58 protein-coding genes and 1 tRNA gene (1 of these 59 cut by a window edge) are annotated in these 57079 nt (G+C 39.4%); 27 read left to right on the top strand and 32 right to left on the bottom strand.

Features of this window, described 5'->3' with window-relative positions; all coding sequences use genetic code 11:
- On the bottom strand, positions 1-232 hold the beginning of the coding sequence (locus CYO92_RS01340) for a nicotinate phosphoribosyltransferase (RefSeq protein WP_103588309.1). 857 nt of this gene lie to the left of the window's left edge; only the first 232 of its 1089 coding nucleotides appear in the window; it begins with the start codon at positions 230-232; the stop codon falls past the left edge of the window.
- 124 nt (positions 233-356) lie between these two features.
- On the opposite strand from CYO92_RS01340, the gene modA (CYO92_RS01335) reads away from it, so the two are divergent.
- Positions 357-1055, top strand: a complete 699-nt coding sequence (gene modA / locus CYO92_RS01335) for a molybdate ABC transporter substrate-binding protein (RefSeq protein ID WP_103588308.1) — start codon at positions 357-359, stop codon at positions 1053-1055.
- 8 nt (positions 1056-1063) lie between these two features.
- The gene (locus tag CYO92_RS01330; RefSeq protein ID WP_103588307.1) at positions 1064-1723 is read left to right on the top strand and encodes a molybdate ABC transporter permease subunit; all 660 of its coding nucleotides are present in this window, start codon (positions 1064-1066) and stop codon (positions 1721-1723) included.
- A gap of 8 nt (positions 1724-1731) precedes the next feature.
- On the opposite strand, the gene CYO92_RS09275 is transcribed toward CYO92_RS01330, so the two are convergent.
- A tRNA-Sec gene (locus tag CYO92_RS09275) sits at positions 1732-1829 on the bottom strand.
- Between the two features lie 75 nt (positions 1830-1904).
- On the opposite strand from CYO92_RS09275, the gene CYO92_RS01325 reads away from it, so the two are divergent.
- Positions 1905-2480: a BON domain-containing protein gene (locus tag CYO92_RS01325; RefSeq protein ID WP_103588306.1), complete on the top strand. Its 576-nt coding sequence runs from the start codon at positions 1905-1907 to the stop codon at positions 2478-2480.
- Between the two features lie 7 nt (positions 2481-2487).
- Here CYO92_RS01325 and CYO92_RS01320 read toward each other — a convergent pair whose 3' ends face one another.
- From CYO92_RS01320 to CYO92_RS01310, 3 genes are read right to left on the bottom strand one after another with little or no spacing between them, the layout of a single operon-like run.
- Positions 2488-4932, bottom strand: a complete 2445-nt coding sequence (locus CYO92_RS01320) for an efflux RND transporter permease subunit (protein WP_103588305.1) — start codon at positions 4930-4932, stop codon at positions 2488-2490.
- Positions 4932-5534, bottom strand: a complete 603-nt coding sequence (locus tag CYO92_RS01315) for an ABC transporter substrate-binding protein (protein WP_087580771.1) — start codon at positions 5532-5534, stop codon at positions 4932-4934. The genes CYO92_RS01320 and CYO92_RS01315 overlap by 1 nt, the downstream gene beginning before the upstream one ends.
- A gap of 2 nt (positions 5535-5536) precedes the next feature.
- Positions 5537-6247, bottom strand: a complete 711-nt coding sequence (locus tag CYO92_RS01310; RefSeq protein WP_103588304.1) for an MlaA family lipoprotein — start codon at positions 6245-6247, stop codon at positions 5537-5539.
- 165 nt (positions 6248-6412) lie between these two features.
- Between CYO92_RS01310 and CYO92_RS01305 the strand changes: the two genes are divergently transcribed.
- Genes CYO92_RS01305 through CYO92_RS01275 form a run of 7 tightly spaced genes read left to right on the top strand, consistent with a single transcriptional unit; the run spans position 6413 to position 11981 of the window.
- A complete protein-coding gene (locus CYO92_RS01305) occupies positions 6413-7195 on the top strand; it encodes a TOBE domain-containing protein (protein ID WP_103588303.1) in 783 nt (260 codons plus the stop codon).
- Complete coding sequence (gene modA / locus CYO92_RS01300; protein ID WP_021091730.1) at positions 7196-7951, top strand: molybdate ABC transporter substrate-binding protein; 756 nt, start codon at positions 7196-7198, stop codon at positions 7949-7951.
- On the top strand, positions 7948-8343 hold the full coding sequence (locus CYO92_RS01295) for a TOBE domain-containing protein (RefSeq protein ID WP_103588302.1): 396 nt from the start codon (positions 7948-7950) through the stop codon (positions 8341-8343). The genes modA (CYO92_RS01300) and CYO92_RS01295 overlap by 4 nt, the downstream gene beginning before the upstream one ends.
- Positions 8340-9197, top strand: a complete 858-nt coding sequence (locus CYO92_RS01290; protein WP_103588301.1) for a sulfate/molybdate ABC transporter ATP-binding protein — start codon at positions 8340-8342, stop codon at positions 9195-9197. Before CYO92_RS01295 ends, CYO92_RS01290 begins: the two co-directional genes overlap by 4 nt.
- Positions 9194-9871 carry a molybdate ABC transporter permease subunit gene (modB, locus tag CYO92_RS01285; protein WP_103588300.1) on the top strand — a complete coding sequence of 226 codons (678 nt, stop codon included), beginning with the start codon at positions 9194-9196 and terminating at the stop codon, positions 9869-9871. The genes CYO92_RS01290 and modB overlap by 4 nt, the downstream gene beginning before the upstream one ends.
- A 47-nt stretch (positions 9872-9918) precedes the next feature.
- Complete coding sequence (locus CYO92_RS01280) at positions 9919-10416, top strand: redoxin family protein (RefSeq protein ID WP_103588299.1); 498 nt, start codon at positions 9919-9921, stop codon at positions 10414-10416.
- A gap of 8 nt (positions 10417-10424) precedes the next feature.
- A complete protein-coding gene (locus CYO92_RS01275; protein WP_103588298.1) occupies positions 10425-11981 on the top strand; it encodes a class I SAM-dependent methyltransferase in 1557 nt (518 codons plus the stop codon).
- A 3-nt stretch (positions 11982-11984) separates the two neighbouring features.
- On the opposite strand, the gene CYO92_RS01270 is transcribed toward CYO92_RS01275, so the two are convergent.
- The 3 genes from CYO92_RS01270 to CYO92_RS01260 are packed head-to-tail and all read right to left on the bottom strand — an operon-like array spanning position 11985 to position 15231.
- The gene (locus CYO92_RS01270) at positions 11985-12791 is read right to left on the bottom strand and encodes a 3'(2'),5'-bisphosphate nucleotidase CysQ family protein (RefSeq protein ID WP_103588297.1); all 807 of its coding nucleotides are present in this window, start codon (positions 12789-12791) and stop codon (positions 11985-11987) included.
- Positions 12788-14065 (bottom strand): citrate synthase, encoded by a 1278-nt coding sequence (locus tag CYO92_RS01265; protein WP_103588296.1) that lies wholly within the window; start codon positions 14063-14065, stop codon positions 12788-12790. Before CYO92_RS01265 ends, CYO92_RS01270 begins: the two co-directional genes overlap by 4 nt.
- A 2-nt stretch (positions 14066-14067) precedes the next feature.
- A complete protein-coding gene (locus CYO92_RS01260; protein WP_103588295.1) occupies positions 14068-15231 on the bottom strand; it encodes a cation:proton antiporter in 1164 nt (387 codons plus the stop codon).
- A 117-nt stretch (positions 15232-15348) separates the two neighbouring features.
- Here CYO92_RS01260 and CYO92_RS01255 point away from each other — a divergent pair, with 117 nt between their 5' ends.
- Complete coding sequence (locus CYO92_RS01255) at positions 15349-15831, top strand: hypothetical protein (protein WP_103588327.1); 483 nt, start codon at positions 15349-15351, stop codon at positions 15829-15831.
- A gap of 418 nt (positions 15832-16249) precedes the next feature.
- On the opposite strand, the gene crcB is transcribed toward CYO92_RS01255, so the two are convergent.
- The 3 genes from crcB to topA all read right to left on the bottom strand — a co-directional run bounded on the left by crcB (position 16250) and on the right by topA (position 20147).
- Positions 16250-16603 (bottom strand): fluoride efflux transporter CrcB, encoded by a 354-nt coding sequence (gene crcB, locus CYO92_RS01250; protein WP_103588294.1) that lies wholly within the window; start codon positions 16601-16603, stop codon positions 16250-16252.
- Complete coding sequence (locus CYO92_RS01245) at positions 16603-17442, bottom strand: biotin synthase (protein ID WP_103588293.1); 840 nt, start codon at positions 17440-17442, stop codon at positions 16603-16605. Before CYO92_RS01245 ends, crcB begins: the two co-directional genes overlap by 1 nt.
- A gap of 590 nt (positions 17443-18032) precedes the next feature.
- Positions 18033-20147, bottom strand: coding sequence for a type I DNA topoisomerase (topA, locus tag CYO92_RS01235; protein ID WP_103588292.1), 2115 nt, complete (start codon positions 20145-20147; stop codon positions 18033-18035).
- 194 nt (positions 20148-20341) lie between these two features.
- Between topA and CYO92_RS01230 the strand changes: the two genes are divergently transcribed.
- Complete coding sequence (locus CYO92_RS01230) at positions 20342-21847, top strand: flagellin B (RefSeq protein WP_072595387.1); 1506 nt, start codon at positions 20342-20344, stop codon at positions 21845-21847.
- 314 nt (positions 21848-22161) lie between these two features.
- Here CYO92_RS01230 and CYO92_RS01225 read toward each other — a convergent pair whose 3' ends face one another.
- The 8 genes from CYO92_RS01225 to dcd form a co-directional block, all read right to left on the bottom strand.
- Positions 22162-24183 (bottom strand): motility associated factor glycosyltransferase family protein, encoded by a 2022-nt coding sequence (locus tag CYO92_RS01225; RefSeq protein WP_103588291.1) that lies wholly within the window; start codon positions 24181-24183, stop codon positions 22162-22164.
- Positions 24180-25211 carry a pseudaminic acid synthase gene (pseI, locus tag CYO92_RS01220; protein WP_103588290.1) on the bottom strand — a complete coding sequence of 344 codons (1032 nt, stop codon included), beginning with the start codon at positions 25209-25211 and terminating at the stop codon, positions 24180-24182. The genes CYO92_RS01225 and pseI overlap by 4 nt, the downstream gene beginning before the upstream one ends.
- A gap of 3 nt (positions 25212-25214) precedes the next feature.
- Positions 25215-25673 (bottom strand): UDP-4-amino-4,6-dideoxy-N-acetyl-beta-L-altrosamine N-acetyltransferase, encoded by a 459-nt coding sequence (pseH, locus tag CYO92_RS01215; RefSeq protein WP_103588289.1) that lies wholly within the window; start codon positions 25671-25673, stop codon positions 25215-25217.
- Positions 25658-26530 (bottom strand): UDP-2,4-diacetamido-2,4,6-trideoxy-beta-L-altropyranose hydrolase, encoded by an 873-nt coding sequence (gene pseG / locus CYO92_RS01210; RefSeq protein ID WP_103588288.1) that lies wholly within the window; start codon positions 26528-26530, stop codon positions 25658-25660. The genes pseH and pseG overlap by 16 nt, the downstream gene beginning before the upstream one ends.
- Positions 26531-27211 (bottom strand): pseudaminic acid cytidylyltransferase, encoded by a 681-nt coding sequence (gene pseF, locus CYO92_RS01205; protein ID WP_103588287.1) that lies wholly within the window; start codon positions 27209-27211, stop codon positions 26531-26533.
- 2 nt (positions 27212-27213) lie between these two features.
- Positions 27214-28326: a UDP-4-amino-4,6-dideoxy-N-acetyl-beta-L-altrosamine transaminase gene (pseC, locus tag CYO92_RS01200; RefSeq protein WP_103588286.1), complete on the bottom strand. Its 1113-nt coding sequence runs from the start codon at positions 28324-28326 to the stop codon at positions 27214-27216.
- Positions 28323-29318 carry a UDP-N-acetylglucosamine 4,6-dehydratase (inverting) gene (gene pseB, locus CYO92_RS01195; protein ID WP_103588285.1) on the bottom strand — a complete coding sequence of 332 codons (996 nt, stop codon included), beginning with the start codon at positions 29316-29318 and terminating at the stop codon, positions 28323-28325. Before pseB ends, pseC begins: the two co-directional genes overlap by 4 nt.
- Before the next feature lie 216 nt (positions 29319-29534).
- Complete coding sequence (gene dcd / locus CYO92_RS01190) at positions 29535-30095, bottom strand: dCTP deaminase (protein ID WP_021091674.1); 561 nt, start codon at positions 30093-30095, stop codon at positions 29535-29537.
- Between the two features lie 118 nt (positions 30096-30213).
- Here dcd and CYO92_RS01185 point away from each other — a divergent pair, with 118 nt between their 5' ends.
- The 9 genes from CYO92_RS01185 (at position 30214) to CYO92_RS01145 (ending at position 37465) form a co-directional block, all read left to right on the top strand.
- The gene (locus CYO92_RS01185) at positions 30214-31056 is read left to right on the top strand and encodes a DUF3737 family protein (protein WP_103588284.1); all 843 of its coding nucleotides are present in this window, start codon (positions 30214-30216) and stop codon (positions 31054-31056) included.
- A 109-nt stretch (positions 31057-31165) separates the two neighbouring features.
- Positions 31166-31612, top strand: coding sequence for an acetyl-CoA carboxylase biotin carboxyl carrier protein (gene accB, locus CYO92_RS01180; RefSeq protein ID WP_084041901.1), 447 nt, complete (start codon positions 31166-31168; stop codon positions 31610-31612).
- Complete coding sequence (locus CYO92_RS01175; RefSeq protein WP_072595397.1) at positions 31612-32943, top strand: acetyl-CoA carboxylase biotin carboxylase subunit; 1332 nt, start codon at positions 31612-31614, stop codon at positions 32941-32943. Before accB ends, CYO92_RS01175 begins: the two co-directional genes overlap by 1 nt.
- Positions 32944-33022: 79 nt before the next feature.
- The gene (locus CYO92_RS01170; protein ID WP_103588283.1) at positions 33023-34381 is read left to right on the top strand and encodes an MATE family efflux transporter; all 1359 of its coding nucleotides are present in this window, start codon (positions 33023-33025) and stop codon (positions 34379-34381) included.
- Positions 34382-34428: 47 nt separating this feature from the next.
- Complete coding sequence (locus CYO92_RS01165) at positions 34429-35097, top strand: CsgG/HfaB family protein (protein WP_103588282.1); 669 nt, start codon at positions 34429-34431, stop codon at positions 35095-35097.
- Positions 35082-35486, top strand: a complete 405-nt coding sequence (locus CYO92_RS01160; RefSeq protein WP_103588281.1) for a DUF4810 domain-containing protein — start codon at positions 35082-35084, stop codon at positions 35484-35486. The genes CYO92_RS01165 and CYO92_RS01160 overlap by 16 nt, the downstream gene beginning before the upstream one ends.
- The gene (locus tag CYO92_RS01155) at positions 35476-36153 is read left to right on the top strand and encodes a DUF799 domain-containing protein (protein ID WP_103588280.1); all 678 of its coding nucleotides are present in this window, start codon (positions 35476-35478) and stop codon (positions 36151-36153) included. Before CYO92_RS01160 ends, CYO92_RS01155 begins: the two co-directional genes overlap by 11 nt.
- 5 nt (positions 36154-36158) lie before the next feature.
- Entirely contained in the window at positions 36159-37046 is an 888-nt protein-coding gene (locus tag CYO92_RS01150) for a DMT family transporter (protein ID WP_103588279.1), read from the top strand.
- On the top strand, positions 37043-37465 hold the full coding sequence (locus CYO92_RS01145) for a Sua5 YciO YrdC YwlC family protein (RefSeq protein ID WP_103583218.1): 423 nt from the start codon (positions 37043-37045) through the stop codon (positions 37463-37465). The genes CYO92_RS01150 and CYO92_RS01145 overlap by 4 nt, the downstream gene beginning before the upstream one ends.
- Before the next feature lie 9 nt (positions 37466-37474).
- Here the strand turns inward: CYO92_RS01145 and CYO92_RS01140 are convergent, their stop codons facing one another.
- Positions 37475-37786, bottom strand: coding sequence for a hypothetical protein (locus tag CYO92_RS01140; RefSeq protein WP_103583463.1), 312 nt, complete (start codon positions 37784-37786; stop codon positions 37475-37477).
- Positions 37787-37851: 65 nt separating this feature from the next.
- On the opposite strand from CYO92_RS01140, the gene CYO92_RS01135 reads away from it, so the two are divergent.
- A complete protein-coding gene (locus tag CYO92_RS01135) occupies positions 37852-38400 on the top strand; it encodes an NAD(P)H-dependent oxidoreductase (RefSeq protein ID WP_054197179.1) in 549 nt (182 codons plus the stop codon).
- A 102-nt stretch (positions 38401-38502) separates the two neighbouring features.
- Here CYO92_RS01135 and CYO92_RS01130 read toward each other — a convergent pair whose 3' ends face one another.
- From CYO92_RS01130 to nifJ, 6 genes are all read right to left on the bottom strand, one after another.
- Positions 38503-38820, bottom strand: a complete 318-nt coding sequence (locus tag CYO92_RS01130; protein ID WP_054197178.1) for a hypothetical protein — start codon at positions 38818-38820, stop codon at positions 38503-38505.
- A gap of 141 nt (positions 38821-38961) precedes the next feature.
- Positions 38962-39726, bottom strand: a complete 765-nt coding sequence (locus tag CYO92_RS01125; protein WP_223315382.1) for a toxin-antitoxin system YwqK family antitoxin — start codon at positions 39724-39726, stop codon at positions 38962-38964.
- Between the two features lie 56 nt (positions 39727-39782).
- Positions 39783-40106: a hypothetical protein gene (locus tag CYO92_RS09430; RefSeq protein WP_223315381.1), complete on the bottom strand. Its 324-nt coding sequence runs from the start codon at positions 40104-40106 to the stop codon at positions 39783-39785.
- 113 nt (positions 40107-40219) lie between these two features.
- Positions 40220-40726, bottom strand: coding sequence for a DNA-deoxyinosine glycosylase (locus CYO92_RS01120; RefSeq protein ID WP_103579473.1), 507 nt, complete (start codon positions 40724-40726; stop codon positions 40220-40222).
- A gap of 51 nt (positions 40727-40777) precedes the next feature.
- Positions 40778-41383, bottom strand: coding sequence for a LemA family protein (locus CYO92_RS01115; RefSeq protein WP_103579474.1), 606 nt, complete (start codon positions 41381-41383; stop codon positions 40778-40780).
- Between the two features lie 175 nt (positions 41384-41558).
- Positions 41559-45161 carry a pyruvate:ferredoxin (flavodoxin) oxidoreductase gene (gene nifJ / locus CYO92_RS01110; RefSeq protein WP_103588278.1) on the bottom strand — a complete coding sequence of 1201 codons (3603 nt, stop codon included), beginning with the start codon at positions 45159-45161 and terminating at the stop codon, positions 41559-41561.
- A gap of 173 nt (positions 45162-45334) precedes the next feature.
- On the opposite strand from nifJ, the gene CYO92_RS01105 reads away from it, so the two are divergent.
- From CYO92_RS01105 to fldA, 4 genes are all read left to right on the top strand, one after another.
- On the top strand, positions 45335-46498 hold the full coding sequence (locus tag CYO92_RS01105) for a sugar transporter (RefSeq protein WP_103588277.1): 1164 nt from the start codon (positions 45335-45337) through the stop codon (positions 46496-46498).
- A 132-nt stretch (positions 46499-46630) separates the two neighbouring features.
- Entirely contained in the window at positions 46631-46942 is a 312-nt protein-coding gene (locus CYO92_RS01100) for a DUF2325 domain-containing protein (RefSeq protein WP_002939277.1), read from the top strand.
- 3 nt (positions 46943-46945) lie between these two features.
- A complete protein-coding gene (locus CYO92_RS01095) occupies positions 46946-47659 on the top strand; it encodes a UDP-N-acetylmuramate--alanine ligase (RefSeq protein ID WP_103588276.1) in 714 nt (237 codons plus the stop codon).
- A gap of 11 nt (positions 47660-47670) precedes the next feature.
- A complete protein-coding gene (gene fldA, locus CYO92_RS01090) occupies positions 47671-48162 on the top strand; it encodes a flavodoxin FldA (protein ID WP_072595412.1) in 492 nt (163 codons plus the stop codon).
- Positions 48163-48195: 33 nt separating this feature from the next.
- Here fldA and CYO92_RS01085 read toward each other — a convergent pair whose 3' ends face one another.
- The 6 genes from CYO92_RS01085 to CYO92_RS01060 all read right to left on the bottom strand — a co-directional run bounded on the left by CYO92_RS01085 (position 48196) and on the right by CYO92_RS01060 (position 54958).
- A complete protein-coding gene (locus tag CYO92_RS01085) occupies positions 48196-48933 on the bottom strand; it encodes an amino acid ABC transporter ATP-binding protein (RefSeq protein WP_103588275.1) in 738 nt (245 codons plus the stop codon).
- On the bottom strand, positions 48933-49601 hold the full coding sequence (locus CYO92_RS01080) for an amino acid ABC transporter permease (RefSeq protein WP_103588274.1): 669 nt from the start codon (positions 49599-49601) through the stop codon (positions 48933-48935). The genes CYO92_RS01085 and CYO92_RS01080 overlap by 1 nt, the downstream gene beginning before the upstream one ends.
- Positions 49602-49624: 23 nt before the next feature.
- Positions 49625-50377: an amino acid ABC transporter substrate-binding protein gene (locus tag CYO92_RS01075; RefSeq protein ID WP_103588273.1), complete on the bottom strand. Its 753-nt coding sequence runs from the start codon at positions 50375-50377 to the stop codon at positions 49625-49627.
- 9 nt (positions 50378-50386) lie between these two features.
- Positions 50387-51139, bottom strand: coding sequence for an amino acid ABC transporter substrate-binding protein (locus CYO92_RS01070; protein WP_084041921.1), 753 nt, complete (start codon positions 51137-51139; stop codon positions 50387-50389).
- A 9-nt stretch (positions 51140-51148) separates the two neighbouring features.
- The gene (locus CYO92_RS01065) at positions 51149-51280 is read right to left on the bottom strand and encodes a transporter substrate-binding domain-containing protein (protein WP_223315380.1); all 132 of its coding nucleotides are present in this window, start codon (positions 51278-51280) and stop codon (positions 51149-51151) included.
- 225 nt (positions 51281-51505) lie between these two features.
- A complete protein-coding gene (locus CYO92_RS01060) occupies positions 51506-54958 on the bottom strand; it encodes an acyl-[ACP]--phospholipid O-acyltransferase (RefSeq protein WP_103589600.1) in 3453 nt (1150 codons plus the stop codon).
- 168 nt (positions 54959-55126) lie between these two features.
- On the opposite strand from CYO92_RS01060, the gene mnmG reads away from it, so the two are divergent.
- The gene (gene mnmG / locus CYO92_RS01055) at positions 55127-56992 is read left to right on the top strand and encodes a tRNA uridine-5-carboxymethylaminomethyl(34) synthesis enzyme MnmG (protein WP_103588272.1); all 1866 of its coding nucleotides are present in this window, start codon (positions 55127-55129) and stop codon (positions 56990-56992) included.
- The last annotated feature ends 87 nt before the right edge of the window (positions 56993-57079 follow it).

The following is a 57079-nucleotide window of genomic DNA, read 5'->3' as shown; positions in this document are numbered from 1 at the left end:
ATTTATTGATGATGGCTAAAACCTCGTCAATGCCACAAAGCACGATATCATCGCGCCTTTGGAAAAACTGCATCGTCACGTGCTGATCTGGCAGGTTTTGCTTAATTATCTCATTTACTTTTAGAAAATATTTTGCGGTGAAGTAGCCCTCGCCGATCCTTGGATCTAGCCTAAAAGTCTTATCTGTTAGCCTTTTTATCTTGCCTTGCATCTTTAGCTCAAGTTCGTTCATGTCTGTCCTTTTTTATCGTGATTATAGCATTTTGGTAGAAAAGTGAAAATTATAAAAATATATTTTAAGAATGTATAAGAGTATATTTTATAAAATCTTGAAATTTTAGTTTTAAAGGAAAAATATGAAAAAGTTTTTACTTCTAATGGCCGCAATTTTTGCATTTGGCAATGAAAATTTGCTAGTAAGTGCGGGCGGCGGATATAAAAAGATAGTTGAGGCAGTCGCACAAAACCTCAAAAAAGATGGCGTAAATATCGACACTTCTTTTGCAAATATCACAGCTATCATGGCTCAGGCAAAAGAGGGCAAAACTGACGTGATCGTAGGCGACGAGGACTTTTTGAAAAAGTCTGATCTAAAGATCGCTGAATACGTAAATTTAGGCTCAGGCGCTTTGGTGCTAGCTACTAAAAAAGGTGTGAAAATTGAAAAAGTTGAAGAGCTAAAAGCGCTTTCTAAGATCGCTATGCCAGACGCAACAAAGACTGTTTATGGTAAAAGAGCGAATGAATTTATGCAAAAAGCAAATTTAAGTGGCGAACTAAAGGATAAAATTTTAGCAGTTGCCGGCGTACCACAAGTCGTTACATATATATTAAACGGTGAAGTTGATGCTGGGTTCATCAACCAGACCGAACTAAACGCACACAAAGATGAATTTGGTAGTTTTATCTTGATAGACAAATCGCTTTACGCTCCAGCAAACATTGTAGCTGCAAAGCTTGAAGGATGCGACAAAAAGGCTGATTGTGATAAATTTTTAAATGAGCTAAAAAGCGAGAGATCAAAAGAAATTTACACTAAATTTGGCATAAGATAAGGCTAAGCTTGCAAGAGCTCTCTTGGCTGTTTGATCCGCTATTTTTAAGTGTAAAGGTCGTTTTGTGCCAAGGGGCTTTACTTATCATTTTTGGGCTGGCTTTAGCCTATTATTTAGCTTTTGGTAAGGCTAAATTTAAAGCTATTTTAGAGATGATCGTAACTTTTCCGCTCATCTTTCCGCCCATTGCGACTGGATTTTTACTGCTTTATCTGCTTGGCAAAAATGGCATCGTCGGCAAAGCTTTAAATTTAGAAATTATTTTTAGTTTTAAGGCTCTTGTATTAGCTGCTTTTATAGCTTCGCTGCCGCTATTTGTAAAGCCTGTCGCTTCTGCTCTTAGCTCACTTTCAAAAAGCCTTAGCGAAGCAGCATACAGCCTTGGAAAAGATAAATTTCAAACAGCTATTTTCGTGCTCTTCCCATGTGTTGCAAAAAGCGTAGCAGCGGCTTTTATCTTAGCGATCTCGCGTGGGCTTGGCGAGGTTGGCATAACACTAATTTTGGGTGGCAATATCATAGGCAAAACAGACACTATTTCGCTTGCCATTTATAATGCCGTATACGATGGTAAAAGCGATGAAGCACTAGTTTTAAGCCTTATTTTGGTTGTATTAAGCTTTATTTTATTTGGGATTATAAATTTGCTTGATAAAAGCAAAATTTAAAATGAGAGTGGCGAGAGGATGAGAGAATCGAACTCCCCACCAGACGGTCAACCGCCCAGTCATCGGGTTTGAAGCCCGTGAGCATCACCAGATTACTTTATCCTCCGTGCGCGTTATTTTAGCAGATTTAGATAAATTTTAGCCCATTTTCTATAAACTTTTTGAAATTACAAAAGGATTTCTGATTTTAAAATTTAGCGTTTTTGCATTTTTGGCTCTATTTTTTTGCTCTTGCTCTTCGGTTCTTTCTCCAGCAACTGCACCGCTAAATGTCTATGATGCGTACTCTATTTCACGCGATAAACGTGGTATTTACTCGATCACAAGAGATAAATTTATACAAAGTAAGCTACAAAGCAAAATTTTATTTTCAAAAGGGCTTAGCAATATAGATATTGAGATCGAGTGTTTTTACGGCGATGCTTATCTGATCGGGCTTGTTGATAGTAAAGAGCTTGAAGATAAGCTAGTAGAACTAGCCAAAAGTACAGATGGCGTGCGAAAAATTTATACCTATCTTCGTATCAAAAAGCCAGAATATCCATGCGATAGTCTAAAAATTCTCGCAAACTTAAAGCAAAATCTTTTTAAAGATAGTATAGTTGAGGGCACAAATGTGCGTGTTAGCATAGTTGGCTGCGATGTCGTATTTAGCGGCGTAGTTGATAGCATTGAGCAAGAAAAACATGCTATTTGGTACGCTAAGCACATTGACGGCGTGGCCGATGTATACTCATTTATTAAAGTTATCAAATAAATTTAGCTTAAATATCGCGCTTTTTTACAAAGCTTGCTATTAGGCTTGGCAAGATGATTAGCGCACCAAGAAGCATAAATACCATAACAAGATCGGTTAGTAAGCCAAAATATATAGTTGGGATAAAGTTACTAGTTATCATCACGCTAAAGCCAAGAAAAATAGTGAACGATGTGTAATACATCGCATATCCGATGCTTGCGTGAGCAGCTTTAATACTCTCAAAAACGCTTTTTGTAAGCATTTCTTCTTTAAAGCGGTGGATATAGTGAATGATATCATCAACGCCGATACCTATACTAATGGCTGCGATCGTGATACTCATTACATCAAGCGGAATGCCAAAAAATCCCATCACACCAAAGAGTGTGCAAAGTGGGATTAAATTTGAAACAATCGCAATGGTTGCTAGCTTTATGCTTCTAAAAATAAAGCAAAATATGACAAAAAGTATAGCAACAGTTAGCCCAAAGGTATCAACTTGCGAGCTAAGTAAATTTTGAAGCATATTGTTATAAAGCACCATCATGCCGGCCACTTCTATGCTTACATTGTCATTTTTAGTAAGCTGTGCTAGCCCTTCTCTAAGCTCTTTTAGAAATAAATTTCGTCTAAGCTCAGAGTCGCTATCGACGATCCTTATGCTAAATCTAAGCTCGTCATTTTCAACGCTCACATAAGGGCTTAATAAGATATTTTTATAGTTTTGTGGCAATTTCTCATACATTGCAGCTAATAAAAAATCATCACTCGCACCGTTATTTAGCTCTTTTATGGCTTTTATAAGGGTTGCTAGCGAGCTTACATGTCCGACAAATTTTTGCTCTTTTATATAGTCGTGAATCTTCTCAGCAACCCTTGTGTGATAGCTATTAAACCAGTATTTCGCATCCTTGGCATTACTTTCAAACTCATTTTCAAACTCATCTTGCTCGGTATTTTTATCTTGTTTTTGCTCTTTAAATTTCACTATCACATCAACTGGTATCGTGCCGCCAAGTTTGGTATCAATAACTTGCATTCCTTGGCGAATTTCTGTGCTTTCTTTAAAGTAGCCAATGAAGCTATTTTCAACCTTTATCTTGCTGATACCATAAACGCCAAAACAGACAACTAGAGCGCAAACTGCGTAGATAATCTTTCTTGAGTTTAAGGCTAAATTTGCGCAGTATTTTGTAAATTTAAAGCTATTTTCAAAGGTTCTAATGGGAGCTAATTTTTCTAAATTTACATTTATCGCGCCAAATAGCAAAAACGCAAGTACAAGCGAAACGCTAATGCCAGTGCTCATCATAATGCCAAGCATGATAACTGGCTTTATGTCAGCACTCATAAGCGAGCTAAAGCCAATAACCGTGGTAAATATCGCCCAAAAAGATGGAGAGAATTTATCACGAAGCGTTAGATAAATTAGCTGATTTTGGCTATATTTTGGATGCTTTGTGAAAAATTCTCTATAGCTAACGACTAGATGGATGACTGTTGAAATAGTAATGATGAGCTGAAGTGCGATGTAGTTTGAGCTAATGACCGTCACTTCCCAGTCAAATATACCAAAAATTCCGGTCGTAAAAATGGCACTTACGGCACATATAAACATCGGCAAAACTATCCATCTAACCTGCCTGAAAAATAGCCACAAACTAAAGCTAAGAAGAGCAAGTACGCTTAAGCCATAGACCAAAAGATCGCTCTTTATAAAGCCTATCATATCATCAGCGATCATATTTGCACCACCTAAAAACAGCTCGTCATTTGCGTTAAATTTAGCTATGGTTGCTTTTATGGCCTCAAGGTTTTCGTGATCGCTCTTTCTAAGCTCATCTCGGTAGGCTTTAAACTCATAGGCAAGAGCCTCTAGCTTAAGTCGCTCAGCTTGTGTGATCGTACCGTTTGACTCTTTTTGGCTAAGCAAATTTCTTTCATTTACAAGCTCATTAAATTTCTCATCTTGTTTTAAATTTAGAGCAATCGCTGTAGTTTTTAGATCTTTGCTTATCAAATTTCCGCTGTAAATCGGGCTTTTGGCAAACTCAAGCTTTGCTTTTGAAATATTTATATCTTTATCTTGCAGCGTTGGAGTATGATCTAAGATACCAGTAATCCCGCCTTTTACACTATTTAAAAGCGGAATATTTATTATAGAGATGACGCTATTTACCATATCATTTTTAGCTAGTTCATCGCCTAAATTTTTGATAAGTTCTAAATTTTTAGGTGAAAAAAGATCATCTTTTGGAGTAAAAGCAACCACTAAAAATCCAGGTGCATCGTAGCGTTTGGCTATCTCTCTATAAGCTTTTAAGTCAGGATCATGCTCAAGCAGTAGCGTTTCAGCTGACGCATCAACGCTAAGCTTGGTGCTAAGATAGCCAAAAACTACGCTTAAAGCTAAAATTAGAGCAATAATAAGCTTGTTTTTGGCAATGATAAATTTAAAAATTTGTCGCATTAAGGGTTAGTTTTATTTTGATCAGGCAAAACAGCTTCGTTTAGCTTTTGTAAAAGAGTATTGAAATCAGCGTTATTTAGCACATCGCCAAACTGACTTCTATAAGTTTGAATGATGCTTACACCAACGATATCAAGATCGTAAATGAGCCATCCACGCTCTTTAGCGTCATAAAATTTATAGACAAATTCGTAGCTCTTGCCATCATTTATAAGCTCAGATGTTAGCCAGTATCTATTTTTTTGAGGTTCGCTCTCGCCAGTGATGTGGATCTGTTGGTCTTTGTAGCCTAAAAGTTTATCTATGTATGAGCTTTTTAGTTTTTGCTCAAATGCTGCGTCAAATTTAGCTTGCTCGTCGCTACTTAAGCTGTTGTAGCGTTTGCCAAGGCTAATCTTTGCCATTTGTTTATAGTCAAAAAATGGATCAAGAAGAGCAAAAATTTCTTTTGTCTTTGCATTATTGTCTAAATTTGTATCTTTTAAAATTTCAATAACCTTTGTTGTTTTCATCTCTACTTCAGGCTTGATCTGCTCTTTTGAAATAGCAAAAAGGCTAGTTGTAAAAAGTAAAATCATAGTTAGAATTTTTAAAATTTTCATATTTACTCCTTGATAAGCTTGTCGCGTCTTTGCTCGTAAGCATCGCGTAAAAATGGATAAAGATCAATAGCATCTTTTCTTAGTTTTTCATAAGCAGTTGGATCTTGCGAAAAGCTATTAAACGCTCTATATGACTTAATGCCAGTTGATAAAAGTATAGGATCAACGTAGCTAATAGGATCAGCAAAATAGTCTCCGACCATACCACCAGTATCTCTTAAATTTGATGGTCCAATAAGTGGCCAAACGATATGAAAACCGCTGCCAAGCCCCCAATATCCAAGCGTTTGTCCAAAATCTTCATCGTGAGCTTTGAGATTGTAGTATTTTGCTCCGTCTGTTAGTCCGCCAAAACCTATTATCGTATTTGCTAAAAATCTCAATGTCTCTTCGCCAGCATTTTGAAATTTAAACTGAAGTAGATTGTTTACAAAGCGAACTGGGAAAAGCAGATTATCAAAGAAATTTGAAACCATTGTTCTAGCTGTTTTTGGCACAACGTATGCATAGCCTTTTGCCACTGGAGTTAGCATATTTACATAGATAAAGTCATTTGCATGTGTCATCATTCTATTGTAACCACTAAGCGGGTCAAAAACATCTTTTCTTGCTTCAAATTCAACATCAAATTCGTCGCTTTCACTATTCGTATTTATGTCCGTATTAGCACAGGCTAAAAGCAAACTAAAAAAGATAGAAAGCAAAAATTTCATACTAAGCCTTATTTTTATTTATAAAATGTAGCTTGATTTTATCTTTTAAAAACTTTACAAGAAATTAAGAGAAATTTATAAATTGGCTTAAATCTTTAAGCTTAAGGATTAATATAATTAGATATACTTCACAAATTATTCTCCAATATAGTAAAGGTAAAAATTTTGAAAGCAGATATAAATTTAGAACTATTTTTAGGCGAAGATACACAGGTTTTAGCTAAACATATTACATTATTAAAGGCCATAAAAGAGACAAAAAGTATCACAAAAGCAGCAGAATTGGTTGGCATATCATATAAAAATGCTTGGGACTGCCTTGATACGATAAATAACAAAAGTAGCAAGCCGCTTATTATTAGAGCTGATGGAAATAAAAAAAATAGTGGCTCTGAACTAAGCGAGTATGCCAATAAACTGATAAAAATTTATGATGCCATTCTTGAGACTCAAAAGGATTTTTTGCAAAAAATTTGTCAAAAAGTAGATTTTGAGGATATAGATATTATAAATCTTCAAAGAATGAATATGAACTTAAGTGCCAGAAATCAGCTCTCATGTGAGATTATTGGCATAAACCGCGGTGCGGTAAATTCTCAAATAATTGCAAAACTAAGTAATGGCTGCACGCTTGAGTCAAACATCACGGTTGAAAGTGAGAAAAATTTAGGACTAAAAGTTGGACAAAAAGTTATTTATATTTTTAAAGCTCCAGCTGTTATTTTGGCTAAAGATCTAGATATAAAAATAAGCACAAAAAATCAATTAAAAGGCGAGGTGATTGAAGCAAAGATAGGTGCTGTAAATGCTGAAATCACTTTAAAACTAAGTGATGAACAGACTTTAACTGCTATCATCACAAAAGATAGTGCTATCCAGATGAAAATAGGTGTTGGCGATACACTTTTAGCAATAGTAAAATCATCTCAAATCATTATAGGAGTATAAATGAGAAAAGTTTTTAAATTTTTATGTGTGGCGGCTTTGCTTGCCATAAACGCATTTGGTGCTGAAGTAAATGTATATGCTGCAGCAAACACAACATACGCATTTCCAGAGCTTATAAAAGAGTTTAACAAGCTTCATCCAGATGCTAAAATCAACCTAACTCTTGGCGCAAGCGGCGGTCTTGTTACTCAGATCCAAAACTCAGCTCCAGCTGATATATTCATGGCTGCTGATATGGGCTTTGCTCAAAAAGCTTATGACACAGGATTTGCAGTAGCTGCTCCAAAAGTTTATGCACAAGGCGCTGTTGCTATTTTTTCTATTAGAAATGTTGATTTCAAAAAAGGTATCGAAGTTGTTCGTGGCTTAAAAGCGATCTCTATCGCAAATCCACAAACTGCACCATACGGCAAAGCTAGTATAGAGGCTCTTAAAAACGCAAAGCTTTATGACGAAGTAGAAAAAAATATCGTCTATGCTCAAAAAATTTCTGAAACTCTATCTCAAGCATTAAGTGCTTCTGATGTAGGTTTTATCGCAGCTAGCGCACTTTTTGATGAGAAAATGGCAAAATACAAAGAGGGCGTTAATTACATCTTTGTTCCACAAGAGCTATACACTCCGATAGATCAAGGCATAGTTCTTCTAAAACATGCTGAAAAAAATGATGATGCAAAAGCATTTTATGAGTTTATCTTAGGTGATAAATCAAGAGAAATTTTCAAGAAATTTGGCTATAACGTTCCAGCTAAATGATAAGAGCAAAGATCGTTGGAATTTTAACTAAAGATGACGTTAGCTTATTTGAGCTAAAGGGTCTAAATTTAGAGGCGAATTTATTTATGCTAGTCTTGAATGAGGCTAGCAAATTTGCCTTAGATGATGAGGTCGACTTAGGTTTTAAAAGCTCCGATGTTATCTTGGCAAAAGACAAACTAAGCAATAACTCGCTTGAAAACGAGCTAAAGTGCGTGATTGAAGCTATAAATTTTGGTGAAATTTTAAGTGTTATTAGCTTAAAGTGTGGCGGAATTTACTTCGAAGCTATTATCTCAAATCACGCATTAAAAACCATGAACGTAGGTGAAAACGATGAAGTCTTTGCCTATATAAAATCTACAAGCATTCACATAAGTACACAAAAATGATAGAAATTTCTTGTAAAAAAGAGCTAAATGGCGGTGGCGGAAAATTTTTACTTGAGGCCGACCTTAGCTTTGAAAGTGGTGATTTTGTCGCACTTTATGGAGCAAGCGGTGGCGGAAAGACCACCATTTTACGCTTGATCGCTGGCTTTGAAGCACCACAAAGTGGCTTTATAAGAGTTGGGGATAAAATCTTCTTTGATGAAAAGACAAATTTGGCTCCACAAAAGCGAAATATCGGCTTTTTATTTCAAGACTACGCACTTTTTGAAAATATGAATGTCTTTAAAAATTTACTCTTTGCAAAAAACGATCTAGCTCTAGCAAATAAACTTCTTGATATCTGCGGTCTAACCAGCCTAAAAAATGCAAAAATTAGCACTCTTTCTGGCGGTCAAAAGCAACGTGTTGCTTTGGCTCGTGCGGTTATGAGAAAGCCTGAAATTTTACTACTTGATGAGCCGTTAAGTGCGCTTGATAATGCCATGCGTGAGAAACTTCAAGACTATTTACTAGCACTTCATGATGAGTTTAAGATGAGCATTATTTTAGTAAGCCATGATATCGCTGAAATTTATAAGCTTTGCAATAAAGTCTTTGTTCTTGAAAACGGCAAAATTTCAAGATCAGGTAGTGCAAGTGAGATATTTTTAAAGAGTGCAGGATCGCAGAAATTTGCCTTTAATGCTAAAATTTTAGAGATAAAAAAACGTGATACGATCTTCGTAGCAAATGTGTTAATAAACCGCCAAATTTGTGAAGTGGTGCTAAGTAGCAGCGAAGCAATAAATCTAAAAGCAGGCGATATGGTAGTAGTTAGCACAAAAGCATTTAGCGTAAATTTGGAAAAAGCATGATAGACGAGTTAAAAAGTATCGATTACGAGCCATTTTGGCTATCACTAAAATTATCTTTTATAACAACTTTTATTTTATTTTTTGTCTGCATCGCACTTGCCTATTTTATGTCTCAAAAGAAATTTTTTGGCAAGTCGTTTTTAGAGTCGGTAATCTCACTACCCTTGGTCTTGCCACCAAGTGTTCTTGGCTTTTATCTGCTCATTTTTCTTTCGCCTTATTCGGCCTTTGGTAAATTTATTGAAGAAATTTTTGGAGTTAGGCTTGTTTTTAACTTCACAGGTCTTGTTGTGGCAAGTTGTATCTATTCATTGCCATTTATGTTTGGGCCGATTTATGCTGGGCTAAATAGCCTAAAAAAGAGCCTTTTTGAAGCAAGTTATAGCCTTGGTAAAAATAAGCTCACGACTATTTTTAGGGTGATTTTGCCAAGTATCAGATCAAATTTATTAACATCTACTGTCGTTAGCTTTGCTCACACCATGGGTGAGTTTGGTGTTGTTTTAATGATAGGTGGTAGCGTAGCTGGAGAGAGTAAGGTTGCGAGCATTGCGATATTTGAAGCGGTTGAAATGCTTGATTACACCAAGGCTCATATCTATGCACTTTTGATGCTAATAATTAGCTTTTTTGTCCTTTTCGTAGTTTATCTTTTAAATTCTAAAAAAGCTTAAGACAAAGCTTATAAAGATATAATAGTAAAAATTTTAAAGGATGAAGTATGATAAAAGTGCCTACAAGTATATATTTAAATACCTTAGATGGTAAGGAATTTGATTTTTCCGCCTTTGCAAGGACACACGACTGCGTTATTTTCATCTATCCAAAGATAGGCGAGGACTTTGGTCTTTTAAGCGAGCAATTACAAAATACTGCGGGCATGAAGGGCTGCACCAAACAAGCGATAAACTACAAGAAATTTTTAAAAGGTTTTAACGATCTTGGTTTTATGGTAGTTGCCATTAGCTCACAAGATATCGCAGCTCAAAAGAAATTTCAAGAAGAGACTTCGGCTGGAGTCATGTTTCTAAACGATAGTGAGTTTATGCTTGAAAGGGCGCTTGAGCTTCCGGTTTTTTCTGCATCAAATGGACATAAATTTTACTTTAGACAAACACTCATCATAAAAGATGGCAAGATAAGGCGCGCATATATAGTGGATGATCCTGAGAATGATGCTAAAAATATGCTAGAAAAAATCAAAGAAAAAGACTACTAGGAGCTAAAATGAGCCAAAATAGCAAAATTGAGAAGTCTTATGATGAGCTAACTTATAAATCAATAGCTTTTGCCCAATCGTCGCCATATAGGCTTGAAGCTTGTGCGACACTTCTTGGCATAACTCCACCGCCATGCGAAAATGCAAGAGTTTTAGAGATAGGATGTAGCTTCGGTGGAAATTTGATCCCATTTGCAGTAAACAACAAAAATGCAAAAGTAGTTGGCATAGATCTTAGTGGCGAGCAGATAAGGCGCGGACAAGAGATCGTTAAAGAAATGGGGCTTACAAATTTAGAGCTTATACACGGCGATATTTGCGAATTTAAAAGTGATGAGAAATTTGACTATATCATTGCTCATGGTGTTTTTAGCTGGGTGCCTGACTTTGTAAAAGAAGCTATATTAAAAGTCGTAAGAGAGAATTTAAGTGCAAATGGCGTGGCATTTATCTCTTATAATGTTTATCCTGGCTGGAAAGTAAAAGATATCGTAAGGGATATAATGCTACTTGCCGCAAAAGATAAAGAGAGCATGCAAGAGAGGTTAAAAGCAGCCAAAGAAGCACTTTTAGTCTATAAAGAATATTTGCTAACAAGAAATGAAGAAATTTATGAGGGAAAAATACCCCTTAAGATGCTTCTTTTCATAACAGAACATGTGCTCTCAAAAGATGATTTTTACATAGCTCATGAGTTTTTAGAATATACAAATGATCCATTTTATTTTAAAGATTTTAATGCCATGCTTGCCAAAAATGAGCTTACTTATCTTTGTGAGTATACGCTTGATGATATTTTTACCCCAGATGTTGGCACAGCCATAGTAGATGAATACAAAAATAATAAGTTTAAGGACAGAATCGATCTAGAGCAATTCATGGATATGATTAGCAACAAAGTATTTAGACAAAGCCTAATAGTCCATAGCAAGACTTATGAGAGCATAGCCAATAAACAAATAGGCCCAAGCGATATCAATAAAATTCACGTTGTGGCAGATTTTATAAAGAAAGATAATGAGTGGCAAGATAGTTATGGCGCTATGCCACAAGACATATCATGGCTTTGTGAGGTCTTTTATAAGATGTATCCAGCCAGCATAAACCTTTCTCAGATTTTAGAAATTTTGCCAGAAGATAAGCTTATGGTTTATAGCGCCTTTGTAAGAATTTTAACAAACTCGTCTGATGCAATGATCTTAAAAGATGAGCAAAAAAATATCGAGTATAGGCCCGGCTATTCAAGGCTTAGTCAAAATTTAATAAATTATGTAAGATATTTTTTAAATCGTAAAAATAATGCCGATATTGTTTTTGCTAATAAATTTAGCATCTCAAGGAAGCTTAACAATATCGATTATTACATACTTTTATTGCTTGATGGTAAAAATAGCTTAGAAGATGTCGCAGCAAAAGCTTTGAAATTTATTAAAGAGAACAACGAAGATATATTTGACATAAATGGCAAAGTGCTTAAAAAAGATAAAGTCGCAGCAAACATAATGAGCTACGTGCTAGGCACAGCAAAAATAGCTAGTATGCTTTATCTGCTAGAAGAAATTTAAGGTTTAAATTTTACTTTGCTTATATAGCTGTGTGATTTTATCTTTTAGATTTAGTGTGTTTTTTGAGAGAGCTATGAAAAATGGACTTTTTAAATTAGCAAGCTTGTAGCTCATCTCTTTGCCGCTATTAGCGTCAAATACTTTTCCGCCACAAAAATTTACGAGCGCATCTCCTGCAGCATTGTCCCAAAGGTAGCTTGGGGCAAATCTCAAATAAGCTCCGCCAAATTCAACCAAACGGCAAAATTTTATGGCTGAGCCGATGCACCTTTGCTCAAAATTTAAGCTCTGTCCTATAAATTCTATCTCTTTGGCATCGCCTCTTCTACTTGAAAAGATTAGATTGTCTAAATTTTTATCTTTTTTATTTAAATCAACTCTCTTTATGATTTCATCATTGTCATCTAAAATTTCTTTAAAAGCGCCATTTTCATCAACGTAAAAAAGCTCTTTACTAACTGGGATAAATATCACGCCAAGCATCGGTCTAGCTTTCTTTATAAGCGCTATGCAAACGCAAAATTCGCCATTTCTAGCTAGAAATTCTTTCGTGCCATCAAGAGGATCTACGAGCCAAAACTCGTCTTTATCGCTTTCTTGCAAGATACTCTCTTCAGAGCAAATTTTTATCCCACTTTTGCTTAGAATTTTTATTATCGCTTCATTTGCAGCTAGATCAGCGCTAGTTAGTGGCGAGCTGTCATCTTTTAGGCAGACTTTAAGAGCCGTATTATCTGCAGAGTAAAATTTCATTATTTGCGCTCCAGCATTAACGGCTGCTTTTTTAGCTAAATTTAGAAGCTCACTCATTTTGGTGTTCTGTTTGTCTCTCCAACATAAAGCTGTCTTGGGCGGACTATCTTTATCGTGTCTTGCTCTTTTAGCTCGATCCACTGACTGATCCAGCCTGGAGTCCTGCCGATGACGAAGATGACGGCAAACATATTATTTGGTATGCCAAGCGCCTTTAGGATGAGCCCTGAGTGAAAATCAACATTTGGATATAAATTTCTACTCACAAAATAGTCATCATTTAGCGCGATCTCTTCTATGCGGTTTGCGATTTTAATAAGCTCTGAGTTGATGCCTATCTCGTCCATGAGTTGATCTCTCATTTTTTTGAGCACTTTTGCGCGAGGATCAAAATTTTTATAGACCCTGTGGCCAAAGCCCATTAGCCTAAATGGATCATTTTTATCCTTTGCTCTAGCGATGTATCTATCGACATTTGCTACAGAGCCTATCTCTTCAAGCTGACGTATAACTCCCTCGTTTGCCCCGCCGTGAGCCCAGCCCCAAAGTGCGCCGATGCCCGCACTTATACATGCGTATGGGTGAGCGTGCGTTGAGCCAACGGTTCTAACAGTCGTTGTTGAAGCATTTTGCTCGTGATCTGCGTGCAGCATAAAGACCGTGTCAAGTGCCTTGATCTCGATAGGCTTAAGATCGACATGCTCATATGGATAGCCCCTCATCATGTAGAGGAAATTTTCAGTAAAGCCACGATCTAAATTTGGATAGATGATAGGAAGTCCGCGTGAGTAGCGGTAACTAAAGGCCGCGATCGTTGGAATTTTAGCGATTATACGCATAGCCATCTCGTGATACTCTTCAGGTTTATCCATATTTAGGTGATCTGAGTAAAAGGCACTTAGGGCTGAGACTGCTGCTTGCAATATCGCCATAGGGTGCGCCTTATCTGGAAATGCGTCAAATAGCTTCATCATGCCTTCATGTATAAAGCTTCTTTTTTTAAGCTCGGTTTTAAAATTTATATACTGATCATTTGTTGGAATCTCTTTGTTTAAGAGTAAATATGCCACGTCTAAAAATGTCTTATTTTCGGCCAAATACGCGATATCATAACCTCTATACATTAGTTCGCCTTTTAAGCCGTCTATATAAGTTATCGCTGAGCGACACATCGCAGTTGAAGTATAACCTCTGTCAAAAGTAAACATTCCAGTATCACTAAAAAATGTCGAGATGTCTATCACGTCAGGTCCCATAGTGCCTTTTAGTATAGGAAACTCGTAACTCTTGCCGGTTCTGTTATCAGTTAGCGTAGCTGTATTTGATGGCATTTTTACTCCTTACTTCTTGATTGCATTAGAAATTTTATAATTATTGTCCCTATTATAGCTTGAGCTAGGCTTGCTAGGATAAAAGATGAGTAAGAATAATCACTTATCTCACCTGATCTGTGTGCGATAGTAGCAACTGCTACTAGAAGTGTTAGCGGCATGGATTGTGAGAGAGAAAACAAAAATATCCCCTTAAATCCTAATTTTCCTACAAATAACACACTTGAAAAAAGCCTTGTGGTAAGCATCGCACAAAATATAAAAATAGCATCTTTTATCACTTCATTTGAGCTTAGGCTTGAGAGTTTAAAGGTTGAGCCTATGTGTATAAAAAATATCGGTACCAAAAATCCAAATCCAAAGCTTGAAAGCTTGTGTGGCAAGTCTTTTTTATGATCAAAAAATGTAGCTATAAACATACCTGCGATAAACGCGCCAAAGGCAACTTCTAAATTCAAATAAAGCATGAGTGCAATCATCGAAAAAAATACCGCAATGCTTAGCCTAATATCTTTTTCATCCTTATCGTAGTGTGGCATAAGGATCACTTTAAGCCCAGGATACCACCAAAAAAGCACATCTAAAATTTTAAAGCTAAGCACACTGATAGCTAAAAATAAGATCAAATAGCCAATCGTTAGCCATAAATTTATACTAGCTCCAAACTGCAAATAGGCTGCTATAAATGTCAAAAGCGTAATGCTTATAAGCTCACCAATAGTTGCAATAAGCATGCTTAAATTTAGCCATTTCACATCTCTGCCATACTCTTTAAATAGCGTAAATATCATACCAACGGCCATTATTGGGATAATGATAATATAGAGCAAACTAAGATCAAAACTAAACGTAAGTGCAGTTGCTAGCGAGTAGATGAGGGCAAGATAGATAAGCCCCAGACGTAAAATTTTGCGGTCAATGTTTATAAGCATTCTAAGATCGATCTCCATGCCAGCTAGAAACATCAAAAAGAAAAAGCCAACTTCGCTAATTAGCTTAAACATCTCATTCTCGCCGACAAGCCCGATGTAGCTAGCCAGTGCTCCAAGTATTATCTCAGCAGGAGCGACAGGAATGCGTAAAATTTTAGAAATATAAGGCGAAGCAAAGACGATAAATGCCAAAACGACAAGAATACTAAGCTCGCTAGCTTGATGTAACTGCAAAAAGATCCTTAAATTAAAAATGTTTGATTGTATAAAAAGCTTTGTTATTTTTTGATTAAGCTAAGCGACTTTTGGGCAAAATGGCGACAAATTTTTAAAAATTTGGAGTGCAAATTTATGCGTAAATTTCTATTTTTTGCCTTGATGTTTTTTGGAATTTTTGGCTTTGCAGACGAGCTAAGTTTGGTTCAAAGTTTTAAATTTGATGGAAGCGTTTTTTATAAGAAAAATACAGCCAAAGATGAGAGCTTTTACTTTTTAAAAAATGAAAATTTTGATGAGCATTTTGTAAGCTTTAGAGTGAAATTTGACAAAAATATAAAAAGTGAAAGTATGCTTGTTGAGCTAAAAAAGAAGATAAAAGAGGCTAAAGAAGTGCTTTATAGCGAAGAGAATGATCAAATTTTAGCTCTCATAAAAGATAAAACTAGCAGTAAAAATATAGAAATAATCCACTTTTTACTTAAAAAAGATGGAGTCTTAATACTTTCATATGAGAGAATTTATGATCCAAAAACTCTGGTAGATGGGCTTAAGCCTGTACTTTTAAGTGAAGCTAGAAATTTTATGCTTCAGATGCCAAAGGTAGAAGCTAGGTAAAAAGGTGGATGTGGCATGTTTTGCACTGCATGCGATTAAAAACTACGACAAATTTTTATTTATCAAGTTAGATAAGCGTCAAGTAAATTTTAAAATTTCATGAACGAGTAATTTCGGCTCTGATTTTAGTGGCAAGCTTTGCGAGACCTAAAATCAGTAGTCAATTCTTGCGAGTGAATAGAATTTTAAAATTTTCGCAATAGTAAAATTCTATTTTTAAAAATACAGACTTTTTTGTTTTTAGGTTCTTTTATTCAAAAGGGAGACAAGGGGACTCGAGTTACGAAGCCGTCCCCTTATCCCCCTTTTTAAATCCCCCAATCCCCTCGCACGTTCAAAGTGCATGCAATGGTGCTAAAGCACTGCATGCGATTAAGAAAATCTAGCAAAATTTAAGCTCTATTAAATTTGCAAACTCTCATAAACTCTTGCCAAGCAAAATGCCAAAATAGCTTGCAAGTAGGCAAAAAACAAGGTTTAAAAAGATATTTAAAAAGCCTTTTACCAGCTCGCCTTCTAGTAAAAATTTCACGCTATCAAGGCTAAAGCTTGAAAATGTGGTAAAGCCGCCAAGTATGCCAACGACCAAAAATACTCTTGCGCTTTGGCTTAAATTTAGACAAAATAATACGCCGATAATGAAGCTGCCAAGCACATTTACGCCAAGCGTAGCTAGCGGAAAGTGGCTAAATTTTAGCAGCTCACCAGCTAAGAACCTGCATCCAGCTCCGATAAAGCCTCCAAGCCCTGCGAAAAGTAAATTTACAAGCATTAGTGACAGATACTAGCGAAGCTAAAACCGCGCTTTGTAAGCTCCTCGATATCCTTGCTAGCTTTCTCGCCTTTTGCGGTGAGATAGTCGCCAATGACGATCGCATCGGCGCCATTTTCAAAGATCTCGTATTGTCTATCGCCTAAAATTTTCTCTCTGCCGCCAGCTATCATGACTCTAGTTTCTGGTAGGGCACTTTTGGTGTCGCGCACTATTTTTAGGGCCTTATCCGCACTAAGAGGAGGCAGATCTAGACTTAGAGCTTCATTTTTAATGAAAAAATTTATCGGTGACGAAAATGGCTCAAGCTCTTTTAAACTAGCTCTAAGGCTCACCCTATCAGCCTCGCTCTCGCCAACGCCGTAAATACCACCAGTACAAAGCATGAGCCCAGCTCTTTTTGCATCTAAATTTGTCTGATATCTCTCGTCCCAAGTGTGAGTTTTACAAATTTTTGGGAAAAATTCTCGGCTTGTTTCAAGGTTGTGGTTGTAACTAAAAACGCCAGCCTTTTTAAGCTCGCTAAGCTGCTCGTAAGTTGCCATACCGTTACATGCGATGAGCATCAAATTTGGTACTTCTTTATGCACTACCTTTGCTAAAGAGACGATGTAGTCGGTCTTTTTGTCATTCAGCCTAGCACCACTTGTGACTAAACAAAAGCCAAGAGCGTGGTTTTTATAAGCCATTTTGGCTTCGTCCACCACCTGCTGCACGCTTTTTTCTTTAAATTTCGTGATATCAGCGCCAGCTTTGGCACTTTGCGTGCAATAAGCGCAGTCCTCGGCGCAGTTTCCTTGAGTGACTGAGCATATCGCACAGAGCATAATTGTTTTCATTTTTCATCCTTTTTGGGGCGTATTATAGCTTTGGTAGGTTTAAAATTTAAGTAGGATGATTTATGAATTTGCAAAAATAGTTTGATGAAATGTATAAATTTATTTTTATTCAAAAAAAAGGGGGGGGCAAAGGGGCTTGAGTTACGGTCTGTTTGCAGCTGCGAGCTAGCGAAGCCAAGAGCCGTCCCCTTATCCCCTTTAATCATCTAAGCTCTTTGCACGTTAGAAGTGCATGTGATAGCGATTTTGCACTGCATGCGTTCGTATATCTATAAATTTTAAAATTTCTCCAAGATATAAATTTATTAAAAGCTATGCGAAAAATTTAAATTTTATGACATTACTTTCTATTGTAAATTTCCGCTCTCTCTTTTAAAAGACCAGTTTTTAAATTTGACAAAGCGCTAAGCTCATCAAAAAGTCCAAAAAGTGGGTGCTACGATGTGAAGCTACCATCTGACTAAGTGTAGTTGATGACGAGGTTTTTGCCCTTTATGCTGTCTAAGCTTAGCGGTGGTATCAGGTATTTGAAGCCCAAATTTATAAAAGCCAAATTTAGGCTCAAGGGGCTCAAATTTGGCTAGAAATTTTTAGTTTTCAGAAATAAGCGTCTTTTTCTTACATTTTGTGCACTCTATAAATGTGCCTTTTTTAAGCTCTTTTTTGATCATATCGCCGCCACATTCGTTGCATTTTTGCTCAACTGGCTCGTAGTTTGAGACGAAGTCGCATTTTGGATAGTTGGCACATCCATAAAATTTACCGCGCCTGCTAAATCTCTCGACGATCTCGCCGCCACATTTTGGACATGGCACGTCAAGCTTTTTAAGATCGCGTTTCGGCTTAGCTGCCGTTGCAGTGCCAGTTCCTGCGCTCTTTTCATTATCTTTTGCGACGTTTCTTGAGTATTTACATTTTGGGAAATTTGAGCAAGCTATAAATTCACCGTATCTGCCTTTTCTAAGCACTAGCTCGCTTCCGCACTCTGGGCACTTCTCGCCGATCGGAGTGGCTGTTTTTAGACTTTTTATACCAGTTTTGCCAGCGCTAATTTTTCCCATAAATGGATAGTAAAAGTCGCTTAGCACCTTTTGCCAATCAGCCTTGTCAAGTGCGATCTCATCGAGCTTTTCTTCAAGATGTGAAGTAAATTCACTATCGACAATGTTGCTAAAGTGCTCCTCCAAAACGCCTATCATGCTAAATGCGATCTCGTTTGGTATGAGCTGCTTTTTCTCGACCCTCACGTAGTCTCTTGAAGTTAGCAGTGTGATAGTCGGTGCGTAGGTACTTGGGCGGCCGATGCCTAGACTCTCTAACTTTTTAACAAGTCCAGCTTCTGAGTACCTGGCTGGTGGCTCGGTGAAATTTTGCGTGCTTTTTATGCTTTGCAAGCTCATCTCGTCGCCTTTTTTTAAATTTGGCAAAATTTTATCTTTATCAAGTTCGCCATAAACCTTATAAAAGCCGTCAAATAGCACTTTTCTACCGCTTATCTTAAACTCGCCTTTTTCGCTTGCAACATAGACGTTTTGCGTTTGGCTCACACATGCGCTCATTTGGCAGGCTAAAAATCTATTGTAGATGAGTGTGTAGAGTTTGAGCGCGTCTTTTTCTAAAAATTTAGCCGCTATTTGTGGTGTGAAGTTTAAATTTGTAGGGCGGATCGCCTCGTGGGCTTCTTGCGCGCCTTTTGAGCTTGTCGTGTAGCTTATCGCTTTGGCTGGCAGATACTCTTTGCCGTAGTTTTGAAGGATATGCTCTCTAGCGGCTGCGACGGCCTCTTTGGCTAAATTTAAGCTATCCGTTCTCATGTAGGTGATCGCACCCATGAAGCCTTCGTTTGTTTGCACGCCCTCATAGAGGCTTTGTGCGATCATCATCGTCTTTTTAGGGCTAAAGCCAAGGCGGTTGCTCGCACTTTGCTGAAGCGTTGAGGTCATAAATGGCGGGCTTGGCTGGATCTTTCTATCCTTGCTCTCGATCTCACGGACGCTAAATTTCTCATTTTGTAAATTTTCAATGATATATTTTGCGCGGTCTGGATTTTGGATGGTTAGCTTCTCGATCTTTTGGTTTTCAAATTTAACTAGCTCAGCGTCTAGATCTTTTTTAAAAACGGTGTCGATAGTGTAGTATTCAACTGGCTTAAATGCCTGAATTTCACGCTCGCGATCTACTATTATTTTTAGCGCCGCACTTTGCACACGTCCAGCGCTTAAGCCTTTTTGTATCTTTAAATTTAAAAGCGGGCTTAGCTTGTAGCCAACGATACGGTCAAGTAAGCGCCTTGTTTGCTGGGCATTGACGCTGTTCATATCGACGTGTCTTGGGCTTTTTAGAGCGTTTTGTATGGCGCTTTTGGTGATCTCGTGAAAGACAATGCGAGGCAGACTGGTTGGCTCTTTGCCGATAGCATTTGCGATATGAAACGCGATCGCCTCACCCTCTCTATCCTCATCGGTCGCGAGATAAATTTCATCTGCAGCTTTGGCGAGTTCTTTTATCTCTTTTACAATAGCGGAGTGATCACTGCTGATGCGGTACTCTGGGGTAAATTTATCATCCTCTATCTTGATGCCAAAGCTTGTTTTTGGCAGGTCTCTGATGTGACCTTTTGAGGCGATGACGTTGTAGCTTTTGTCTAGGAAGTTTTTGATAGTCTTTGCTTTTGCGGGAGATTCCACGATGATTAAGCTTTTCATTTATATATAGCCTTTGAATTTTTTGGCGTAATTGTAGCAAAAATAATTTTTAAAGTATCAAGGCATAAAAAAATCAAATCCGTCTTCATTATTTTAAAAATTTTTTCATTCATGCCTATAAAGTTTTTAGAAAATTTCACGATATAGTTTTTGTGCGACAAGAAGTCGTAACTAAAAAATTAAAAGGATTTACAATGAGTTTTCGTATTAACACAAACGTAAACGCACTTAACACGCACGCTAACGCAGTTAGCAACAACACTGACCTATCTAAGTCACTTAACAAACTTAGCTCAGGTCTTAGGATTCAAACAGCTGCAGACGATGCTTCAGGTCTATCTATCGCAGATAGCTTAAGAAGTCAAGCCTCAGCTTTAGGTCAAGCTATTGCAAACGGTAATGATGCTATTGGTATCATTCAAGTTGCCGATAAAGCTATGGACGAGCAGCTAAAAATTCTTGATACTATCAAGACAAAAGCTACTCAATCAGCTCAAGACGGCCAAACAACTCAATCACGCCAAGCATTGCAAGCTGATATCGTTCGTCTAATGGAAGAGCTTGATAATATCGGTAACACTACTTCATTTAACGGTCAGCAACTACTAAACGGAACATTCTCTAATAAAGAATTCCAAATAGGTGCTTATTCAAACCAAACTGTTAAAGCAAGTATTGGTGCGACTACGTCTGATAAGATCGGTCTTACACGTTTTGAGAGTTCAAGACTACTTACAGCTATGGGTGAAGTAAACCTTAAATTCTTAAACGTTGATGGTGTAAACGACGTAGGTGTTACAGGCGCTACTATCTCAACAGGTATCGGTAAAGGCCTTGGCGCTCTAGCCGAGAACATCAACAAAGTTGCTGATAGAACTGGTGTTAGAGCTACAGCTGATGTTACTTGGAAAGCAAGTGCTGCTATTGGCGGTGGTTTAATTCAGTCTTTAACAATCAACGGCGTTAAAATCGGCGATCTAGAAGTTAAAGCAAATGATGCAAACGGTGCACTTGTAAATGCTATCAACTCTGTAAAAGATCAAACTGGTGTTGAAGCTTCTGTTGATGCTGAAACAGGCAAAATGGTATTAACAAGCCGTGATGGCCGTGCTATCGTAGCTTCTGGTAAAGACATCTCAAAGGGTCTTGGCGGTAAAGGTGCAGCTGCTAAAGGTACATCTTTAACCGGTTTCGTAGGTAGACTAAACCTTGTTCGTCTTGATGGTAGAGATATCAAGCTAAATGCTGGTGGCGTTGCTAAACTATCGCTAGCATTCTCTGCTAATGGTGGTGCTCAACAATCAGTATCTCTAAGAGATATAAGAGGACAAATAGATAAAACCCTAGCAACAGCTATGGGCTTCCAAAGAATGAGTGGAGCTTTATCAGTAGCTCAATCTGCTGGTGTTATGACACTTCGCGGTGCGATGGCTGTTATGAGTATCGCTGAGTCTGCTCAAAAAACACTAGATCAAGTTCGTTCAGACCTTGGTTCAGTTCAAAACCAACTTCAAGCTACAGTTAATAACATAACTGTAACTCAAGTTAACGTAAAATCAGCAGAGTCTCAAATCAGAGATGTTGATTTTGCTAGCGAGTCTGCTAACTTCTCAAAACATAACATCCTAGCTCAATCAGGTGCTTATGCTATGAGTCAAGCAAACAGCGTACAACAAAACGTAATGAAGCTACTACAATAGTAGGAGCTGAGTGAAGTTTCCTCGAAAACGTAATGAAGCTTCTACAATAGTTTCATTAAGGTTTTAGATAGAGGCTTTGTCGTAGTAACAAAGCCTTAAGAGTGTTAATGCTTTTACAATACGCAAACCCACGCCCCAGAGTTTAACTTTGGGGCTTTATCTACTAAAAATAAATAGTAATGTATCTATTTTATCTTTGCTCTAGTGGTTTATAATGGGTTGTGTTATAAATTTATAATTGTGATAGAGGCTTACTAAAACTAGTAAGCCAAATAAAAAGACTGTAAGTAAAATAATTCTACTTACAAATTAGCTTATATACTCAGTATAAAATTTTCTTTCGCTTTTCCTATCTCGTTTTTAGTTATTAGTTTTCTCTTTTTTAGCTCAGCAACAAGTGCTTTTGAAGCTTTTTTAGTAACTTCGATGTCAGCATTTAGTCCGCCAGCTGCAGAGAACATCCAGTATTTGTGCATATTTACCCACATAAGAAGCTTGTTGGTTTTTTGGATGGTTGTGTCACTTGGCGCTACAGAAATTTTTGCAAGCTCAAGTTCTTGATAATAGACTGAAATTTGTAATATATTATCTACATATTTTTGATAATTACGTTTTGCGATTACATCTTTTAGTTTATCTATCTTTTTTGTTATTTTAAGAAGCTCATCAAAGTGCTTTTTTTCTATTTTATTTTCTTTATTAAGTTCAAGTAGTTTATCTACACTAGGCACTACCTCCAAAAAGACTTTTTCTATTTGTTGTTTGACTTCACTTTGAGCTTTTATTTTTGCAAGTATGACTTTATAAGCTTTTAAAAGGTTTTTATTTACCGTCGTTTCACTATCTTTTTTTATATCAGGCAGTTTTTTAATCTCTTTGTCTTTGCAAAGCTCATGCATTACTTCTAAAAACGGCTTTTCTATAGTGCCTTCTATTCTAGCACCACCTTCGGTACAGTTATATGATTTTATATTCTCTAGACTTGATTGGGCGATATCATTTTCAAACTGGTTTTTAAATAGAGTCCAAACATACGTTGTTTTAACCTCTCCCTCTCCGCCATAAGCTTTAACATATAAATTTTCATCCGCTTGCGCAAAGGCGTGACCTTTTGCATGGCTTGCTCCATCTTTACCAAATGCTAGATCCTGTCCTATGAAAACGATATTTTTATGTCCTAAGACATAGGCTAGTTGGTAGGCCATGTTTGCACAACTATGCCCCACACCCAAATATCCATATCTTTTTAGGCCAAACATATACTCCTCTTGTTGAGGTCTCATAGTTAGTACTAGTTTTCTTGGCAAGATATTTTTAATAGTTTGCTTGTGTGTAACTGAGGCAACAATAAAGTGTATATTGTCATCAATATTTGGATGTTTTTTTTCAAAAAAACTAGAAGTTGGTTCTATTCTTTCAATCGACATCACATAATCAGGCTTGATATCATGCCTCGCAAGGATTGGGTAAGAGGCATCAACGCTTATAATGCTAACATATGGAGCAAATTTTTTAAGCGTATTAAGCTGTTTATCTAGGCTTGGACCAGTTGATACAATTATAGCTGTATCCATAAGACCATATCTTTTTTTAACAAGACTTGTGTAGCAATAATTGCTAATCATAGGCACTAAATTTTCACAATTTTGTCTTGTGCCTAATAAAAGATCGTCTATGCTATTTCCGTGAGCAACTACTATTTGAGAAAATGCCCTTGTAATCTCTTTGTTTATTCTTATGTAGTCCTCTTCAAATTGATCATAAAAGGGCATATGGATCATAAGATTATCATAGGTTTTTGCATATGAGTTTAGTTTCGCTTCTGTAACCAGATAATAAAAATGCGTATAGGTTGCAAATTTTGAATAAAAAAGTATTATCTGTCCACTTTCTAGTTCATTTGATAGATCAATAACATTTAAAACAAGATATATGATCTCGATCTCTGGCTCTATGACTACGATTTTTTGGTGTGTTTCATTTTTTGCTAGTGCTTTATAGAGTACGCCATTGCCTAGTCCATAAAAAAATAGTATCGGATAACGTTTATAGTCACTTTCTATATCTTCAAGTAGCTTTAAAATGTCTGCTCCAGGATTTTCATAGATATATTTAAAAGTATGTTTGTTTATTAAATTTATATCAATTGGATCTTTTCCTATAAAAATTTCATAGTCTTCATTACCTGCAATAGACCAAAGCCTTGCTGCTAGAATTTCATCTTGTTGAAATAGTGCTTGAAGGTTTTTTTGAAAGATAGGATTTTGGATATTTGATACATTATCTTTAGAAGGTTTTACTTTTTTATTAGATGCCTTATCGTTTTTGTTATTCATATCAAATCCTCCTTTGTTAATCTCTCGCTAAATTTTATATCTCTTTTTGCTTTTTTACCGATCAGCTCTTTTAAAAATTTAGGGTGCAGGCCGTACCCTGGACGCACGCTCCTTATATTTTGCTCGCTAAAATTTTCACCCTTTTTTATATCTGCGCTTGCATAAAGTGAGCGTGAAAATCTCCTGTTTAAAACCGCTTTTTCATCTAGCTCGTAGCTTACTTTGCCCAAAAGCTCCTCAGCCTCCCTAACACACTTTGTCATAAGGGCAAATTCGCTCTCATCAAGGCTAAATGCGCTATCAACGCTTTTTACGCTTTTATCAAGTATAAAATGCTTTTCAATTATCCTAGCACCCAAACTAACCGCAACAACTGGGGCTGTCACACCTAGTGTGTGATCAGAAAAGCCAACCTCTACGCCAAATTTCTTTCTCATATCAGCTATCGTTTGCAAATTCATACCATTTAGCGGCGCTGGGTAGCTTGAAGTGCATTTTAAAAGGGCGATGTCACTATTGCCTACGTTTTTGCAAATTTGTACCACATCTCTTATCTCTTCTTCATAGGCTATGCCAGTTGAGATGATGATGGGCTTACCTTTTTTGGCTACAAACTCTACAAAATCATAATCCGTTACCTCAAAACTTGCGATCTTATAAGCTGGTGGGTTAAACTGCTCTAAAAAGTTGGCGTCATCCTTGCAAAATGGGCTTGAAAAGCAGACAAGCCCTTCTTCTTTTGCTACTTTAAAAAGTTCGGCGTGCCACTCTTTTGGCGTTAGCGCCTCTTGATAAAGCTCGTATAAATTTCGCTCGTCCCAAAGTCCGCCTTTTATGACAAAGTCGTCCAGGTGCGAATTTAGAGTCAAACTATCAGGCGTATATGTCTGAAGCTTTATCGCGTCAGCTCCAGCGCGCTTAGCTGCCTTTATCGTATCTACCGCCGTTTTTAGGCTGCCGCTGTGATTAGCGGAGAGCTCTGCTATTATAAAGACCTTTTTGTCTGTATCAAAATTTCCTATTTTCATCCGTTAGTCCGTTTTATTTTTAAGCTCAAGATAGCTAAACTCACCATCTTTTGCATAGATCTTAAAGCCAAAATTTTTATAAAGCGCGAGCGCTTTTTCGTTACTATTATAAGCTTTTGCCTTTAGCGAGCCAACCTTTAATGTAAAAAAAGCGTAGTCTTTTATGAGATCAAGCAACTTGTTGCCCACTCCTTTTAGCTCCGGGTTTTTATAAACGCCAAATTCGCAACTCTCTTTCGTTATATCAACGAAGCTCACCACTCCGATAAATTCACCCTCGTCTTTTACTAGAAAATAGATCTTATCTTGAATGCTCTTTAATCTCTCTAAAAAAGCAAAATGCTCCTCTTTGCCAACGCTTTTATTTTTCATAAATTTAGCTATACATTCGTCATTTCGCCACTTTAAGACCATCAGCTTTTGCTCGTCATTAAGCGAGATAAAATTTATAAGCTTAAGCAAATTTCATCTCCCCAGTAAGCTTCATACCCATTTTCTTTTAGCCAAGCAAAGATCTCTTTTTGATTATCCGCTACGCAAATGGCTTTAAATTTAGCCCCTAAAACATAAGCTTCATTTACAAGCGAGCTTGCTGTTATGATGAGCATTTTGGCCTCGTTCATCAGCCTTGCCACGTTTTTGCTATCTACAAAAAGGTTAAAATTTTCACTCTTGCTTGATAGCTCTTTTAGGGCACTCAAGTTTTTATTTCCGCTTGTTGTTATGATGGCTATTTTTAGGTTTTTAAGGAGCAGTTTTTCTGAAATTTTAGCACTTAGCCCTGAAATATCAGTGCCTCCAAGAATAATAGCATAGTCGTAAATTTTCTCCCTTTTTACTTGCGCTTCTTCATAAAACTCATCTCTAACCAGCAAAAACTCACTTCCACAAAATACCTCGCAGCTTTTTTCTACCAGCCCCTCATATTTTGCCTTTTGCGCATATAAATTTACGTTTAAAATGTAGTCCGAGCAATGTTTCTCGTAAGTGTCGTCAAATGATAAAATTTTAACGCCGGTTTTTTCTTTTATAGCTCTTTCGTCTTCAAAGCTAAAGCCGTAGTGGTCGATGATGAGAAGTTCAAATTTATTATCTTTTATAAGCTCGCAAAGCTCATCTATCTCGCCACTTCTTAGGCTAAATTTAGGGTAGTTTATCTCATCAAAAATGTCACCTTCTAGCCTCAAAGATGCAAATGAGATGTCGCCAAATTTTTTAGCAAGCAAAAGGTCTCGCCTAATGTGCCCATGCCCTATCTTGCTGCTACTATCAGCGCGCACGAGCGTTTTTAGCAAGGGGAGTCCTTTAAATTCTTTCAATCAAATCTTTCCATTATTTATCAAATAAAGCTTCTTAGCAAACTCAAAATCCTCTAGCGTGTCGATGTCACAGACTAAATTTCTTGGCAGCAAATGTGCTTTTGAATGTGGCGCAAACAAAGCACTGCACTCCAGCCAAGCCTCTTTTTTGCCAAAATAAAATGCCCCAGCGTCATGAAAAGCAGGCTCAAGATCTTGCGAGCGTGTCTTTTCAAACTGCGGATAAAACATGCTAACTCTAGCATTTTCATCAAGTTTTATAGCCCTTTGTATAGGGAAATCAAACGCAGTCGCTGAAAATAAAAATTTACACTCCTGCTTTTTAAACTCTCCTGCGGCATCTTTTAAAATTTCAGCCGTTATGAGCGGTGCTGTGGCATAAAGGCAGCAGACGTCACTAAAACTAGATTTTACACGCCTTATCGCGTCTTTTATCACGTCAGTGCTTGTCGCGTAGTCATCGCTTAGGCTCGCATCTCTAAAAAATGGCACGTTAGCTCCAAATTCTCTAGCCACATTTGCGATCATTTCATCATCGGTGCTTACGATCACTTCGCTAAAAACTTTAGAATTTAGCGCAGCCTCGATGCTATATGCGATTAAGGGCTTGCCTAAAAAGTCTTTGATGTTTTTGCCAGGTATTCTCTTGCTGCCACCTCTTGCTGGGATGATACAGATCATTTTTACTCGCTAAAACTTTTTAGCACATCAAATAGCGTGCTTGCAACAAATTTAGCATCATCCACGCTCATGCTATGGTGGCATGGTATGCTAAGCTCAGCGCTATAAAATTTCTCCGCATTTGGTAGTGAAATTTCGCCAAGTAGCTCTTTGTAAAAGCTAAATTTATATGTTGGCTTATAATGCACCTGCACGCCAACGCCTTTTTGCAAGAGCGCTTCAAAAATTTGCTCTTTTTTATCCCAAAATTTCTCATCCAAAAGCACTGGATATAGGTGCCTTGAGCTAGTTGTATTTGCTGGGATTTCTATAGTTTTAAAATATTCACACCCGCTAAATTTCTCATCATAAAATTTAGCTATCTCATTTCTTTTGGCAATAAAGCCATCCAGCCTTTTTAGCTGACTAAGCCCCAAAGCGCAGGCTACGTCTGTGATCCTGTAGTTATATCCAAGCAGGCTCATGTCGCTATCCCAAAGCTTTGTTTTAGCGATGCCGTGGCTTCTATATAGCCTTGCTAGCCTTGCTAGCTCATCGTCGTTTGTAGCAAGCGCGCCGCCTTCAAGCGTGGTGATAGGCTTTACAGGGTGAAAGCTAAATATACTAATATCAGCCTTAATGCCCACTTTTACGCCGTTTTGCACGCTACCAAGGGCATGAGAGGCGTCATCTATCACTTTTATGCCGTGTTTTTTGGCTAAATTTATGATCTTATCTAGCTCCACGGGGTTACCGCCGTAATCAACCGCAGTTATAACCTTTGTCTTTGGTGTGATAAGAGCTGGAATTTTCTCTTCATCGATGTTGCCATCCATCTTAACGTCGCAAAATTTAACCTGCGCTCCTGCCATCAAAGCTGTATTTGCAGTGGCTGCAAAAGTGATAGGCGTCGTGATCACTTCATAGCCCTCCTTTACGCCAAGGCTAAGATAGGCTACGTGAAGAGCTGAAGTGGCGGAGTTCATGACGACAACATGCTTTACGCCAACATACTTTGCCAGCTCCTCTTCAAATTTACTGACCTTTTGACCACCTGTTAAGATGTCGTCTCTTAGTGCATCTGCTACTACCTTGATATCTTCTTCTGTGATCTGCTGACGGCTGTAAGGGATCATTTAGCATCTCCTATCATCTCAAGAAGGCCTGCTCTATCGAGCCAAATTTTATTTGTATTTGAGCTATATTCAAAGTCCTCGCTCACTGGTTTGCCCTTTTGATGAAGAGCATTTGTCGAGAAGTCTTGCGCTGTTAAAAACTGGATAGACGGACTAATAACGTAGTAATCATCAAATTCGTATGTAAGATGCGCATCATCTCTTGAGATCATCATCTCATGCATCTTTTCGCCTGGGCGAATGCCTATGATCTTTACGCCAAGCTCTGGGGCAAGGGCTTTTGCAAGATCCATCATCGTCATTGATGGGATCTTTGGTATGAAAATTTCGCCACCTTTCATCCTCTCAAAATTCTTAAGGACGAAATTTACACCTTGCTCAAGCGTGATCCAAAACCTAGTCATCTTCTCATGCGTTATAGGAAGCTCCTTTTCGCCTTGCGCGATCAGCTTTTTAAATAGCGGCACTACTGAGCCACGAGAGCCAACGACATTTCCATATCTTACGACGCTAAATCTTGTCTTTTTATCCCCAACAATGTTATTTGCAGCGACAAAGAGCTTATCGCTCGCTAGCTTTGTAGCTCCATATAAATTTACAGGATTGCATGCCTTGTCCGTTGAGAGTGCGATCACTTTGCTAACGCCACATTCCAAAGAGGCGTCGATGACGTTTTGAGCGCCGTCAATGTTTGTTTTGATGCACTCCATTGGGTTGTATTCCGCGATTGGTACATGTTTCATTGCAGCTGCGTGGATGACGTAGTCTATGCCGTTCATCGCGGTTCTTAAGCGCTTATAGTCCCTCACGTCGCCGATAAAAAAACGCATCGCTTTATCTTTAAAGACTTGAGCCATTTCGTATTGCTTTAACTCGTCGCGTGAGTAGATAACTAGCCTTTTTGGCTTGTATTTTTTTAACAAAATTTCGGTGTATTTTTTACCAAAACTTCCTGTTCCGCCGGTGATTAGTATTGATTTATCATTAAACATTATTGCGCCCTTTACTAACTATTTTTGGGGTATAAATAGCTAAATCTAAATTGTATTTTATAAAAATTTAAGCAAAAGCTATGCCAAAATTTTAAAATTTATTACAAAAGTTTTTATCTTTCTAGATTCTATTTCGTCAAATTTTAATTAATGTTTAGAGGAAATTATAAAAGCAGTGTTTAAATTTAGCCTTTGCAAGGTCGCAAAGGCTAAAAATTACTTCAAAATTCTTGGTAGTGTGATGCCTTCTTGAGCTTGGTATTTGCCATTTTTATCAGCATAAGTCACCTCGCAAGGCTCATCACCCTCGATAAATAGCACCTGCGCGATGCCTTCGTTCGCATAAATTTTTGCAGGAAGTGGCGTCGTGTTTGAAATTTCTATCGTGATATGCCCCTTAAATCCAGGCTCAAAAGGCGTTACATTTACGATGATGCCACACCTTGCGTATGTGCTCTTACCAAGGCAGATCGCTAGTACGTTATCAGGCATGTTAAAGTACTCGATAGTGCGCGCCAGAGCGAATGAATTAGGCGGCACGATGCAGACATCGCCCTTAAAATCGACCACGTTTTTCTCGTCGAAATTTTTCGGATCGACCACGGTTCCGCCGATGTTTGTAAAAATTTTAAACTCATCACCAACGCGGATATCGTAGCCGTAGCTAGAAACGCCGTAACTAACGACGCCGCGTCCGACTTGCTCCTCGGCAAACGGCACTATCATATTTTTCTCAACCGACATTTTTCTTATCCAAGAGTCTGACTTTAAACCCATTTTTGCTCCTTTTTTGGGCGATTATAACGCTTTGCGTCTTTAAAGTAAATTTAATAAAGCGAATAAATTAGATGAAAATTAGTATAATTTTAACAGCAAAAATTAATAAAGGACAAAAATGCAAGAGAAAAATGCAGAAATTTTTACTGGCGAGCGTGCGATGTTTGGGGCAAAAAGTGTAAATTTTACAAACTGTATCTTTGAAGATGGCGAGTCGCCGCTAAAGCACAGCTCAAATTTAAAGCTAAATGAGTGCGTTTTTGCCTACAAATACCCACTTTGGTACGCAAGCGATATCACGCTAAATGGCGGATACTTGGAGCCTCTAGCAAGAGCTGGCATGTGGTACAGTGCAAATTTAAGCTTCAAAGACGTGGTCATCAACGCTCCAAAAAGCTTTAGAAAAAGCTCGCAAATTTCGATAGAAAATGTAAATTTTTCAGACGCTGGCGAGACACTTTGGGGATGCACGGATGTGAAGATAAAAAACGTTTTTGCAAAAGGCGATTATTTTGGGGCAAATAGCGAAAATTTAGAGATTGATGGGCTAAATTTAGACGGAAACTACTGCTTTGATAGCTGCAAAAACCTTCGCATCACAAACTCAAAGCTCATTTCAAAAGATGCTTTTTGGAACTGCGAAAATGTGGTAGCGCAAAACTGCCTCATCTCAGGCGAATATCTAGCTTGGAACTCAAAAAATGTGACGCTTATAAACTGCACGATAAAGAGCTTGCAAGCCCTTTGTTACGTGGAAAATTTGGTCGTAAAAGATTGCATTTTTATGGATACGAGTCTTGCGTTTGAGTACTCAAGTGTCGATGTAAGCACAAGCGGAGCGATAAAAAGTATAAAAAATCCAAAAAGTGGCGCAATAAGAGCAACAAAGATAGATGAGATCATCATCGATGAAAATTTAGTTGATACTAAAGGTATTAAGATAATTATTACTGAAAAATAACTTAGCAAAAAAGAGTAACTTTGAGTTCTCGTTTTTGCTTCATAAAAAAATTTTTTATCTAATTTTCGCTACAATTAGACGCTTATATAAAAATTTAGGAGAAATTTCTATGAAAAAAGAAGATATAAAAGAGCTTATCGAATTTTTTAATGATATGGAGATGAATCATATCAAAATAAAAAGTGGTGATTTTGAGGTAGAGCTTGAAAAATTTTCAGATTATTGCGCGCCTGCTAAACCAGCAGCACAAGCACCAGCTCCAGCACCTGTAAATGTAGTCGTTAATTCAGAGGTAAAACCAGCTGCAAACTCGCCAAAAGATAGCATAAAATCTCCTATGGTAGGTACTTTCTATGCTGCTCCAAGCCCAGGCGCTGCTCCGTTTGTAAAAGTAGGTCAAAGAGTAAGAAAAGGCGATGTAGTAGGTATCATAGAGGCTATGAAGATCATGAACGAGATCGAGGCTGAGTTTGACTGCCAGATCACTGAGATGCTAGTCTCTGACGGACAGCCAGTTGAGTTTGGATTGCCGTTATTTGGCGTGGAGAAAAATTAATGGAATTAAAAAGAATTTTAATCGCAAATCGCGGCGAGATCGCTCTTCGTGCTTTGCGAACGATAAAGGAGATGGGTAAAGAGGCCGTTGTAGTCTACTCAACTGCCGACAAAGACGCACTTTATGTAAAATACGCTGACGTAGCCATTTGCATCGGTAAAGAGCGCTCAAGCGATAGCTACCTAAATATCCCAGCTATCATAAGTGCGGCTGAGATCAGCGAAGCAGACGCTATTTTCCCTGGATATGGCTTTTTAAGTGAAAATCAAAATTTTGTTGAAATTTGCTCACATCACAAGATCAAATTTATAGGACCAAGCGTTGCTGCGATGGCTTTGATGAGCGATAAAAGTAAGGCAAAGCAGGTCATGCAAAGAGCCGGCGTACCAGTCATCCCTGGCTCAGACGGCGCTGTGGCTGACACAAAAGCAGCAAAAGAGCTAGCTAAAAAGATAGGCTACCCTGTCATCTTAAAAGCTGCAGCAGGTGGTGGCGGACGTGGTATGCGCGTGGTTGAAAAAGAGGCTGATTTAGAAAAAGCATTTTGGTCTGCTGAGAGCGAGGCGATGAGTGCATTTGGCGATGGCACAATGTATATGGAAAAATATATCCTAAACCCACGCCACATCGAAGTTCAAGTAATTGGCGATAGCCATGGCAATGTACTTCACATCGGCGAGCGTGACTGCTCGATGCAGCGTCGCCACCAAAAGCTGATCGAAGAAAGCCCAGCTATTTTGCTTGATGAAAAGACAAGAGAGAGACTTCACGAAACAGCCATAAAAGCGGCAAAAGCGATTGGTTACGAGGGAGCTGGTACGTTTGAGTTTTTGGTTGATAAAAATTTAGACTTTTATTTCATCGAGATGAACACAAGACTTCAGGTTGAGCACACAGTGAGCGAAATGGTAAGCGGACTTGATATCATCGAGCTTATGATAAAAGTGGCTGAAGGTGAGGCACTACCATCACAAGAGAGTATTGAGCTAAAAGGTCATGCGATCGAATGCAGGATAACAGCTGAAGATCCAAATACATTTACGCCGTGTCCTGGTAAGATCACAAAATATGTCTGTCCAGGTGGCCGCAATGTTAGAATGGATAGTCATATCTATCAAGATTATTCGATACCACCGTATTACGATAGTATGATTGGCAAACTCGTGGTTTGGGATACCGATAGAAATAGGGCGATCCATAAAATGAAAGTAGCTCTTGATCAGCTCATAATAAATGGTATAAAAACAACAAAAGATTTTCACATCGCTATGATGGAGAACAAAGACTTTTTAAGCAATAACTACGATACAAACTACCTTTCAAGACACTAAAATTTTTAAGTCAGGATTTGCAAAAAGGCAGATCTTGGCTTAAATCTATTAAAATTTTTAAGTTTATCTTAGGGGAAGTATGGTAAACAAAATCAAAGATCAAAATACAAAATTTTTCTCAAATGCCGACCTTGCAAAGCTATTTTTCCCTATTGCAGTTGAGCAGTTTTTAGAGTATAGCTTGGGGCTTGCAAACTCGCTAATGGCAGCAAGTGTTAGTGAAAGCGCTGTAAGTGCGATTAGTCTTGTGGAATTTGTCATGGCGCTATTTATTAGCATATTTACTGCTATCGCTACTGGCGGCTCAGTGGTTGCTAGCCAGTATCTAGGTAATAAACAAAGTGGCAATGCCAAAATCACAGCAAATCAGCTCGTCTGGTTTAGTTTTTTCTTTGCCCTTTTTATCGCAGCGGTCATCATAGTTTTAAAAGATATCATCTTGGATTATGTATTTGGCGATATCGGCGAGCAAGTGAGGCATGATGCTAGCCACTATCTCGTTTTCTCGGCCTTTTCCGCGCCATTTTTGGCTGTCTATGCAGCAGCTGCGGCGATCTTTCGCACAATGTCAAATGCCAAGCTTCCTATGTATATTATGGCGGCTGCAAATTTATTAAACGTACTTCTAACTGCCATTAGTATTTATACATTTCATACTGGTATTTTAGGTATTGCCATCAGTACGCTTATAGCCAAGATGCTTGCTTGCTTTGTTATAGTCTATTTGCTTCTTGATATAAGGCTAAAACTTCACATAAGAAAGAGCTTTATCTATAAATTTGACTACGAGATCATCAAGAAAATTTTAAATATCGGTGTACCTTATGGCTTTGAAAATTCGATGTTTTATGTGGGTCGCATCATCGTTTTGAGCCTTGTTTCACTTTTTGGCACGGCAAGTATCGCTGCAAATGCCGTGGGAGGGACGATCGTGATGTTTCAAGTGCTCCCTGGCATGGCGATAGGCACAGGACTTAGTGTAGTTATCTCAAGGTGCGTTGGCGCAAACGACTTTGCTCAGGCTAAATTTTACGTAAAAAAATCGATGATAAGCATCTATATTGTCCAGCTTTTTAGCACAGCAGTAATTCTGCTTTTACTTGAGCCACTGCTTCTTGTTTATAATCTCTCAAGCGAAGCCATAAATTTAACAAGGCAGATCGTCTGGTATCACGGTATCGCTATGTGTCTTATTTGGCCACTTGCCTACACATATCCGACCGTTTTTCGAGCAGCTGGGGACGCTAAATATCCGATGATTGTAAATTTAGTTTGTATGTTTGCTTGTAGAGTCATCTTGGCCTATATTTTTGCACTCACATTTGATCTTGGCATGATAGGTACTTGGTTTGCAATGTTTGCTGACTGGGCTGTAAAGGCGGTGCTTTTTACGATTAGATACCTAAAAGGCACATGGATGAAATTTAAAGCTATTTAAAAAGAAATTTAGTAATATACAAGCGATTTTGTCGCAAAGGATAAAAAATGAAAAATGTATTTAAAGTTGGTGCAGTTTTGCTTACGGCAGCTCTTTTTGCTGGATGTGCGAGTGAGAGCTCAAGAGTTGTCGAGACTCCAAAAGTAGCAAGCTACGGCACAGTTTACAATGGTCAAAAAATTTCAGTTTCGATAGGTCGATTTAATAATCAATCAGCTTACCAAAATGGTGTATTTGCTGATGGCGAGGATAGGCTTGGTAACCAAGCTCAAAGCATTTTGATCACAAATTTACAGCAAAGTGGTAGATTTTTGGTGCTTGATAGATCAAATATGAAAGTGATCAAACAAGAGAGCGAGCTAAGTAAAACCACTCAAAATCTAAAAGGCGCAAGATACGTGATAACTGGTGATGTGACCGAGTTTGGACGAAAAACTACGGGTGATCATCAGCTATTTGGCATACTTGGCAAAGGTAAGCAACAAACTGCCTATTCAAAGGTAAATTTAAATATCGTTGATACCAAAACGGCTGAGGTTGTCTATTCAGTTAGCGGCGCTGGCGAATACACCCTTTCAAACAGAGAGATCATCGGTTTTGGTGGCACAGCAGGATACGACTCTACGCTAAATGGCAAGGTTTTAAGTCTAGCTATTATTGAAGCAGTAAATAATCTAGTAAATGGCATAGAAAGTGGAGCATGGCAAGTAAAATAAGGCTTGCCGGCCTCGCGCTTTTTGCGCTATTTTTAGCGGGTTGCGGTCATTCAAACGGTCCAAGATCACTTTATTATTGGGACGGATCATATAGTAGCTCGCTATATAGCTACCTAAATGAAGAGGGCGATACAAACGAGCAAATTTCGCGCTTAGAAAATCTGGTGCAGATCTCAACACAAAAGGGCTACAGGATCGCTCCTGGCGTATACGCACACCTTGGACTTTTGTATCTAAATAATGGAAATTTAGGCGCTGCAAATGCAAATTTTGACAAAGAAGTAGAGAATTTCCCAGAGTCAAGGGAATATATAAATTTCATTAAAGGCTCTAAAAATTTAACTCCAAAAAAAGTAGAGCAAAAAGAGGGGGCAAATAATGAAAAATAGCCTTAAATTTATAGCCTTTGTATTTTTAGCAGTATTTTTTACGGGCTGCTCTATAAAAGAGCCTGAACCATACGACTACTCAGAATTTTTACAAAAAAAACCTCACTCTATCTTAGTACTTATGCCAACAAACGATAGCACAGAAATTTCAGGTCCAGTAGCAGTTTTAGCAAATGCAGTCGCACCACTAAGTGAAGCAGGATACTATGTATTTCCAGTAGCTCTTGTAAATGATACCTTTAAGCTAAATGGCATAACCGAGCCAAGCGAGATCGCGGCAGTGCCACTAAATAAGCTTGATAAAATTTTCCATGCTGATAGTGTGCTCTACATAAACATAAAAGATTATGGTACGAGCTATGCAGTCATCTCAAGCTCAACAAAGGTCGTCCTTGAAGCAAAGCTTATCGATATAAAAAGCGGCGCTACTCTTTGGCAAGGCAGTGCTATGGCAGCAGAAGATAGCAGCAGCGGTCAAAGTAGCCTACTTGGCATGTTAGTCTCAGCCGTCATCTCACAGGTGGCAAATACCATCTCAGATAGATCATACGATCTAGCAGTGATGGCAGATGCTTATTTATTTTCAAGAGATTGCCATAACTGCATACTTTATGGACCATATTCGCCGTATTATGGCAAAGATGCACAGCTTCATAAAGATAGATAAATTTAATGAATACTCATCGTCTTGGGATACTCCTTACTTTAGTTGGCGGTATCCTTTGGGGATTTAGCGGGGTTTGTGGGCAATATCTATTTTCACTTGGTATAAGTTCTGATTTTTTGGTGCCATATAGACTGATGCTAGCTGGCATTGTTATTGTAATTTTTTATGCTTTTAAAGAACCAAGTGCCGTTTTTGCTCCGATTAAAGATATAAAGCTACTTGGTGAGTTTTTAGTCTATGCCCTGCTTGGGCTTATGATGACGCAGTATGCCTACTTTTACTCCATTGAGCTTTCAAATGCCGCAGTAGCGACTGTTATTCAATACACCGCCCCTGCTTTAATTTTAATGGTCATTTGCATAAAAGAAAAACGCGTCCCAAGAAAACTTGAAATTTTAGCTCTATTTTTAGCTATGCTTGGCGTATTTTTCCTGAGCACACATGCTCAAATTTCATCTCTTGTCATCTCACCAAAAGCGCTATTTTGGTGCTTAGTTAGTGCCGTTTGTGTTTGTGTTTATAATCTTGCTCCAGCAAGGCTGAATGCTAAATATTCAGTCACTCTCACGCTTGGCTGGGGCATGGTTATGGGCGGAGTAGTGCTTGCTTGTTATATGAGAGTTTGGGGTTTTGCTTGGCTTAATGGGATAAATCAATGGCTGGCATTTATTGCTGTTATTACGCTTGGCACCATTTTTGCATTTAGCTTTTATATGATAGGTGTTAAGCTAATAGGCGCAGCAAAAGCTAGTTTATTAGCCTGCATAGAACCACTAAGTGCAGCATTTTTTGGCTACTTTTGGCTTGGAACAAAATTTGTATTTTGGGATTTTTTAGGATTTGCTCTAATAATCTCTTGTATATTTTTACTATCAAAAAGAGAAAAAATATGATATTTCTAGCACAAACTGATACGACAGCTGGCTTTTTAAGTAAAGATTATAAAGAGATAAATAAGGCCAAAATGCGTGATGAGAATAAACCTTGTCTTATCACGACGGCAAAATTTAGCGTTTTAAATGAGCTTGTTAGAGTGCCAAAAAAGTATAAAAATTTTATACGCCGTTCAAGAAAAACTACATTTTTGTATCCAAATTTAAAGGCTATTAGAGTCGTAAAAGAGTGCGAGCACGAAAAATTTTTAGCTAAATTTGACTGGCTTTATTCAAGTAGTGCGAACAAAAATGGACAAAATTTTAATGAAGCTTGGGCTATGAGCGTGGCTGATGAAATAGTAGATGATCATTTTTTCGAAGATACTCCATCAAAAATTTATAAAATTTCTCGAAAAAAGATAAAGCGTTTAAGATAACTAGTGAATTTATACAGCCACCACCTTTTTAAACTCATCTAAATTTTTTAGCGCTTCATCTATGCCAATCAGCCAAAATTCGCACTTTGTCGTATCTTTTTTAAAGTGTTTTTTCATTAGCTCTTCCACGCTTTTTGTGCCACACTCTATTAAAAATTGTTTATAAATTTTGCAAAATTTTGCTTCATCTTTTTTAAACTCACTTAGAAAGAATTGTGATAGCAGATAACCGACGCTATAAGGATAGTTGTAGATATAGTTGTCTGTTTTATAAAAATGTAATTTTTTGCTTTCTTGCTTGTAAAAGTCTCGCTCTGGCAAGCATTTTTAATCTACTTTTAGCTTTTTAGCGATATGATTCCGCAAATTTTAACAAAGGAAACAACATGAAAACTCTTGTGATTTTATCGCACCCAAATCTCGCCGCATCGCGCGTAAACAAAGCCTTATCTCAGGTAGCAAAGGCCGCAGCGGACGCTAAGGTGCGGCATTTGGAGGGGCTTTACGGCTTAGATATCGCGCGCATAGACGCCCGCGCAGAGCAAGACGCGTTAGCGGCTGCCGAGCGCATCGTATTTTTGTACCCGATGCACTGGCTAAACGTGCCGCCTATGCTAAAAGCCTATATCGACATCGTCTTTTCGCACGAGCTGGTGGGTTCCGGCGCGCTTAAAGGCAAGGTCTTGCAGCTTGCGCTAAGCGTCAGTACTCCGCTTAGCGAATACTCTAAACAGGGCGCGATCGGCTTTAGCTTGGATGAAATTTTAACGCCGCTTAAGATCGCGGCAAACTACTGCGGGATGGAGTTTGCCGTGCCGTTTATTAGTAGCGGATTTGAGCCGGGCGAGTTTGGCGACGATGCCGTAGATGCCGCAGCTGCGCGCTTTGGCAAGCTTTTACGAGGAGAGCTAAGCCCAGGCGAATATCAAATTTAGCCTCGTCTTTTGCGACCGCGAGTTAAAATTTCGCGACAACAACGTGGCTAAAAGCATTGCAATACGTCTGACTGGTACGTGTTATACGATGTTTGCGTGATATTAAAAAATACGTTTTTTAGTAAAATTTGCGCTTAAAACCGGAAGATCACGCATCAAGTAGTAGTGCCAAGCATGCCCCAGCTCATGAGCTTGCTGGATTAAGTGCGAAAGAGTATTCATGTAGGTGGTAAAAATTCTTGGTTGCTTAAATTTTGGCAAACTTACAAAAAATGCTCCGCCAGCTTTATTTTCTCTTACATCGCTTTCTATCCAGTGTTTGTCTATCATAAGCTCGATAAAACTATCTTCGCCCAGTGGTTTTAATGCTTTTTTGATGATTTTATAAATGAGATTGCTGCTTTTATGACTAAGATGCAAAAGATAAATATAAAATTTTAATATTAAGTGCGACTATTGTAGTGTGATTTAAAGCTAATTAAAATATTCAAAATACAAAAGGACGTAAATATTTGGTTTGGTAAAAATTCAAATGATGCCAGTAGCAACTTATTTTAGTATTTACTCCCTCGGAAGTCCGTTTTTATCAGACTCGTCGCTGATTAGCTTACCCGATTCGTCGTATTTTTTGGCGCGGATGAGCCTACCGCGCTCAAACTCACCCAGGGCTTCGAGCTTTCCGTTTGCGTAGTAGTGGCGCGCCTCGCCGACCTCCAGCCCGTCCTCAAACATCACTCTAGCTTTTAGCTTGCCGTTTTCGTGATACTCCTCGTACAGCCCGTGATAGCGCCCGTTTTTAAACATCACTTTTGCCGCCGGCGCCCCGCTCTCATAGTAGTCCAGTCCCGCGCCCGTTTGGCGACCGTCTTTGTACTCGTATTCGCCTCGTAGCTTACCGCTCGGGTAATATTCGCGCGCGACGCCGTCCTTCTCGCCGTCTTTGTAATTTTCTACCACGCGCGTTTTGCCGTTTTCGTAAAATCGCTTCCAAACGCCGTTTTTGCGGTCGTTTTTATACTCGCCCGTCTCCTCCACGGCACCGCTTTCGTAGTACCACGTCTCCGCGCCTTCTCGCTTGTCATTTTTGTAGGTTCGCACGCCTCGAATTTTACCGCTTTTGTAGTAGTCAAAGTCCTCGCCGTTTCGCAGTCCGCCCGCGTACGGGCTGCGCGCGCTAACCTCGCCGCTAACGTAATAGTCCGTAAAAATGCCCTCTCGCTTGTCCGCCTTGAAAACGCCCTCCTGCTTTAACGCGCCGCCCTCGTCAAAATAGTAGCGGCGATAACGCCCGTCGCGGACGTCATTTTTGTATTCGCTCTCGCCCATCAGAGCGCCGCTATCTGCGTGGTAGTGCTTCGCCGTGCCCTCGCGGACGCCGTTTTTTAGGGGATATTCGTTTGAGGGCTTGTCTCTGCCGTCAAAATAGTCCCTGTACGCACCGCCATGCCGCCCTGCACGTCGATCTCGCGTATGAGCGTTGGTGGCAGGGGTTTTAGCCTCGGATAGACCATGCCCATCGCATTTACGCCATATAGGTCCTCGACGCTGTATCGAAGCATCTTTAACGTGCCGTCGTAGAGCTTGCCTTTTACGTAGTAAAGCCCGTTTTTTAGGCTTGCTTCGGGCTTCATTACGATTTTTGGCTCTAATGCCTGCGCTCCGACGGCTAGAAGCGGAAGTAAAAATAGAAATTTTAGGATTTTCACGGTTTTTCCTGCTTTGTTTTATTTGGGTAATTTTAAATTTTGAAACTAAATTTAAGGTGAAGGCGCGGTCGTTTTTGTTTTGAATGAGTTAAATTTGAGAGCTCTTGCTAAATTTAACCGTTTTTTAACGCTTCGACGACGACCATCCACTCTTGCGCGAGCCTTTCAAGGCTAAAATTTGCGTTTGCCGAGCTAGTCGAGGGTAGCTTGACGGGCGGTTTGCCAGTTGCATTTAAAATTTGAGTTTTTAGATATTTTTCGCAGATTTCGTGCGCTTTGCCGCCGTTTGCGTAGACTTGCGTGATATTTGCGGTTTTAAAGATCGGCTCTAAATTTGCAGGCGCGACGGCGGTCATTTTAGCGTTGCTCGAGCCCTTTATTTCGCACGAGATCGCAGCGTCGTAGATAGCGATGTGGTGAGCAAGTAGAAAATTTATCTTTTCGTCTGTGCTTTCTGGTAACGGAGCATTTAAAATCCCAGCCAGCACCCGCCAAAAACGATTTTGCGGATTTGCGTAATAAAAGCCAGATTTACGAGAAACTACGGAAGGGAAGGAGCCGAGGATTAAAATTTTAGAGTTTTTATCAAAAATCGGTTTAAATGGACTAATTTGGTTCATCTATATCTTTTAAATTTTAGCCATTCAAACCATTTATGATTTTATAAAAAATTACTCTTTTTGGTTTGGATTATTTGAAATTTTATCGTTAATCATCTTTTTTGCATTCATTGCAATATCGGTGATTTTCTTATTAGAGTCACTTAAAATTTCTTGTATTCTAGCCGAATCATCTTTTTTAAATATTTTTAAATTTTCACTAAAGTCCTCATCATTAATGTCAAAATAAGCGACTGATTCAAAAGATAGTTTTGAGGCTATTAGGACTTGCGGGAACGCATTTTTATAAGAATTATAGCTTTTTACCTCAGCATTGTAGCTTTCACGTTTATTTAGGAGTTCGCTCTCGATTTTTTCTAACTGCGACATTAGCATTTGATATGTTTCGTTAGCCTTTAGTTCCGGAAAGGCTTGAGCCAAAGCAGCTACTTTTGCGACTCCATTTCCAGAAACGCCAAGTTGAATCATTTGTTCGCTACTTGCATAATCTTTGGCTATATCTATTATTTGATTTGATAGATCTAAACGTTTTTTGAGCGTAGCTTGGATATTTGCGAAGCTCTCTCTGATGTTTTGCATCATTAATTGTAGTTTATTGTATATTTTAATAATATAAGCCGCTAGGGCAATAACAACAACAATTATAGTAATAAGCATCTTTGCTCCTTTTTACTTGTTTTAAGATATACGATTTTGACTTTTTACGACTTAATTTCACTTTAAGGATTTAGAAACTTGCTTATTTTTTTTGTGGGTTATTTTATTTTTTAAGTGAAATTATCTAAAAACAAAATTCTCCCACATGATAAATTTAAGCGGGAGAATTTACTCTTTACTCGGCTACGCTGCCGGCAGAGGCATCCTCGGCGCTTTCAGGCGCGCTAGACTCGATCTCGTCGCTAAAGTCAGCCAAGCTTAGGCGTTTTAGCTGACGGTAGCGTCTTTGTGCGTCGGCCTTGTTTTTAGCCAGCAGCTCGTCCGCGTGCTGCGGATTGGTTTTCTTAAGCGAGTTGTAGCGAACCTCGTTTAGCAAAAACTCCTCGTAAAGCGACCAATCAGGATCTTTTGAGGTCATTTTGAGCGGATTTTTGCCCTCTTTGATTAGGCGCGGATCGTAGACGTAGGTCGGCCAGTAGCCGCATTTGGTCGCTAGCTCGCCTTGACCGCCCGAGAGCGCCATGCCGCCTTTTATACCGTGCGCGATACACGGCGAATACGCTATCACGAGGCTAGGTCCGTCGTAGGCTTCGGCTGCGGCGATGGCTTTTATCGTGTTTGCCTGGCTGGCGTTTGAGTTGATTTGAGCTACGAAGATATTTCCGTAGGTCATCGCGATGTAGCCTAGATCTTTTTTTTGCATCGGCTTGCCGCTAGCGGTAAACTGCGCTATGGAGCCTGCGCGGCTTGATTTTGAGCTTTGGCCGCCGGTGTTTGAGTAGACCTCGGTGTCAAGCACGAGCACGTTTACGTTCTCGCCGCTAGCTAGCACGTGATCAAGCCCGCCAAAGCCGATGTCGTAGGCCCAGCCGTCGCCGCCGATGATCCACTGGGATTTCTTGACGAGATATCTTTTTAACTCTAAAATTTCTTTTACGCCCTCTACGCTTAAATTTTGCTCCAAAATCGGTGTTAAAATTTTAGCGATTTGCGTCGTTTTCTCGCCGTCGTTTTTGTGTGCGATCCAGTCGGAGTATAGCGCGGCTAGGGCATTTGGCGCGGCGTCTTTGGTGCGTAGCATGACGTCTTCGATACGGTGGCGCAGCGTCTCTACCGCGACGTTCATACCCATGCCAAACTCCGCGTTATCCTCAAATAGCGAATTCGCCCACGCTACGCCCTTGCCCTCTTTGTTCGTCGTATAAGGCGTCGAAGGCGCGCTACCGCCGTAGATCGAGCTACAACCGGTGGCGTTTGCCACGATCATACGGTCGCCGAAAAGTCTCGTAACAAGCCCGATATAAGGCGTCTCGCCGCATCCGGGACACGCACCGTGAAACTCAAATAGCGGCTGCGCAAATCCCACGCCCTTGACGCTATCTTTGCTCATCAGATCGTCTTTGTAGGTTACTTTTTTAAATAAATAATCGGCGTTTTCCTGCTCGTGTCGCTCCATCTCCTCGGCTAGCGGTACCATGACGAGCGATTTTTCCTTGCTCGGGCAAATTTGAGCGCACAGCTCGCAGCCCGTGCAGTCAAGCGGGCTAACTTGGATTTTGTATTTTAGCCCTTTTACCTCTTTGCCTTTGGCGTCTAGGACGTGATCTTGCACGGTTTGCGGCGCGGCGGCGAGCTCGTTTTCGTCGATTAGAAACGGGCGGATCACCGCGTGCGGGCAGACGAAGGCGCACTGATTACACTGGATGCAGTTGCCCTCGATCCACTTCGGTACCATTACGCCGATACCGCGTTTTTCGTATTGCGTCGTGCCTGATTTAAAGTGTCCGTCCTCATAGCCCACAAATGCCGAAACGGGCAAGCTATCGCCCCTGGCGGCGTTGATAGGCTTGACGATTTTTTCTATAAATTCGTCGCCGACGTATTTCTCCTCGTTAGCGGCGTCATCCGTCAAATTTGCCCAGCTAGGATCTACTTCGACCTTGACCAGCCCATCCGCGCCCATATCGATAGCCTTGTAGTTCATCTCCACGATCGCTTCACCCTTTTTGGCATAGGCTTTGTGTGCGTACTCTTTCATGTATTTTTGCGCGTCGGCAAATGGGATGATGTCTGCAAGTTTAAAAAACGCCGACTGCATGATGGTATTCGTGCGGTTTTTTAGCCCGATCTCGCGAGCTAGCTTAGTGGCGTTGATGATGTAGAAATTTACTCTTTTCTCAGCTAAAATTTTCTTTACTTTATTAGGTAGTTTAGCGACCGTCTGCTCGGCGTCCCAGATCGAGTTTAGCAGGAACGTTCCGCCCTCGCGGATACCGTCTATGACGTCGTAAATTTCAAGATACGCCGCGACCGAGCAGGCTACAAAGTGGGGATTTGAGACGAGGTAGGTCGATCGGATCGGGTTTTTACCGAAACGCAGGTGCGAGCGCGTGTAGCCGCCCGATTTTTTGCTGTCGTAGGCAAAATACGCCTGCGCGTAAAGATCGGTTTTATCGCCGATGATTTTGATTGAGTTTTTATTCGCTCCAACAGTACCGTCCGCGCCAAGTCCGTAAAATAGGCACTCTTTCACGCTCTCGTCGCTTAGCGAAATTTTATCGCCGACTTTTAGCGAGGTGAAGGTAACATCGTCCTCGATGCCCACGGTAAAGCCGTTTTTAGGCTCGCTTAAATTTAAATTCTCAAAAACCGCCAGCATTTGCGCAGGATCGACGTCTTTTGAGCTCAGACCGTAGCGGCCGCCTACTATCACGGGCTGATTTTTGCGTCCGTAAAATGCCGCCTTGACGTCCAGATATAGCGGCTCGCCGAGGCTTCCGGGCTCTTTCGTGCGGTCTAGCACGGCGATCTTTTCTACCGTCTCAGGCATCACGTCAAAGAGGTATTTTAGGCTAAACGGACGGTATAGATGCACTTTTAGCACGCCTACTCTTTCACCCTTTGCGCGTAGGTGATCGACCACTTCTTCTAGAGTTTGCGTGACAGAGCCCATCGCGACCACGATGCGCGTAGCGTGCGGATCGCCGTAATAATTAAACGGACGATAATCGCGTCCCGTGATTTTTGAAATTTCTTTTAAATACTCGGCCACGATATCAGGCACGGCGTCATAGTAGCGGTTAGCTAGCTCGCGCGTCTGGAAGTAGATGTCGTCGTTTTGCGCCGTACCGCGAGTTTTCGGGTTTTCGGGGCTTAGCGCCTCGTCTCTAAATTTTTGTAGCGCCTTACGGTCAAGAAGCCTATCAAAGTGCGCGTAGTCAAGCACCTCGATCTTTTGTATCTCGTGGCTCGTGCGAAATCCGTCAAAAAAGTGCAAAAACGGCACGCGACCCTTGATCGCCGCTAGATGCGCGACGCCCGCGATATCCATGACCTCTTGCACGGAGCCGCTTGCTAGCATTGCAAATCCCGTTTGGCGACAGGCATAAATATCCTGATGATCGCCAAAGATTGAAAGCGCCTGGGCCGCGATAGAGCGCGCGCTCACGTGGATGACGCCGGGTAGCAGCTGGCCTGCGATTTTGTACATGTTTGGGATTTTTAGCAAAAGTCCTTGCGAAGCCGTGTATGTGGTAGTCAGTGCGCCTACTTGCAGCGAGCCGTGCACGGTGCCCGCAGCCCCGCCCTCGCTTTGCATTTCGACGACTTTAACGGGCATACCGAATAGATTTTTCTTGCCCTGAGCCGCCCACATATCGGTGTAATCGGCCATCGGCGAGCTAGGGGTGATCGGGTAGATGCCCGCAACCTCCGTAAATGCGTAAGCCGCGTGCGCCGCAGCCTCGTTTCCGTCCATAGTTTTCATTATTTTAGCCATTTTTCCGCCTTAAATTTTCTTACGATTTTTAAAAATCTTTTATTATAGAGCTAGTTTCCAAAATCTACTATTAATCTATGTCATTAATAAATTCTGAGGATTTTGCCTTTTAAATTACTAACTTTAAGCAAAATTCCATTACCGTAATGAAAAAATAAGATTAAGGATAAAATTTGATAAGCGTTCATAGGGTAGCCTATTTAAAGGTTATAGCTCTTGCTTTTTGTGCTTTTATATTTAATACTACTGAGTTTGTTCCAGTGCCACTTTTAAGTGATATTGCGAAAGATTTTGATATGAGCACGGCTGATACCGGTCTTATCATCACTATTTATGCGTGGAGCGTCACTATACTCTCTTTACCACTTATGCTTTTAACTGCAAATTTAGAGCGAAAATCTCTTCTTTTAAAGGTTTTTATCGTATTTGTTGTAGCTCATACGCTTTGTGCTTTTGCTTGGAATTTTAAAATTTTAATTATTGCTCGGTTGATGATAGCTATTGCCCATGCTATTTTTTGGGCTATCACTGCTTCACTTGCTGTTAGGCTAGCACCGATAAATAAAAGCTCGCAAGCTCTTGGATTGCTAGCTCTTGGTACATCGCTAGCGATGATACTTGGTCTGCCACTTGGAAGAATTTTAGGTGACGCACTTGGTTGGCGTGTGACCTTTGGACTGATCGGAATTTTTGCTGTTGGTGTTGGAGTTTGGCTATATAAAATTTTGCCACTTCTGCCAAGTAAAAACCCAGGCTCGCTTAAAAGCTTGCCAGAGCTTGCAAGAAATGGCCTTTTAATGGTCGTATTTTTACTAACTGCAATTATCATAAGCGCGCATTTTAGCACCTATAGTTACATTGAGCCATTTGCAAAAGATATCAGTGGCTTTGATGGAAAATTTATCACAATATTCTTGCTTATATTTGGCGTTGCTGGCGTAGTTGCAAGCCTGCTTTTCTCTAAATTTTATAAGCTCATTCCAAATGCATTTTCAGCAATTTCTATCATGCTTATTTTATGTTGCTTGCTTTTATTAAATTTTATTGCTAAAAATGAAGTTTTAATGCTAGTCTTGGCCTTTATTTGGGGGCTTGGCATAGCTGGTGTAAATATGAGTTTTCAAATAAAAGTGCTAAATTTAGCCTCAAACGCTACTGATGCTGCAATGGCGATATTTTCGGCTATTTATAACATAGGCATCGGAGCAGGGGCGCTAATAGGGCATCAGACGATAGTTCATTTAGGCGAGCAAAATATCGGCAATGTCGGTAGTTTTTTTGCCGCAAGCGGACTTATCATATTTTTGTTTGCGGTATCTAAGGTTAAGAGAATTTAGATGTTTAAATATCTAAGTAAAACGTTACAAATTTCTACATATAAGTGATAATAAATATCATAACTAAGAAAAAATTTAGTTAAGCTTCCTTATAATCATTATCAGAAAATGAATAAATTTTAGGAGCTTATTATGTCAGTTTTAGTTATCGGTGCAGATGAGATAACGCCTATCAAGGCAGTTTTACATGATTTGGGAGCCGAGAAGATAGAACACTGGGATGCTAGAAATGAAAACCGCGTAAATCGCAAGCCGATCCCTCAAGATACCGAGTGTGTGGTGATGCTAACTAGCTTTTTAAACCACAACACTATGAAAACAATTAAAACTCAAGCAAAAAAGAGAAATATTCCAATTGTTTGTGCAAAAAGAAGCGTTAGCTGCGTATTTTGCGAGTACTGCAAGGTCTTTGGGCTAGATAAGGAATTTGGATGCAAAGAATAATCAATGAGATTCGGGCTTTTATCAGATATTGGCGAAATAACTCCAAATATTTTTGCAAAGCTTGATAGGCTTTCGCGTGCAAAAATTTTTATTGCACTTTATAATTCTGGCGTAGAAAGTGAGCTAAAAATACCACTTTCTTACGCTAAATTTCTAAATTTCAAAGAAATTTTTGAGGCTAGGATAAATTTCCTACTTCGTGAGAAATGTCTAAAATTTAAGCCAGCAGATCGCTTTTGTTTTTCATCAAATATCATCATAAATGCTTATTTAAAAGGCGACTTTTCAAAGATCAAATTTATAGCAAAAGAGCCAAAGATGGCAGCTGCAAAGATGATAAAAATGCTTTATGTAAGTGGGAAATTTGAGTTTTGTATCGATGCGGCACAGATGTTTTGTCAATTTGTTTATGATAAAATACGCCTCCGCCATCAAGATAAAGATGTCGTGCTAAATGGCGGTGTCATTTTGGTCAAAAAAGATGGTAAAAATTTGCTCAGCGTCATGCCAAGCTTTAAAAAAGTGAGCTTTGATGATATGAGAAATTTAAACGACGATATAGATAGAGCTGTCGGTGTGCTTGGTCACGAGTGCGAGATGGTTTATATCGTTTTCCCTAGAAATGAGGAATTTAGGCGACACGTTGAGGTTAGGCACTGTTGTGCGAGAGGTTTGATCAAGCTTGTGCCTTATACGATTATTAGTAAAATTTTTTAAAAAGGATAAAAATGATAGGTATAGTTTATGGAAGCAGCATGGGAAATACCGAAGATGCAGCAAAACTTATAAGTGAGGGTCTAGGCCTTGAAAATGAGCTTTTAAACGTTGCTGATGTAGACGCAGCGAAACTAAATAGCTTTGATAAGCTCATCCTTGGTACATCAACCTGGGGTAGTGGCGATCTTCAAGATGACTGGGACGCGTTTGACTTTAAAGCATTAAATCTAAGCGGAAAAACAGTCGCTGTTTTTGGCATGGGTGATAGCGAGAGCTACTCTGATGAGTACTGTAACGGCATGGCAAAGCTTTATGATGAGGTCGTAAAAGCTGGCGCAAAGGTAGTTGGTGAGGTTAGCACCGATGGATATACATTTGATGGCTCTGATGCTGTAAGAAATGGAAAATTTGTAGGCCTAGCACTTGATGCTGATAACCAAAGTGACAAAACTGAGGGTAGAATTTCAGCTTGGATAGAGCAGATAAAACCTCACTTTGCTTAATGTAATTTTAGCTAGATTTTCTAGCTAAAATTTTCATATATCCATAGCCGAGATGAAGCTTTTTATTCTTTCATTCTGGCTGTTAAAAAACTCATCTACCAAGCCATCAAATGCGATCACGCCTTTATCTAAAAACAAAATTCTATCAGCTATCTTTCTAGCAAAATTCATATTATGAGTGACAATGATCATAGACTTTTTCTCTTTTGCAAGAGATAAGATGACCTTTAAAACTTCAGCCTCAAGCTCTGGATCAAGCGCGCTTGTAGGCTCGTCGAGTAGTAGAAAGTATGGATTTACAGCCAGGGCTCTAGCGATGGCCACGCGCTGTGCTTGTCCGCCTGAGAGCCTGTTTGGATAGGTATCTTCTTTGTGACTAAGCCCCACTTTAGCTAAGAGCTCTTTTGCCTCTTTTATCGCTTCGTTTTTATCTTTTTTTTGAACGTAGATCGGAGCTTCTGTGACATTTTGAAGTGCTGTTAGGTGTGGGAAGAGGTTAAAGCTTTGAAAAACCATGCCTGTTTTTTTACGAATTTCTAAAAGCTTTTTTGAGCTAAGCTTCTCTTTAAAATTTACAGCTCTGTCATCTATCTCTAAAACACCACTTTGTGGGATCTCAAGTAAATTTATGCATCTAAGAAGCGTTGATTTGCCACAACCAGATGAGCCAACGATCACGGTCGTTTGCCCCTCTTTGAAGCTTGTGTTTATGTTATCTAGCACCAAATGATCGCCGTAAGATTTGCTTATATTTTTAAAATTTATAGCCATTAGACATACCTTGAGACAGCTTTTTCAAGCCTTGATTGAAGATAGGTTAAAAGTGTGCAAACCACCAGGTAGATAAGTGCTGCTAGGATGTAGAGGATGAGTGGCTCAAAGGTCCTTGCTGCGATCCTTTGAGCGACCATAAACATATCAACCATCGTTATAGAAGCTGCTAGTGAAGTGTCTTTAACAAGGCCTATAAATGTGTTTGAAAGTGGCGGCAACGAGATCCTCACTGCTTGAGGTGCGATGATGCGCTTTAAAATTTGATAGTGTGTCATGCCAAGCGATGTGGCAGCCTCCCACTGGCCTTTTGGCACAGAAAGTATGGCAGCCCTTACGGACTCAGAGGCGTAAGCACCTACGTTTAGGCTAAATGCGATAGTGGCCGCACTCCAAGTATCAAGCGTGACGCCGAGGCTAGGAAGTCCGTAAAATACAATGAAAAGCTGCACAAGAAGCGGCGTGCCGCGAAATATCCAAACATAGGTGGCAAATATAAATTTTAAAATTTTTATATTTGAAAGCCTTGCTACTGCTGTGATAATGGCGATGACAAGCCCTAGCGAAAACGAGATCAATGTAAGCGGAATCGTTACTTTTAAAAGTGCGATGATCATCGGTAGTGTCGAGCTTGAAACAAGTTCGATCACTCTATCTAAATTTTCCATTTTTGCCTTGTTGGTTTATAAATTTATTTTGAGACGTCTTTGCCAAAGTAGCTTTTAGAGATAGCTTCTAGTTTGCCCTCTTTTGAAAGCTCAGTTAAAGCATTTGAAATTTGCTCTGCAAGCTCGGCGTTATCTTTCTTAACAGCTGCTGCTGTGTAGTCTTTCTCGTCAAGTGAGGCAGCTATCTTTACAGGTGCATTTGGGCGCTCTTTTATGAAGTCGTAAAATACGATGTTATCTCTTACAACAGCATCTACACGCCTTGATATAAGAAGCTCCATACTTTTAGCAAAACTATCTGTTACGACGTGTTCAGCGCCATATTTTACGGCGACTTTCGCCCAGTTACTAGTCGCTGAGTCGGCATTTTTTTTGCCTTTTAGGTCGGCAAAGCTTTTTATGTCGTTATTATCTTTTCTAGTGATGATGGCACCAAATGTTACAGTATAAGGCACTGAAAAAGCATATTTTTTCTTTCTCTCATCAGTTATGCTTACTTGATTAAATACAACGTCTGCCTTACCAGCATCAAATGCAGCTAACATCGCATCCCAAGGGGCTGTTAGAAACTCAACTTTTAAATTTAGCTTTTGTGCTACTGCTTTTGCGATATCTACGTCGTATCCTACTAGCTCATTTTTGTCATTATAAAATGTAAAAGGCGCGTAAATGCCTTCAGTTGCTACTGTTAGCACGCCATCTTTTATAGTTTTTGCTTGTAAATTTAAAGCCATTGCAAGCACAGCTACTACTTTTAATAAATTTGTAAATTTCATTTTGATCCTTTATTTTGAAATATCTTTTCCAAAATATTTCATCGAAATTTCACTTATCTTGCCCTCGGCTTTTAGCTCGTCAAGTGCTTTGTTTATCGCCTCTAATAGCTCAGTGTTGCCTTTTTTAACGATTGCAGCTGTTGGCATCGGCTCGTTGCTTGTGTATGCGATTTTTAGCGGCGCATTTGGGCGTTGTTTGATGTAGTCAAAAAATGTAACGTTATCGTTTATCGTATCATCAGCTCTTTTTGAAATGATAAGCTCCACGCCTTTGCTAAAGCCATCAGCCACAACCACTGTTGCACCGTTTTTCTCGGCTATCGCTGCCCAGTTGCTAGTCGCAGAGTGCACGCTCTTTTTGCCTTTTAGATCAGCAAAACTTTTGATGTCGTTATTATCTTTATGCACGACAATTACCGGATATGGCATAGTGTAAGGTACGCTCATACCATACTTTTTCTTTCTATCTTCGTTTATACTTACTTGATTAAATACAACATCGGCCTTACCAGCATCAAAAGCCGCAAGCATCGCATCCCAAGGAGCTGTTAGAAACTCAACTTTTAAATTTAGCTTTTGCGCTACGGCTCTTGCAATATCTACGTCATATCCTACTAGCTCGCCCTTTTCATCGTAAAATGAGTAAGGTGAGTAAGTACCTTCAGTTGCGACGATAAGTTCGCCTTTTTTGATAGTTGAAGCATTTAAATTTAAAGCTAAAAAAGCACCTGCGATCAAGCCAAAAATGGGCTTAAAATTCATTGATTCTCCTTATTTAGAAATGTCTTTACCGAAGTATTTAAGCGAAATTTCGCTTAAAGCTCCTTCTTTACTAAGCTCATTTAGGGCAAAATTTATCTTAATTAGCAGCTCTTTGTTACCTTTTTCTACGTTATAGCCCATTTGTTCACTATTTGTATGGCATCATCTTTTATGATCTGCCAGTAAAATTTTGTAAAGGCAGAATTTAGCAAACAATCGCACGAATTGCACCAAATTTAAAAAGCAATAGAAATTTTTATACAAAACTCTTTGCAAAAAATTCAAGATTTATGCAAATGTCAGTCGCAACTGCGACCTAGGTAATATTTTGGCGCTATTTTATCACAAAAATAAAAGGGCGGCGTCTCACTCCGCTAAAAGTGAGACCGCTAGAGCTTTTACCCCCTTAAAATCAACCTTGCCGCTTGCAAGCGTTGGGATATCATCAACGATGAATATATAGCTTGGCATCATTATAGGAGCTAGGCTGCTCTCTTTTAAAATTTGCTCGATATTCTCAGGCTCTGTGCCACTTTTTACTAAAAGTGCGATCGCTTCACCCTTTTTGCTATCTGGCACGTTTGCGCTACTAAAGACAACGTCGCCCCCAAGCACCTTTGCAAGCTCTTCTTCGACGCTTCCAAGGCTTATCATCTCGCCGCCTATCTTGGCAAACCTTGAGTATCTATCGACGATAAACACAAAGCCGTTTTCGTCGATGTGGCCTTTATCGCCAGTTTTATAGTATCTTACGCCATCAATGTGCGTGATGACCTCGCTTGTTTTAACCTCGTCGTTTAGATAGCCCTTCATCACTTGCGATCCGCCGATGACGATGAGGCCGTCTGTGCCAGTTTCCAGCTCTTCAAGCGTCTCTGGGTCGATTATTTTTATGATAGTGCCAGGTAGAGGCATGCCAACGCTGCCAGGTCTATTAAATGTAAGCTCTTTTAGGCTCTCTTTTTCTAGGATATTTGGCATATTTACAGCAGCTACCGGTGCCGTTTCTGTCGCGCCATAACCTTCATAAATTTCTATGCCAAATTTGAGTCTAAACTCATCTTTTATCTCAGGTTTTAGCTTTTCAGCCCCAGCTACGACCATTCTGGCACTTTGAAACATCAGCGGATGAAGCTTTTTGTTTCTGGTGTAGAGCCTAAAGAAAGTTGAGGTGCCAAAAATGATGCTAACGCTGTGTCTTGCCGCCATTTTGCCGATAGTCGCTCCGTCTGTTGGGTCAGGCACGCTTACCATTTTTATGCCCTCGCAAAGCGGCATGAGCGTGGTGACCGTTAGTCCAAATGAGTGAAAAACAGGGAGTGAGTTTAAGATCACGTCATCTTTTTTGAAATTTAGAAGTTCGCTTATTTGCTTAATGTTTGCAAGTAAATTTTTATGGCTTAGCTCGATGCCTTTTGGCTCGCCCTCGCTACCGCTACTAAATAAAATGGTAGCTGTATCTTCTAAGCTTACACGCTTAAAATAGCAAAGCTTGATGAGCCAAACTGGAGCAAAAAATGCAGTTAAAAGCGCTAAAAATTTCTCTTTTTTTGAGACGCTGGCTGAGAGATCTTCTGCAAATTTAGCCTTTCCGCTCATCGCATCTTTTAGATCAAAGCCCTTAAGTGCTAGCTTTTCAAGAAATTTGCTAGAGGTGATGACTGTGTTTATATTTGCCTTTCTTAAGGCGTGATTTAGCGAGGTAACATTAAGCGTGTAGTTTAAATTTACACTTACTTTGCCCATGGCAAGAAGTGCCATATTGACGATAGCTGCGATGCTTGAGCTAGGTAGCAAGATGCCTATATTTTTCTCATCTTTTAGCTCTCGTTTGAAAATTTTGATAAATACTAAAACGGCTGTTATAAATTTCAAGTTGCTTAAATTTAGCCCAGTGCTGTCGCTCACGCACTCTTTAAATTTCTCTTCTTTTGCGTTGTTTAGCCATTCGCTTGTTAGTGGTTTTTGCCTTGAGATAAAGCTCTCCCACGATGAAAAGCTAAGCTCAAGCACCTTTTGCTTCATCTTTGCGGCGTTTATAAATGTGGTTATTGGTTTGCCAAAGGCGACGATGATGTCGCGTCTGCCGTTTTTAGAAGTGAGGTCTTTATAAAATTTACTAGCTCTTGAAAAGCTAGATCCCCAAAGGCCACGAAGATAAAATGGCACGATACAAATTTCTTCTAGATCTCTGATGATAAGCTCAAAGCCCTTTTGAAACTCATTTATCTGGCCGTTGTAGCTGATGTGGCCTTCCGGAAAAAGTGCGACCACTTCGCCATTTTTTAGGCACTCTCTAACTAGCTCTATGGACTCTTTACTAGCGCCTGCGCCTATTGGGATCACCTTAAAAAATTTAAAAATTTGCTTTAGATACCATTTGTTATAGATCGTTCTATACATGACAAATCTTATACCTCTTGGGCTTGCAGCTTGAAGCACGAGCCAGTCGATCCAGCTGATGTGATTGCCAAGAAGTAGTGCGCCGCCACTTTGCGGTAAATTTTGAAGTCCTTCAACGAAAAAGCGGTACTTTGTCTTTAAAAATGGCAGTAAAAGCAGCCTTGTAAAAAGGTGTGGAAGCTGCAAAATGGCGTAAAAACTACCAATTAAGCAAACAAGCGCTGTAAAGACAAAGAGCCCAGTGGTTGAAATTTTAAAATATACTAAGCCTATGCCAATTGCTAGAAATAGCAGCATCGAGACGTTTTGTAAGAAGTTGTTTGCCGCCATTATCTTGCCGGTGGTCTTTTGCGGGGCAAAGTACTGGATCATCGCATTTAGCGGCACTATAAATATGCCTCCAAAAAAGCCAAATGCAAATGAGCTAAGACTCACTACGCCGATGCTTGAACCAAATGCGAAAAATAAAAGTGAGAAAAATATGCCCATAGCGCCCATCGGCACGATACCAAGCTCGATGTGTAGCTTTGACATAGAGCCAGCCACGTATGAGCCAAATGCTATACCTATGGCGCTTGCTGCTAGAATTGCTTGCACTGCTAGCGAGCTGTCGTCGTTAAAAACGGCTTTGTAATGAGCTGGGAAAGCTGCGATGATGATCTGAGAAATTCCCCAAAATATACTAAGTCCAGCGATGCTTAGCCAGATATTTTTATCTGACCTTACTTCTTTTAAATTTTCTCTTAAATAGCTAAGGCGAATATATTTTTTAATATCAAAATTTTCGCTTGTTTCGTCTTTTTCATCGATGCAAGGTAACTTATAAGCAAAATACGCTTCAAGTGCGCTAAATACGACTAAAAAGATACCGATAGGATAGACGCTTTTTAAAATTTCTTCTGAGTTTTCGCCTTGGATGTATAAATTTTCAAATATAAATGAAAATAAAAATGAGCTAAAAAGTATCGCAACGATGGTGAGCGCTTGGATGACGCCGTTTGCTGTGCCAAGGCGCTCAGGGCCGACTAGGGCTTTGATGATGCCGTATTTTGCCGGTGAGTAGATCGCACTTTGAGCGGCTAGTATGAGCGTTAAAGCAAAGGCTACGCCAAAAGCACCTGCAAGATAGCTAAAAAGCACCGCGACACTAATGATAAGGCCAAAAACAGCACAAATTCTTATGACCTTTATTTTTGCGAATTTATCATTTATAAAGCTTGAAGGCGAAAATAAAAAGATAAATGGTAGCAAGATCATTGCGTTTATGACGGCTGTTAGGATAAAAAGTATGTCGCCATCGTATGTTTTTAAAAGAACATTTTGTATGGTGATTTTGTGTGCTAGATCGACACTCGCATTTAAAAATGCGATCGCAAGGTAGGGCAAAAAGCCAGCAACTTTTAATAAACTCATCATAGAAATACCTTTGTGATTTTAAAGATTTTGTAAATCTAACAGCAAAATATTTAAAATATTATTAATAAAAAACTCTACATTAGATTTGGTAATAAAAATTTTTTAAAAATTTAAATTTTATATGCTTTTGGATAAAATCACGCAATCAAAAATAAGGAAAAATTTATCATGAACTATGAAATAATCGTCGTTGGCGGCGGACATGCAGGTATTGAGGCTAGTCTTGCAGCTGCTAGAATGGGCAAGCAAACTTTACTTATCACGATCTTAGCCGAGCAAATAGGTGCTGCAAGCTGTAATCCAGCAATTGGGGGCCTTGCAAAGGGACATCTTGTAAAAGAGATCGACGCGCTTGGCGGTCAAATGGGGCTTACAACCGATGCTGTTGGTATCCAGTTTCGCGTGCTAAATGAGAGTAAAGGTCCAGCAGTGCGTGGTAGCCGCGCTCAGATCGATATGGATAGATATAGAGTTTATATGAGAAATTTGCTTTTAAATACGCCAAATTTAGAAATTTCTCAAGAGATCGCCACTGAAATTTTAAGCGAAAATGGCGAAGTAACGGGCGTTAAAACTCACCTAAATAACACATATAACGCAAAAAAGGTGATAATCACCACTGGCACATTTTTAAATGGGCTAATTCACGTTGGATTTAATAAGCTAGAAGCCGGCCGCGTGGGCGAACTAAGCGCAAAGGATCTAAGCGGCAGTCTAAGAGAGCTTGGGCTAAATTTGGGCAGACTAAAGACTGGAACATGCCCAAGGATCGATGCAAAAACTATAAATTTTGAAATTTTAGAAAAGCAAGATGGTGACGCAAAACCAGTTGCGTTTAGCTTTAGAACTAAAAATTTTTCCCCAACGCAGCTGCCATGCTACATCGCCTATACAAACGAAACCACGCATGAGATAATCCGCTCAAATTTCGACAAAGCGCCACTTTTTACAGGACAGATTGAGGGCATTGGGCCAAGATATTGCCCAAGTATCGAGGATAAGATAAACCGCTTTGGCGACCGCGACAGACACCATCTTTTCATCGAGCCTCAAACACTTGAAGCTACAGAGTACTACATAAACGGCTTTTCAACGAGCCTGCCTTATGAGGTGCAAGTGCAGATGTTACGCTCCGTAAAGGGCTTTGAAAATGCCAAAATCGTAAGGCATGGATACGCTATCGAATATGACTACGTTGAGCCAACACAGCTAAAACATAGTCTGGAGACCAAAAAGGTAAAAGGACTATACTTGGCTGGGCAGATAAACGGTACGACTGGATACGAAGAGGCGGGCGCTCAGGGACTAATGGCTGGTATAAATGCAGCTCTTTCACTGGATAATAAAGAGCCACTCGTCTTGCGCCGCGATGAGGCGTATATCGGCGTTTTGATCGATGATCTTGTCACAAAAGGGACAAAAGAGCCATATAGGATGTTTACGAGCAGGGCGGAGTATCGCTTGCTTTTGCGTGAGGAAAATGCCATTTTAAGGCTTGGCGGATATGGCCATGAGCTTGGGCTTCTTGATGATGAGACTTTTAATGAAATTGAAGCTATCAGGCAAAATTTAAAAGATGGCCTTGCTTACCTTAACAATACGCAAATTACGCCGAGCAAGCAAAATTTAGAGCTTTTAGCCAGCCTTGATGAAGAGCCAATAAGCCAAAATGTGAGCCTACAAAAGATCGTCGCACGCAAGAGCTTTACGGCTGAGAAACTAAGAAAGCTTGATCAGAAATTTGCAAATTTAGATGATGCGAGTGTGGATCAAATTTTAACCGAGTGCAAGTATCAGCACTACATAAATGAGCAAAAAAATCAGATAGAAAAAATGAAAGATATGATGGATGTAAAAATTCCTGAAAATTTTGACTTTAGAAGTGTTAGTGGCCTTAGTAATGAAGTGGTCGAAAAGCTTGAGAAATTTGCACCGCCGACACTTTTTGCTGCGAGTGAAATTTCAGGTATTACGCCAGCTGCGATTGATATCTTACATATTTATATAAAGATGAATGAGAAAAGGCTTGGCTGATTTTGATTTTTGGTTTAGTTTAAAAAGCCATAAAACTTAAAAATTTTTATCTTAAAATCAAAATTTACGTTTAAGTTAAAATTAACA

The organism is Campylobacter concisus (assembly GCF_002913715.1).
Taxonomy (GTDB): domain Bacteria; phylum Campylobacterota; class Campylobacteria; order Campylobacterales; family Campylobacteraceae; genus Campylobacter_A; species Campylobacter_A concisus_AG.
Note: the sequence above shows the minus strand (reverse complement) of the source record. Positions and strands in the feature narration are given on the sequence as shown.

Excerpts from the sequence above, each read along its gene's own strand:
- modA (WP_103588308.1), top strand. The coding sequence starts at position 357 with ATGAAAAAGTTTTTACTTCTAATGGCCGCAATTTTTGCATTTGGCAAT.
- CYO92_RS01320 (WP_103588305.1), bottom strand. The coding sequence starts at position 4,932 with ATGCGACAAATTTTTAAATTTATCATTGCCAAAAACAAGCTTATTATT.
- CYO92_RS01315 (WP_087580771.1), bottom strand. The coding sequence starts at position 5,534 with ATGAAAATTTTAAAAATTCTAACTATGATTTTACTTTTTACAACTAGC.
- CYO92_RS01310 (WP_103588304.1), bottom strand. The coding sequence starts at position 6,247 with ATGAAATTTTTGCTTTCTATCTTTTTTAGTTTGCTTTTAGCCTGTGCT.
- modA (WP_021091730.1), top strand. The coding sequence starts at position 7,196 with ATGAGAAAAGTTTTTAAATTTTTATGTGTGGCGGCTTTGCTTGCCATA.
- CYO92_RS01295 (WP_103588302.1), top strand. The coding sequence starts at position 7,948 with ATGATAAGAGCAAAGATCGTTGGAATTTTAACTAAAGATGACGTTAGC.
- CYO92_RS01290 (WP_103588301.1), top strand. The coding sequence starts at position 8,340 with ATGATAGAAATTTCTTGTAAAAAAGAGCTAAATGGCGGTGGCGGAAAA.
- modB (WP_103588300.1), top strand. The coding sequence starts at position 9,194 with ATGATAGACGAGTTAAAAAGTATCGATTACGAGCCATTTTGGCTATCA.
- CYO92_RS01280 (WP_103588299.1), top strand. The coding sequence starts at position 9,919 with ATGATAAAAGTGCCTACAAGTATATATTTAAATACCTTAGATGGTAAG.
- CYO92_RS01275 (WP_103588298.1), top strand. The coding sequence starts at position 10,425 with ATGAGCCAAAATAGCAAAATTGAGAAGTCTTATGATGAGCTAACTTAT.
- CYO92_RS01270 (WP_103588297.1), bottom strand. The coding sequence starts at position 12,791 with ATGAGTGAGCTTCTAAATTTAGCTAAAAAAGCAGCCGTTAATGCTGGA.
- CYO92_RS01265 (WP_103588296.1), bottom strand. The coding sequence starts at position 14,065 with ATGCCATCAAATACAGCTACGCTAACTGATAACAGAACCGGCAAGAGT.
- CYO92_RS01255 (WP_103588327.1), top strand. The coding sequence starts at position 15,349 with ATGCGTAAATTTCTATTTTTTGCCTTGATGTTTTTTGGAATTTTTGGC.
- crcB (WP_103588294.1), bottom strand. The coding sequence starts at position 16,603 with ATGCTTGTAAATTTACTTTTCGCAGGGCTTGGAGGCTTTATCGGAGCT.
- CYO92_RS01245 (WP_103588293.1), bottom strand. The coding sequence starts at position 17,442 with ATGAAAACAATTATGCTCTGTGCGATATGCTCAGTCACTCAAGGAAAC.
- topA (WP_103588292.1), bottom strand. The coding sequence starts at position 20,147 with ATGAAAAGCTTAATCATCGTGGAATCTCCCGCAAAAGCAAAGACTATC.
- CYO92_RS01230 (WP_072595387.1), top strand. The coding sequence starts at position 20,342 with ATGAGTTTTCGTATTAACACAAACGTAAACGCACTTAACACGCACGCT.
- CYO92_RS01225 (WP_103588291.1), bottom strand. The coding sequence starts at position 24,183 with ATGAATAACAAAAACGATAAGGCATCTAATAAAAAAGTAAAACCTTCT.
- pseI (WP_103588290.1), bottom strand. The coding sequence starts at position 25,211 with ATGAAAATAGGAAATTTTGATACAGACAAAAAGGTCTTTATAATAGCA.
- pseF (WP_103588287.1), bottom strand. The coding sequence starts at position 27,211 with ATGATCTGTATCATCCCAGCAAGAGGTGGCAGCAAGAGAATACCTGGC.
- pseC (WP_103588286.1), bottom strand. The coding sequence starts at position 28,326 with ATGATCCCTTACAGCCGTCAGCAGATCACAGAAGAAGATATCAAGGTA.
- pseB (WP_103588285.1), bottom strand. The coding sequence starts at position 29,318 with ATGTTTAATGATAAATCAATACTAATCACCGGCGGAACAGGAAGTTTT.
- dcd (WP_021091674.1), bottom strand. The coding sequence starts at position 30,095 with ATGGGTTTAAAGTCAGACTCTTGGATAAGAAAAATGTCGGTTGAGAAA.
- CYO92_RS01185 (WP_103588284.1), top strand. The coding sequence starts at position 30,214 with ATGCAAGAGAAAAATGCAGAAATTTTTACTGGCGAGCGTGCGATGTTT.
- accB (WP_084041901.1), top strand. The coding sequence starts at position 31,166 with ATGAAAAAAGAAGATATAAAAGAGCTTATCGAATTTTTTAATGATATG.
- CYO92_RS01175 (WP_072595397.1), top strand. The coding sequence starts at position 31,612 with ATGGAATTAAAAAGAATTTTAATCGCAAATCGCGGCGAGATCGCTCTT.
- CYO92_RS01170 (WP_103588283.1), top strand. The coding sequence starts at position 33,023 with ATGGTAAACAAAATCAAAGATCAAAATACAAAATTTTTCTCAAATGCC.
- CYO92_RS01165 (WP_103588282.1), top strand. The coding sequence starts at position 34,429 with ATGAAAAATGTATTTAAAGTTGGTGCAGTTTTGCTTACGGCAGCTCTT.
- CYO92_RS01160 (WP_103588281.1), top strand. The coding sequence starts at position 35,082 with ATGGCAAGTAAAATAAGGCTTGCCGGCCTCGCGCTTTTTGCGCTATTT.
- CYO92_RS01155 (WP_103588280.1), top strand. The coding sequence starts at position 35,476 with ATGAAAAATAGCCTTAAATTTATAGCCTTTGTATTTTTAGCAGTATTT.
- CYO92_RS01150 (WP_103588279.1), top strand. The coding sequence starts at position 36,159 with ATGAATACTCATCGTCTTGGGATACTCCTTACTTTAGTTGGCGGTATC.
- CYO92_RS01145 (WP_103583218.1), top strand. The coding sequence starts at position 37,043 with ATGATATTTCTAGCACAAACTGATACGACAGCTGGCTTTTTAAGTAAA.
- CYO92_RS01135 (WP_054197179.1), top strand. The coding sequence starts at position 37,852 with ATGAAAACTCTTGTGATTTTATCGCACCCAAATCTCGCCGCATCGCGC.
- CYO92_RS01125 (WP_223315382.1), bottom strand. The coding sequence starts at position 39,726 with ATGGGCGAGAGCGAATACAAAAATGACGTCCGCGACGGGCGTTATCGC.
- CYO92_RS01120 (WP_103579473.1), bottom strand. The coding sequence starts at position 40,726 with ATGAACCAAATTAGTCCATTTAAACCGATTTTTGATAAAAACTCTAAA.
- CYO92_RS01115 (WP_103579474.1), bottom strand. The coding sequence starts at position 41,383 with ATGCTTATTACTATAATTGTTGTTGTTATTGCCCTAGCGGCTTATATT.
- nifJ (WP_103588278.1), bottom strand. The coding sequence starts at position 45,161 with ATGGCTAAAATAATGAAAACTATGGACGGAAACGAGGCTGCGGCGCAC.
- CYO92_RS01100 (WP_002939277.1), top strand. The coding sequence starts at position 46,631 with ATGTCAGTTTTAGTTATCGGTGCAGATGAGATAACGCCTATCAAGGCA.
- CYO92_RS01095 (WP_103588276.1), top strand. The coding sequence starts at position 46,946 with ATGAGATTCGGGCTTTTATCAGATATTGGCGAAATAACTCCAAATATT.
- fldA (WP_072595412.1), top strand. The coding sequence starts at position 47,671 with ATGATAGGTATAGTTTATGGAAGCAGCATGGGAAATACCGAAGATGCA.
- CYO92_RS01085 (WP_103588275.1), bottom strand. The coding sequence starts at position 48,933 with ATGGCTATAAATTTTAAAAATATAAGCAAATCTTACGGCGATCATTTG.
- CYO92_RS01080 (WP_103588274.1), bottom strand. The coding sequence starts at position 49,601 with ATGGAAAATTTAGATAGAGTGATCGAACTTGTTTCAAGCTCGACACTA.
- CYO92_RS01075 (WP_103588273.1), bottom strand. The coding sequence starts at position 50,377 with ATGAAATTTACAAATTTATTAAAAGTAGTAGCTGTGCTTGCAATGGCT.
- CYO92_RS01070 (WP_084041921.1), bottom strand. The coding sequence starts at position 51,139 with ATGAATTTTAAGCCCATTTTTGGCTTGATCGCAGGTGCTTTTTTAGCT.
- CYO92_RS01065 (WP_223315380.1), bottom strand. The coding sequence starts at position 51,280 with ATGGGCTATAACGTAGAAAAAGGTAACAAAGAGCTGCTAATTAAGATA.
- CYO92_RS01060 (WP_103589600.1), bottom strand. The coding sequence starts at position 54,958 with ATGATGAGTTTATTAAAAGTTGCTGGCTTTTTGCCCTACCTTGCGATC.
- mnmG (WP_103588272.1), top strand. The coding sequence starts at position 55,127 with ATGAACTATGAAATAATCGTCGTTGGCGGCGGACATGCAGGTATTGAG.